This is a genomic window from Streptomyces sp. NPDC047072, assembly GCF_040643855.1.
GTDB lineage: Bacteria > Actinomycetota > Actinomycetes > Streptomycetales > Streptomycetaceae > Streptomyces.
On sequence record NZ_JBEYVC010000072.1, the window covers coordinates 1 to 47,841 of the forward strand.

Consider the following 47,841-nt stretch of genomic DNA (forward strand, 5'->3'; position numbering starts at 1 on the left):
CCGGCGGTTCCCAGGACACCGTGCCGCCGTGGCCTCCCTGGGCCGGGGTGAAGGTGAGCTGTTCCGGTGCTCCCGGCGCGATGGGCAGTTCGAGGGCCGTGTGCCCGGCCAGCGCGGCCTGCTCCAGGAGCCAGCCGGTGACCGCGCGGCCGCGCCGCTCGTCGTCCGGACCGCACTCCGCGCCGAGCAGCGCCCGCGCGAACCCGTCCGCCTGCTCGGGCCGCACACCGGCGACCCGCAGCAACTGCCAGGGATCCTCCCGCAGCACCGCGCCCGCGCCCTCCCCGAGCGCGCCGGCGACCTGCCCAGCAAGCGCCTCGGGCGCACCGCCCTCGACCAGCACCCCCCGAGCGTCCTCGACGCTCTCGGGAGTGGGCCCGGCAGCGGCTCCCACCGGCCCGAGGACTCCGGGTCCTACGGGGGCTCCGGCGAGCGTTCCGGTGCCGCCGACGGCCCCGCCGAGGGCGCCAGCGCGACCGGCGGCCCCAACCACCCCGGCCCCGGAGCCGGCCCCACTGACCGAGCCACCCCCGCCGACGGAGTCACCCGCCCCGGCGGCGCCGTAGGAAGCGCCCTCCTCGGCAGAACGTCCCGCACCGCCCACCCCCGCGGACCCGTCCCTCTCCACCGACGCCGCTCGCGGCCCGGGCACCGGCTCCCGCGACGGCTCGCCGAACACGGCGGAGGGGGCTTTCCCCCCGCCCTCCACGGCTCGTACGGCGGCCAGCAGATCCGCCGCCTTCCCGCTCAGCTTGGCCCCGCTCTCGACGGGCGCCTTCTTCTCGGCCTTGCGCCGCGCGATCCGCTCCCGCTCCAGCCGCTGCGCGGCCAACTCGGCCGCGGCCTCGGACACCTGAGGCGCAGCCTTCTCACCGCCGGCCGCGTCGGCCCCGGCGTCCGTTCCGTCGGCCGCTTCGGAGCCCGCATCCGCGTCGCCCCCGCCACCACCGGCTTCGGAGTCACGCTCCTGGTCGGCCTCCGCCTCGGGGCCATCCGCCCGGTCCGCCTCCGCCCCCGCAGACGCGGAAGGCTCGCCACCCACCACGCCGTCCTCGCCCCCGGCGCCCCCCGCGGTCCCCCTCACGTCCCCACCGTTCTCGCTCCCGGCCTCCACGGCCACCCCTCCTGCGGCCGTTCCGCCGGAGGCACCCGCACCCGGCTTCGTGTTCTCCGTGGGCTCCGTGCTCACAGCGTGCTCCAGTCGTGATCGGGATAGCGGTGCACGGGCGCCGACACATCGTCCAGCGCCCGGCAGATCTCGTCAGGAAGACTAAGGGCCTCCACTGACAAAGCGGCCGTGAGCTGCTGCGCGTTGCGCGCGCCGACGATCGGCGCGGCCACCCCGGGCCGGTCCCGGACCCACGCGAGGGCCACCTGAAGAGGCGTCACCGCGAGCCCGTCCGCGGCCGTGGACACCGCGTCGACGATCCGGCTCGCCGTGTCGTCCAGATAGGGCTCGACGAAGGGCGCGAGGTGCTCGGAGGCGCCGCGTGAGTCGACGGGGGTCGTATTGCCCCGGTACTTGCCGGTGAGCACACCTCGGCCCAGCGGCGAGGACGGCAGCAGCCCGATGCCGAGATCGAGCGCGGCGGGCAGCACCTCGCGCTCGACGCCCCGCTGGAGCAGGGAGTACTCCAACTGCGTCCCGGCCAGCCGGGTCCGCAGCCCGGGCGCGGCCAGCTGCCAGGTGCCCGCCTTGGCGAGCTGCCAGCCGCAGAAGTTGGACACCCCGGCATACCGCGCCCGCCCGCTGCCGACCGCGAGGTCGAGGGCGTGGAGCGTCTCCTCCAACGGGGTGTGGGGGTCGTAGGAGTGGATGTGCCACAGGTCGACGTAGTCCGTGCCGAGCCGGGCCAGCGAGGCGTCCAGCGCGGAGAGAAGATGCCCGCGCGAGCCGTCGACGCGGACGTCCGGGTCGGGCACGCTGCCCGCCTTCGTGGAGATCACCAGGTCCCGGCGCGGGACCAGGCCCTCTATGAGGCGTCCGAGCAGGTACTCGGCCTCTCCGTCGCCGTACACGTCCGCCGTGTCGACGAGCGTCCCGCCCGCCTCCCAGAACGTCTTCAAGAGGTCCGCGGCGTCGTGCTCGTCGGTGTCCCTGCCCCAGGTGAGGGTGCCCAGTCCGATGCGGGACACGCGCAGGCCGGTCCGGCCGAGATGCCTCTGCTCCATGGACGCCGAGATTACTGGCCAGAACATGTCGCGTGGGGGCCTGTGGACAACCAGTTTCGCGCGCTTCGCCGCCGTCTGCCTGCGAGGACGGGCGCCGCGGCCCGCCACTGTGCGGGACGCGACAGTTCGCCACCGCCCTTCTCACGCTAGGGTCTTGTGAACAGGGACGTTACTGATCGGTAAGGGGAATCGGCCATGCAGCTCGGGATCAACCTCGGCTACTGGGGCGCCGGAATGGACGCGGACAACCTCGCCGTCGCCCAGGAGGCCGACCGGCTCGGATACGCCGTCTGCTGGGCCGCCGAGGCGTACGGCTCGGACGCCGCCACCGTGCTCACCTGGGTCGCCGCCCAGACCGAGCGCATCGACGTCGGCTCCGCCATCTTCCAGATCCCGGCCCGTCAGCCGGCGATGACCGCCATGACCGCCGCCACGCTCGACTCGCTCTCCGGCGGCCGCTTCCGCCTCGGCCTCGGCGTCTCCGGGCCGCAGGTCTCCGAGGGCTGGTACGGCGTCAAGTTCGACAAGCCGCTGGCACGCACGCGTGAGTACGTCGAGATCGTGCGCAAGGCCATGGCGCGCGAGCGGCTGTCGTACGAGGGACAGCACTGGACGCTGCCGCTGCCCGGCGGCCCCGGCAAGCCGATCAAGCTGACCGTGCACCCCGAGCGCGAGCACATCCCGCTGTACATCGCGGCGATCGGACCGAAGAACCTGGAGCAGACCGGTGAGATCGCGGACGGCGCCCTGCTGATCTTCCCCTCCGCGGAGCACCTGGAGGACACCGCGATCCAGTACCTGCGCGCGGGCCGCGAGAAGGCGGGCAGGACCCTGGACGGGTTCGACATCTGCCCGACCCTTCCGCTCGCCCTCGGTGAGGACAAGGACGTGACCACCCTCGCCGACACCTTCCGCCCCTACACCGCGCTCTATGTGGGCGGTATGGGCAGCCGCAAGCAGAACTTCTACAACCAGCTCGCCCAGCGCATGGGCTTCGAGGCGGCGGCCGCCGAGATCCAGGACAAGTACCTGGCCGGCGACAAGGACGGCGCCGCGGCCGCCATCCCGCACGACCTGATCGACAAGACGACCCTGCTCGGCTCCGTGGACCGCATCGCCGACCGGATGAAGGAGTACGCGGCCGCCGGCGTCACCACCCTGACCCTGGCCCCCGCCGGCTTCACCCTCGACGAGCGTCTCGCCTCGCTGCGGGCCGGCACCGAGGCCCTGGAGCGCGCCGGCCTCGCATAAGGCAACGGCGTCAGGAAAGTTCTGCGGCCGTGGTGGGGGCTCGGGGGTCTTCCCCGCCACGGCCGTCACGTGAATCAACGCGCCCGCGCCCGCGCGGTTACGCCCCCGGCGTGACTCCATGGGTCCTCCTTTTGGCGGAGTTGTCCGACACAGCTGTTGCAGCACCCCTCGCGCCGCATTTGACTCGTTCTTTGCGGAATGCCGCGGAGCCCCCGCAGAGGCCGCCAGAGAGGTGCCCACGATGCTTTCGGCCAAGAGCCTGTTCCAGGAGATCCTCGACAACGACGAGTCCTTCCGCCTGTTCTGCTCCATCGCGGCCAGCGGGGAGTCTCAGGGCGGCTGGGAGAACGCCCGCATCGCCGCGCTGGTGCCGCAGGACGAGCGCGCCCTCGCCCCCAAGATCACCCGGCACGGCGCCGACGAGGACAAGCACGGGCGCATCTTCAACGCCCTGATGAAGAAGCGGCACCTGGAGCCGGTGCCGGTCCCGCCGGAGACCGACTACACGATGCTCCTGGAGAAGCACGGCATCGGCCTGGCCCACGAGAAGCTCAAGAGCGACGAGCGGTTGACCGTGCAGGACATCGTCACCTACCTCGCCCACAGCCGGGTCACCGAACAGCGCGCCTCCGAGCAGATGGACCTGCTGCGCAAGCACTTCGCCGACCACCCCGACCTCGGCCGCGCGGTCAAGATGATCTCCAACGACGAGGACAACCACCTCGCCTACTGCCACGAGGAGTTGCTGCGGTTCGCGTACGCCGGCCACGGCCGCGCCATCCAGCGCACGCTCCGCGAGTGCGCGCTGGCCGAGATCCGCGTCTACCGGGACGTCAGCCTCGCGGTGATGTCCCACATGGGCCGCATCCTCGGCTGGTCCCGGGCCAAGGCCGCCGTCCTCGCCGCGGGCATCCACGCCGTGTACGCCTACGAACGGGCGGGCGGCTGGCGCCGGATGGTCTCCCTGAGGATGCCGGAACGGCGCGACGCACTCGGCGGACCCGCGACCTCCGCCCCCGAATTCGCCTGAGCCGAAGCCGAAGCTACAGCCACCCCCGGCGCTTGAACGTCCGGTACAGCAGCACCTCCAGGACGGCCATCACCGCGATCACCGCCGGATACGACCACACCCAGTGCAGCTCGGGCATGTGGTCGAAGTTCATGCCGTAGATCCCCGCGATCATCGTGGGGATCGCGGCCATGGCCGCCCACGCTGAGATCTTGCGCATGTCGTCGTTCTGCCGGACGCTCATCTGCGCGAGATGCGCCGACAGGATGTCCGACACCAGCCGGTCCAGGCCCTCCACCGACTCGTTCACGCGCGCGAGATGGTCGTTGACGTCCCGGAAGAAGGGCCGCGCCCGCTCGTTCACGAACGGCACCGTCCCGCCGAACGCCCCCACGCCCGCGAGCCGGGTCAGGGGCACCGTGAGCGGCCCGGTGGCCCGGCGGAACTCCAGGACCTGCCGCTTGAAGGTGTAGATCCGCGAGGCGGTGTTCCGCGAGCCGCCGCCGTCCGGCGAGAACACCTCCGCCTCCAGCTCCTCCAGGTCGGTGCCGAGTTCGGTCGCGACCTCCAGGTAGTGGTCCACGACCGCGTCGGCGATCGCGTACAGCACCGCCGTGGGTCCCTTGCCGAGCAGCTCCGGCTCGTGCTCCAGCCGTTCCCGTACGGCCTTCAGGGGCGCCCCCTCGCCATGACGTACGGTCACCACGAAGCCGTCGCCGAGGAAGAGCATCACCTCGCCGGTGGAGACGGCGTCGCTCTCGGGCTCGTAGAGGACCGGCTTGAGGACCAGGAAGAGCGAGTCGTCGTACACCTCCAGCTTGGGCCGCTGGTGGGCCTTGAGGGCGTCCTCCACGGCAAGCGGATGCAGCCCGAACTCCTGGGTGACCAGTTCGAACTCCTTCTCCGTCGGCTCGTGCAGCCCGATCCACACGAAGCCGCCCGCCGCCCGCGCCGCGTCCAGCGCGTCGGAGAGGTCCTCGGGGCCGTCCGCGCGGTGCCCGTCCCGGTAGATCCCGCAGTCGACGATCACGGAGCGTATTCTCCCTTCGCCCGCACGCCACGGCATCCGGGCGTGCGCCTACCCTGGGCCGCATGCCCACGTTGATCCTGGTCCGGCACGGACGATCCACCGCCAACACCGAGGGACTGCTCGCCGGGTGGACGCCCGAGGTCGCCCTGGACGAACGCGGCGCCACGCAGGCCGCCGCGCTGCCCGGACGGCTCGACGGGGTGCCCATCGCCGAGGTGGTCGTCAGCCCGCTCCAGCGCTGTCAGGAAACGATTCAGCCGCTGCTGGAGGCCCGGCCGGGCGTGACCGCGCACACCGAGGAGCGGATCGGCGAGTGCCACTACGGCGACTGGTCCGGCCGCAAGCTCGCCGAACTCATGGACGAGCCCCTCATGGAGGTCGTCCAGGCGCACCCGTCGGCCGCCGCCTTCCCGGGCGGTGAGTCCATGCGGGCCATGCAGACCCGCGCCGCCGAGGCGGTACGCGAGTGGAACGCGCGCGTGGAGCGCGATCACGGCGCCGACGCCACGTACCTCATGTGCTCGCACGGCGACATCATCAAGGCGCTCGTGGCGGACGCACTCGGACTTCATCTCGACCTCTTCCAGCGGATCTCCGTAGAACCGTGTTCCATCACCGTCATCCGTTACACCCGTCTCAGGCCGTTCCTCGTGCGCCTGGGCGACACCGGTGACTTCGCCTCCCTGGTGCCGCGCGAGGAGCCGCAGGGCGGTGACGCTCCGGTCGGTGGTGGTGCGGGCGCACCGTGATCGTCGGGCGCAGTAGGGTGAAGCGGTCCGCGCAACCGCGTTCACGCATGGACGATCCCGTACTCACGAACTCAATGGAGACAGGACGTGTCCCGTCAGGTGTTCCTCTATGACCCTCCGGACCGCTTCGTGGCGGGCACGGTCGGACTGCCCGGACGCCGTACGTTCTTCCTCCAGGCCACGGCCGGCCCCCGAGTGACCAGCGTGGCCCTGGAGAAGACGCAGGTGGCCGCCCTCGCCGAACGCATGGACGAACTGCTCGACGAGGTGGTGCGCCGCAGCGGCGGCAGCGCCTCCGTCCCGGCGGTGGCCCCGACCGAGGTCTCCGACACCGGCCCCCTCGACACCCCCGTCGAGGAGGAGTTCCGGGTCGGCACCATGGCCCTCGCCTGGGACGGCGAGGAGCAGCGCATGATCGTCGAGGCGCAGGCCCTCGTGGAGCTGGAGGCCGACTCCGAGGAGGACCTCGCCGAGGCCGAGGAGCGGCTCCTCCAGGACGAGGAGAACGGGCCCCCGATGCTGCGGGTCCGCCTCACCGGCGCTCAGGCGAGAGCCTTCGCCAAGCGCGCCCTCGACGTCGTCAACGCGGGCCGACCGCCGTGCCCGCTGTGCAGCCTCCCGCTCGACCCGGAAGGACACGTATGTCCGCGCCAGAACGGATACCGCCGCGGAGCGTGACCACGGCAGAGCTGCTCACCCGGGGTGAGCTGACGGTACGCGGACAGATCCGGGACGCCTCCAACGCGGTCTTGCAGTGCTCCGTCTCCTACGACGGCCAGGAGGCGCTCTGCGTCTACAAGCCGGTCCGCGGCGAGAGACCCCTCTGGGACTTCCCCGACGGCACCCTCGCCCAGCGCGAGGTCGCCGCGTACGAGGTGTCCGAGGCGACCGGCTGGGGGCTGGTCCCGCCCACCGTGTTGCGCGACGGGCCGTACGGCGAGGGCATGTGCCAGCTGTGGATCGAGGGCGAGGCCGGATCCGAACTGCTGGCCCTGGTCGACGCGGAGGAGCCGGAGCCCGGCTGGAAGGCCATCGGCCTCGCCGAGGTCGGCGAAGGCAAGACGGCACTCTTGGTGCACGCCGACGACGAACGGCTGCGGCGGCTGGCCGTCCTCGACGCCGTCCTCAACAACGCCGACCGCAAGGGCGGGCATCTGCTGCCCGCCGCCGAGGGCCGTCTCTACGGCATCGACCACGGAGTGACCTTCAACACCGAGAACAAGCTGCGCACGCTGCTCTGGGGCTGGGCGGGGGAGCCCCTGACACCGGAGGCGGTCGACGTCCTCAAGGGGCTCCAGGAGGCGCTCGGGACCGCGGGAGCGCTGACCGAACGGCTGACGGCGCTGATCACCGCCGTAGAACTGGACGCCACGCGCGCGCGTGTCGACGCGCTGCTGGCCTCCGGGAAGCACCCCGAGCCGAGCGGGGAGTGGCCGGCCATTCCGTGGCCGCCCGTGTAGCTGCACAGGGGCCCGTATCACGCAAGTACGCCTTACCGGCCATCCGGCCCGGTCCGGCTCGTATACGGAACATCCGTCCGGGTTAGGCTCATGTACATGCATGCCTGGCCCGCTTCCGAGGTCCCCGCCCTGCCTGGTCAGGGCCGCGACCTGAGGATCCACGACACCGCGACCGGTGGTCTCGTCACCCTCGACCCCGGTCCCGTCGCCCGTCTCTATGTCTGCGGCATCACGCCGTACGACGCCACCCACATGGGGCACGCGGCCACCTACAACGCGTTCGACCTCGTGCAGCGCGTGTGGCTCGACACCAAGCGGCAGGTTCACTACGTCCAGAACGTCACCGACATCGACGACCCGCTGCTCGAACGGGCCGAGCGGGACAGCGTCGACTGGGCCGCCCTCGCCGAGAAGGAGACGGCCCTCTTCCGCGAGGACATGACCGCGCTGCGCATGCTCCCGCCGCGGCACTACATAGGCGCCGTCGAGTCGATACCCGGGATCGTCCCGCTGGTGGAGCGCCTGCGGGACGCCGGCGCGGCCTACGAGCTCGAAGGGGACGTCTACTTCTCCGTCGAGTCCGACCCGAACTTCGGCCGGGTCTCGAACCTCGACGCGGCCGCCATGCGGCTGCTGTCCGCCGAGCGCGGCGGTGACCCGGACCGGCCGGGCAAGAAGAACCCGCTCGACCCGATGCTGTGGATGGCCGCCCGCGAGGGCGAGCCCAGCTGGGACGGCGGCTCCCTGGGGCGCGGTCGCCCCGGCTGGCACATCGAGTGCGTCGCGATCGCCCTCGACCACCTGGGCATGACCTTCGACGTCCAGGGCGGCGGCTCCGACCTCGCCTTCCCGCACCACGAGATGGGCGCCTCCCACGCCCAGGTGCTGACCGGCGAGTTCCCGATGGCCAAGGCGTACGTCCACGCCGGCATGGTCGCCCTGCACGGCGAGAAGATGTCGAAGTCCAAGGGCAACCTGGTCTTCGTCTCCGCGCTGCGCCGGGACGGCGTCGACCCCGCCGCGATCCGGCTCGCGCTCCTCGCCCACCACTACCGGGCCGACTGGGAGTGGACCGACCAGGTCCTCCAGGGCGCCGTTGATCGGCTCGGGCGCTGGCGTGCCGCCGTCTCCCGGCCGGACGGTCCGTCCGCCGAGGCGCTCGTCGAGGAGATCCGCGAGGCCCTCTCCAACGACCTGGACGCGCCGGCCGCGCTGGCAGCGGTGGACCGCTGGGCCGAGCTTCAGGGGGAGCAGGGTGGTACGGACATCGGGGCGCCCGGTGTGGTGACACGTGCGGTGGACGCGCTGCTGGGCGTGGCGTTGTAGCAGGTCCTGAGAAGGGGCGCTTCCTCCCCGCGGAGCTTGTGGTGCTCGCGGAGGGAAGCGCCCCTTCCCGCTGTTCAGGCGTCGGTCAGAAGCGCTGGATCCGTACGCTGCGCAGCACGTTCGGCGACTGGCCGTCCCAGACGCCGACGACCTGGTGGCCGAAGGCGAACGCCTGCTGGATCTGCTGGTGGAGCTGCGGCGACGGTGTGGTCAGGCTGCGGAACTGTCCGTCGATCCGCAGGAAGATCTGCTGCGGCTGGCCCGGGAGCGGCTGGACGATGTCGATGAAGGCGTCGGCCACGCCGGCGGCGAGCGACTGGGTCTGGACCTGCTGCACCACGGACTGGGTGAGCTGCTGGATCTGCTGCTCCTGCTGGTTCTGTTGCTGCTGCTGGCCCAAGCCCTGCTGCTGTCCTCCCATTTGCTGGAGGAGCTGCTGGTAGGGCTGCTGCTGCCCCAGTTGTTGGAGCTGCTCCAGAGAACCGGAACCGCCCTGTTGCTGATATGGCGACGTGCTCGGGAACTGCTGGCCCATCTGCGGGGTGATGCTCATACGGGTGTCACCTTCCCTTGATGGAGTCGGGTCGTGCCGTGCGGGGACCGTCAGCCGGTGACGACCAGGCCGACGATCTCGTCGTCCGAGAACCACACCCGGACGTCGGGCCGTCCGCCCGCGAACGCGGCGTGCACCGCCTGCCGGATCTCGGGGGACGGGTGGTTGAGGTTGCGCCAGGCACCGGCCACGAACAGCCGGAGCCGTGGCGGGAGTTCACGGGGATAGGGCAGCAACTCGTCCCAGTACCGCTCCGCGTGGCCCGAGCCGACCGCCTCGGGGAGCAGCCGGGTGACCGCCGCCTTGATGTCGGGCCGGTTGCCGATCCGTTGGGACGCGGGCCGGTCCGGCGCGTCCTGCTGCGGGGAACCCGTGGCGCGCAGCACCGCCCGGGCGCGCTCCGGGGTCATCGCCGGCTGGGCGGCCGCCTTGAGCATGCCCTGGAGCGCGACCAGCGCGCCGGCCACCACCGGGGCGGCGGCGGACGTACCGGAGAACGTGTCCGTGTACCAGGCGATCTCCTCGGGCCCGCCCTGGAGGTCGCCGGGCCGGTCCCAGAAGCCGCCGGTGGTGGTGACCTCGCGGCCCCAGCCCTGGGCGTCCACGCGCGCGCCGTAGTTGGAGAAGGCGAGCCGGGAGCGGTCCGGGCCGTGGTCGCGGCCGTGCGTGCCGGGCGGCGGGGCGCCCGCGCCGACCAGGACCGCGCCCGAGGACTGGTTGGAGGGGTTGAAGGGGTTGCGCCACCACTCGGGGAACTCGTCGGGACGGCGCTCGTAGAGGGCGTCGTCCAGGGACTCGCCGCCGTTGCCCGCGGCGGCCACGACCAGCACGCCCTTGGCGGTCGCGTACCGCACCGCCGCGAAGTCGTCCGGCCACCACTCGATCGGGACGTACCCGCGCTGGTCGTCGCGGATCTCGTGGTCGAACCGCGGTCCGGGGCGGTGCAGTTCGACCAGGACGACGTCACCGGGGCCGAGCCGCTCGGCCGCCGCCTGGATCGCGGCCGCCGTGCCGATGTCCTGGAAGGACGCGGCCGCGGTCACCGCCTCCGGCACGATCCCGGTCACCCCGCGCTCGCCCCGGTCGCCGCCGATCACGCCGATCACGGCGGTGCCGTGGTTGCGCCAGGCCACATCGGTCAGCGGGGTGCCCACGACGACTCCGGCGAGCTTGGCGGCCAGGTCCTCGTGGCCCAGCTGCCAGGCGCCCTCGACGTCGATCACGGTCACCCCCTGACCCGTTCCACCGGGGCGCTGCCAGGCCCAGTGGGCGTCGATGCCCTCGGGTGCGGGGCGCAGATAGCCCTGCCGGCCGGTGAAGTCGGGCGTGGCGGGGGCGCCCTCCTTGAGCCGGCGCCGGTCGTCGGCCACCGTCGCGGGCACGGCGGGCGGCTTCACGTACGCGGTGTCGATCTCCGGCAGCGCGGCGATCCGGGCCCGCAGCTCCTCGACCCGGCCACCACCTCCGCGTACCCGGTAGAACTGCGCGAGGTCGGGAACGTCCTCGGCGCCGAGGGTGCCGACGCTCTGCCGGAGCCGTTCCTCGCCGCCGAACAGCGGTTCCAGGGCGAGCTGTTCGTCGCCGAGGAACATGTTGAGCGCCGACACGTCCGCGCCCGCCGCCGAGCGCACGCCCTCGGCCTCGGCCCGCAGCCGGGCCTCGGGGCGGGCGACGACGATCAGTTCCTGTCCGGCCCCACGGTAGGTGAACCCCGCTCCGTCGGGCCCCGGCCCGGTGGCTCCCGGGCCCTGCGGCGGCTGTACCTGTTCGGTCATCGGGTACCGCTCCCTTCGGTCCGTGCGGGTGCCTTCCGGGGGACAACCAAGCACCGCGACGGCAGTCCGTCCAGACCGCGTTCGCCAACTCGGTTTGGAAACAAGTTGAATTGGGTAACCGGTGCAATCCGTCCGGAAATTGATGTCACGTCACAAACCAGCCAAAGGCTGTGGAGGCGGCCGTCATGTGATGGGGTGGGAGCGTCGCTCAACCGTTCGGCCGGCCACCCGCCGGCCCCTTTGCGGAAGGACGCACCGTGGCACCCGCAGACCGTTCCTTCGCACGTCGCACCCTCCTGACCACGACCGCCGCGCTCTCCGGCGCGGCCCTGCTCGGCTCCACCGCGCAGGCGGCCGAAACCCGGCAGGCCGCCTGGCCGACGCAGTTCCCGCTCCCGGACGGCTTCCAGCCCGAGGGCATCACCATCGGCGCGCGGCCCTTCGCGTACTTCGGCTCACTCGCCGACGGCTCCGTCTACCGGGCGAGCCTCGCCACCGGCCGGGGCTCGGTCGTCGTGAAGGGCGCCGGGCGCCCGACCGTGGGCCTCAAGATCGACCGGCACGGCAGACTCTTCCTGGCCGGCGGCGACAGCGGCGAGATCCGGGTCGCCGACGCCCGCTCCGGCGCGACCGAGGTGTACGCCGTCGGCGGGACCTTCGTGAACGACGTGATCCTCACCCCGGGCGCCGCCTGGTTCACCGACTCCTTCAAGCCGGTGCTCTACAGGCTGGCCAAGGGCGGGGTGACGACCGTACCGCTGACCGGCGACTGGCAGCAGGGCCCCGAGTTCACCGCCAACGGCATCGAACGCACCCCGGACGGCCGCGCCCTGCTCGTGGTCAACGTCTTCGCGAACGGCGGCGGCCTCATGCGGGTCGACCCGCGCACCGGCGCCGCCCGCGCCGTCGACCTCGGCACGGCGAAACTCCCCAACGGCGACGGCCTGTTGCTCCTCGGCCGGACCCTCTACGCCGTCCAGCAGGCGCAGAACGCGGTCGACGTCTTCCGGCTGAACGACTCCGGCACCCGCGGCACCGCGATCACCCGCATCACCGACCCGCGCTTCCGCATCCCGACGACGGCCGCCGCCTGGGGCCGGCGCCTGTACCTGCCCAACGCGCGCTTCGACGTGGACCCGACGCCCGCCACCGACTACGACGCGGTGGCGGTGAAGCAGGTCTGAGGCCGCGAAGGGGTGAGGGCGGTACGCCGGTAGCGCACCGCCCTCATCCCTGTGTCTTTTTCAGTCCTCCGCCGACGAGTCCTCGTCGTCCGCGCCCGGCTTCGGGGGCATCGGCGGCTTCGTACGGTCCGGCTGGCCGCCGTCCCGGCGCCGCAGATACCGCTCGAACTCCCGGGCGATCGCCTCGCCCGAGGCCTCCGGCAGCTCCGCGGTGTCCCGGGCCTCCTCCAGCGTCTGGACGTACTCCGCGACCTCGCTGTCCTCGGCGGCCAGCTGGTCCACGCCCACCTGCCAGGCGCGCGCGTCCTCGGCCAGCTCGCCCAGCGGGATCCGTACGTCGATCAGGTCCTCCAGCCGGTTCAGGAGGGCCAGCGTCGCCTTCGGGTTCGGCGGCTGCGAGACGTAGTGCGGTACGGCGGCCCACAGCGACACCGCGGGCACGCCCGCGTGGGTGCACGCCTCCTGGAGGATGCCGACGATGCCCGTGGGGCCCTCGTACTTGGTCTCCTCCAGGTCCATCCGCTGGGCCAGGTCCGGGTCGGACGTGGTCCCGCTGATCGGGACCGGGCGGGTGTGCGGGGTGTCGCCGAGCAGCGCGCCCAGGATCACCACCAGCTCCACGCCCAGTTCGTGGGCGAAGCCCAGCAGCTCGTTGCAGAACGAGCGCCACCGCATCGACGGTTCGATACCTCGGACGAGTACGAGATCGCGCGGCTTCTCGCCGCCGACGCGGACCACCGACAACCTTGTCGTGGGCCACGTGATCTTGCGCACCCCGCCGTCCAGCCACACCGTGGGGCGGTTCACCTGGAAGTCGTAGTAGTCCTCGGCGTCCAGCGCCGCGAACACCTCGCCCTTCCACTCCTTGTCCAGATGCGCGACCGCGGTGGAGGCGGCGTCGCCGGCATCGTTCCAGCCCTCGAACGCGGCCACCATGACCGGGTCGATCAGCTCGGGAACCCCCTCGAGCTCGATCACCCAGGCCTCCTTCCGACGTGCCCTCGCTTGACGAACCAACCTTACGGCGTCCGGCGGGGGCGTCCGCAGCCCCCTTGCACGGGGGAGTGAACGGATCACTGCCCCGTTCACCACCCGGGAACACCCCCCGGTCATCCGAGGTGTCCAGGACCGGAATCCGACGGTCCCCCGGCACCGTAAGCGGGTCCCGCACCCCGTTTCTCACAGCGAGGCGCGTAGCCACTGCTCCACGCTCGCGATGTGGACCGTCGCCCAGGAGCGTGCCGCCTCCGCGTCCCGGTCGCGCAGGGCCGCGAGGATCGCGCGGTGTTCGTGGAGGGTGCGGCTGACCGCGTCCTCCTGGGTCAGGCCGCGCCAGATCCGGGCCCGGGTGGTGGGCCCGGAGAGGCCGTCGAGGAGGGAGCAGAGCACGGAGTTGCCGGAGCTCTGCACGATCCCGCGGTGGAAGTCCAGGTCGCAGGCGACCAGTTCCTCCACCGACGGGGCCTCGCCCAGCTTGTCCAACTGCGCGGAGAGCGCGTCCAGTTGCTGCTCGCTGATCCGGGACGCGGCCATCGCGGTGGCGGCCGGCTCCAGGATCCGGCGCACGGCGAGGAACTCCAGGACCGTGTCGTCGCGGTGGAAGTCCACGACGAAACTCAGCGCCTCAAGGAGGAGTTGCGGGTCCAGGCTGGTCACGTACGTGCCGTCGCCCTGCCGTACGTCCAGGATCCGGATCAGCGACAGCGCGCGCACCGCCTCGCGCAACGAGTTGCGGGACAGCCCGAGTTCGGAGGCGAGCTCGCTCTCCTTGGGGAGCCGGTCGCCGGGGCGCAGCGCGCCGGAGACGATCATGCCCTTGATCTTCTCGATCGCCTCGTCGGTGACTGCCATGACCGGCCTCCCTGTCGTCCCGCCGTCTGCCGAGTCGTCTTCCTGGACGTCTGTCGAGACGTCGGACGTCTCAGCTCATTATGGAGCCTGCTCAGACGAGCGCCTCCAGATCGGCGATCACCGCCCGCTCGTCCAGCGTCCGCAGCTCCCGGCCGCGCATCAGCACCCGCCCGTCCACGACCGTGTCCCGCACGTCCGCCGAGTGCGCGGCGTACGCCAGCGTCGACCAGGGGTCGTGCAGCGGCCGCAGATGCGGCGCGTCCAGGTCGAGCACGACCAGGTCCGCCCGCTTGCCCGCCTCCAGCGACCCCAGGTGCTCCGCGAGCCCGAGAGCCCGCGCCCCCTCGATCGTCGCCATCCGTACGGCCTGCTCGGCACCGACCGCTGTCGGGTCCCCGCCCGCCTTGTGCACGAGCGCCGCCTGCCGTACGGCGCCCAGGACGTCCAGCGTGTTGGAGCTGACGGCCCCGTCCGTGCCGAGCCCGACGGTCACCCCGGCACTCAGCAGCCGCGGCACCGGCGCGATCCCGCAGCCCAGCTTGAGGTTGGAGACGGGGCAGTGGGCGACCGAGGTGCCGGTGCGGGCCAGCGCCGCGATCTCCGGGCCGGTGAGGTCGACGGCGTGCGCGAGGAGCAGGTCGGGGCCGAGCAGCCCGAGCGAGTCGAGCAGTTCGACGGGCCGCTTGCCGTAGCGGACCTCGACGGTGGCGACCTCGGTGGCGTTCTCCGCCGCGTGGATGTGCAGCAGCGCTCCGAACTCCCGCGCCAGGGCGGCGATCTCGGTCAGCTGCTCGGGGGCGAGGGTGTAGGTGGAGTGGGCGAACAGGACCGGACGCCGGCCGGGGCGGGCCGGTCCGCGCGCCTCCAGGTCCTGCCGGGCCCAGGCCAGCCGGTCCTCGTAGGGCATGCCGTCGGGCGGCTCGGGCACGTCCATGAAGGTGGGGCCGGAGTGCAGCCGCCAGCCCGCCTCCCGCGCCGCCTGTTCGGCCGCCTCGTGGAACCAGTACATGTCGAGCGCCGAGGTCACCCCGGCCCGTACGCTCTCGGCGACCGCTAGCCGCACCGCCGCCGCCACGTTCTTCGGCGCGAGCAGCTCGGCCTCCGCGGGCAGCACGCGCTCCAGGAAGCCCTGGAGGGTGACGTCGTCGGCGCGGCCGCGGAGCAGGGTCATCGCCAGGTGGGTGTGCGTGTTGACGAGTCCGGGCAGGACGAGACAGCCCTCGGCGTCAATGGCCTCATCGGCTGTGAACCGGGTACACAGCTCCTCGGCCGGGCCGACGGCGACGATCTCGCCCTCGTGGACCGCGACCGCGCCCTTGTGAACGACGGTTCCGGCTTCGTCGACCGTGAGCACGTCACCGCCGTGAACCAACAGGTCGATGTTCACAGTTGAGTCGGCGTTCACAGCGCGTCCCCATGTTGACACCCGTCACGCTCCTCCGCCAGCAGCCGCAGCGCCTCCAGCGACACCACCGCACCCCGCTCCACCCCGGCCGCGACGACGTCCCGATGCGGGTCGTACACGCTGGTGCCCTCGTCGTCCACCAGCTCGTCCGCGTTCGCCCCGTCCACGACGAGCACGCCGCCCGCGACGAGCCCCCGCAGCGAGGCCGTCACCAGCAGCGCGGACAGCTCCATCTCGATCGCCGCGAGCCCGGCGCCGTCGTAGGAGAAGAGCGGCAGCAGGCCCGGCTGGAAGGCCGCCCGTGTCCACACGATCCCGCGGTGGTGCGGGGCCCCTTCCGCACGGGCCGCCCGCTGCAGCGCGAGGACCGCCTCGGGGGCGGACACCGCCGGGTACTCCGGCGGCAGCAGCTGCTGGGTCACCCCGTCGTCGCGTACGGCCGCCTCCGCGATCACGAGATCGCCGTCGCCGATCCCGGGCTTCATCGCGCCCGCCGTACCGAACCGCAGGATCGTGCGCACCCCCGCGTCCGCCAGCTCCTGGAACAGCAGGATCGCGCCCGGACCGCCCACCCCGTGCGAGGCGACGGTCACCGGCACGCCCTTCCAACTCCCGCTGAACACACGGTATTCGCGGTGGTACGACACCTCCTCGGCACCGTCCAGCAGGGCGGCGACGGCCGCCGCGCGCGCCGGGTCGCCGACGACGACCGCGCGCGGCGGGAGCCCGGTGCGGGGTATGCGGGTGACGGGCAGCAGGTCCTGCTGCTGGTCCTGGGTCATGAGGCGGCTCCGGAAGGAGTAGGGGTACGCCGACGACGGCGGGCCGTCGTGAGGAAGAGGGCGCCGAGCGTGACGACGTAGGGCGCGGCGTCGGTCGCCTGCTGGGGCAGGCCGAGTCCCTGGAGCCGGAAGCCTGCCGCCTCGGCGAGACCGAACAGCAGCGCGGCCAGCAGCACGCCGACGGGTGCCGCGCGGCCGAGCATGACCGCGACGACGGCGATCCAGCCGCGCCCGGCCGTCATGTTCTCGGTGAACAACGTGACGTTGCCGAGGGCGAGTTGGGCCCCGGCGAGCCCGCACAGGACGCCCGAGAGCAGGATCGCCCCGTACTTGTACCTGGCCGGGCTCACCCCGAGCGTCGCCGCCGCGTCCGGGGCCTCGCCGACCCCGCGCAGCCTGAGCCCCCACACATGCCGGGAGAGCAGCACTGCGGCCACCGCGACCGCGAGCCACGACAGATAGGTGAGCGGGGTGAAGCCGCCGACCAACGGCAGCCCGGCCAGCGTCGGATCGTCGAAGGTGCCCTGCACACCGAAGACCGTACGCAACAGGAAGCCGGTGAGGCCGACGGCGAGGAGGTTCATGGCCACGCCCAGAACTACCGCGTCTCCGCGCAGAGTTACCGCGCCCACGGCCAGGATCAGCGAGTAGGCGGCCGCCGCGAGGGCCGCCGCCAGGACGCCGAGCCAGGCGCTGCCGGTGAACCAGCTGGTCGCGACCGACGTGAAGCAGCCCATCAGCATCATGCCTTCGAGGCCGATGTTGAACACGCCGGCCCGTTCGCAGATCGCGCCGCCGAGCGCGGCCAGCAGGATCGGGGTGAGGGCGCGCAGCGCCGACACCAGCAGATCGGAGTCGAAGAACATCACACCGCCTCCTTACGGCGGTTGAGCCGGCGTCCGGGGAAGCCGGGGAACCGCAGTCGGGCCGCCAGGAACACGATCACGATCGCCTGGAGCACCTGCGTCAGCTCGCGCGGCACCTCCGTCGTGCGCTCCATCGCGAGTCCGCCGACCTGGAGGACGGCGAAGAAGAACGACGAGACGACCGTGCCGAGCGGGGCCGCGGTCGCCAGCAGCGCGGCCGTAAGTCCCGTCCAGGTGTAGCCCGGTGCGGTGAGCGAGCCGTCGACGAAGCGGTAGGGGAAGCTCAACACCCCGATGGCGCCCACGAGTCCGGCGAGGGCTCCGGAGATCGACATCAACTTCAGTGTCAGGCCCCGGCGTTCGACACCGGCGTACGCGGAGAAACGGGAGTTGAGGCCCGTCATGCGGATCTCGTACCCGAACGCGGTCCGCTTGTCGGTGAACCAGTAGGCGGCCGCTGCGAGAACGACGAGCAGCAGCCCGACCGTCACCGTCGAGTCGCCGAACGCGGGCAGTGCCACTCCGTCGGGCATCGCCCGGGTCTGCGGGAGGCTGGAGCCGGGTTCCTTGAGCGGGTAGCGGGCCAGGTAGGAGGCGAGCGAGACCGCCGGGTAGCTCAGCAGCAGGCTGCTGACCAGGAGCGGAACGCCCAGGTGGTTCTCGCAGAGGGCGGCCAGGGCGGCGTAGAGGGCGCCTGCCGCCATGCCCGCGAGCAGCGCGAGAACGACGGTCAGGGGCGCGGGCAGTGGTGAGTACAGGCCGGTGACGGCCGCGGTGATCCCGCCGAGCACCATCTGTCCGTCGCCGCCGAGGTTGATCAGCCCGGCGCGCAGCGGGATCGCCAGCGCGAGCGCCATACCGAGCACACTGGTGCCGGTGGAGAGCGTGGAGCCGATGCCGTCGGCGCCCAACGAGCCGGTCAGGACCGCCTGGTAGGCCGTGATCGGGTCCGCGCCGGTGCCGACGAGGAAGAGCGCGCCGATGAGGACGCCCGCGAGCACGGAGAAGGTGACGGGGGAGCGCAGGGCGCCCCCTATGCGTTCAAGAGAAGGGTTCATGTCAGTCGGCGGCTTCCACTCGCTCGCTCGTGCCGCCCGCCATCGCGAGCCCCAACGTCCGTTCGTCCGCTGCGGACTTGGCGTACGACGCCGTGATGCGGCCCTCGTACATCACCAGGACCCGGTCCGCGAGCCCCCGGATCTCGCTCAGCTCGGCCGAGACGAGCAGGACCGCGTGACCGGCGTCGCGATAGGCGATCAGCTGGTCGTGGATGTTCTGGATGGCGCCGATGTCGACCCCGCGGGTGGGCTGCTCGACGAGCAACAGCGGGGCGTCATGGGCGAGTTCGCGGCCGATCAGCAGCTTCTGGAGGTTGCCGCCGGAGAGGGCGCTCGCGAGCACCTCGGGAGCGGACGCCTTGATGCCGAACCGCTCGATCAGCCGCCGGGCGTGCGCCCGGACGGACGCCGGCGGCAGCAGGCCGCGGTGCGAGAGGGACGTACGGTGGTGTCCCATCGCGAGGTTGTCGGCGACGGACGCGGCAGGGGCCGTACCCACCGCGTGCCGGTCCTCGGGGACGTACGCCAGCCCCTTGAGGCGGCGTTCGGTGGCCGAGGCGTGGGTGATGTCGTCGCCCTGGAGGGTCACGCGCCCGGCCGTCACGGGCCGCAGTCCGGCGAGAGCCTCGACCAACTCGCTCTGCCCGTTGCCCGCGACGCCCGCGATGCCGACGATCTCGCCCGCGCGGACGGTGAGTTGGGCCTCGTGCACGCCAGAGGTGGCGAGACCGGACACGTCCAGCACCACGTCACCCGGTGTCCCGGCCGCGTGGACGCGGTCCAACTCGACCGCGCGGCCGGTCATCGCGGCGGCGATCTCGTCGGCGGAGGTCTCGGCGGTGACCAGACGCGCCACGACCCGCCCGTCCCGCAGGACGGTGACATGGTCGCTGCCCTCCAGCACCTCGCGCAGTTTGTGCGTGACGAGGATCACCGTACGGCCCTGTGCGGCAAGGGACTTGAGCACCGCGAAGAGGGCGTCGGCCTCGGAGGGCGTGAGTACCGCGGTCGGTTCGTCGAGGATCAGCGTGCGGGCGCCGCGGTGCAGCAGCTTCAGGATCTCCACGCGCTGGCGCAGGCCGACGGGAAGGTCGCCCACGCGCGCGTCCGGGTCCACGGCCAGCCCGTGCTCCTCGGCCAGCTCGCGTACCCGGCGGCGGGCCGCGGCCCGGTCCACCAGGCCGAAGCGGCGCGGCTCGGCGGCGTAGACGACGTTCTCGGCGACCGTCAGCGAGTCGAACAGCTTGAAGCTCTGGTGGACCATGCCGAGCCCGGCGGCCATCGCGTCGGACGGGCTGCCGAAGGAGGCGTCCCGCCCGTCGATACGGATCGTCCCGGCATCCGGGCTCTCCATGCCGTACAGGACCGACATGAGCGTGGACTTGCCCGCGCCGTTCTCGCCCATCAGCGCGTGGATCTCGCCCCGGCGGACGGTCAGGTCGACCGAGTCGTTGGCGAGCGTGCCGGGGAACCGCTTGGTGATTCCCCGGAGCTCGACGGCGGACTTGGGCTTGGCGGAGGGCGTGGGCTCAGCTCGCGGCGGGGTCATCGACCGTCAGCTTCCCGGCGACGATCTGGTCGCGCAGTTCCTTCACCTTCGCCAGGACGTCCTTGTGGTCGGCGATCACGCACTTCGAGGAGTCGACGCCGGCCTCCAGGCCGGTCAGGCTGATGCCGCCCTCCTTCAGGCCGTACGACACGGTCGTGCCCGTCGTGCCGGACAGCACCGACTCGATGCCCTTCTCCACGGCGACGTCCGTGCGCTTGATCACGTTGTCGACGACCGTGCCGGGCGCCGAGGGGCACTGGTTGACGTCGACGCCGTACGCGAACGCGCCCTTGGCCTTCGCGGCCTCGAAGACGCCGTAGTTGCCGGCCGCCGCGGCCGCCATGATCTGGTCGTAGCCCTGCGAGAGCAGGGTGTTCGCCTGCTCCTTGGCGCGGGCCGAGTCGTCGAACGGGGACTGGCCGCCGACGAAGCGGGTGCCCGTGGCGGTCTTCGGCGCGACCTTCTTGGCACCGGCCGCGAACGGGTCGCTGTAGCGGCGGAACTGGGGCGTGTCGAGGACGTCGACCGCGCCGACCTTGCCGGACTTGGAGAGCAGGCCCGCCTCGGCGCCCGCGAGGTAGACGCCCTCATGCTCGCGGAAGACCGCGCAGCTGACGTTCTTGAACGTCTTCGTCGTGCACGCGTCGATGATCAGGAACTGCTGGTTCGGGTTCTTCTGCGCCTGCTGGGCGACGAGGTCGGCGAACTCGAAGCCGACCAGCACGATGACGTCCGGCTTGGCGTCCACCGCAGCTTGCACGTTCTGCTGCTGGGAGGCGGTGTCCGTGGACTCGTAGACCTTCTGCGTCCCGTCGTGCTGCTTCGCCGCGTCCTTGATGCCGCTGACCGCGAGCTTCAGGAACTCGTTCTGTCCTACGGCGTCGGGGGTGACCAGCGTGAACGTCTTGCCGCTGCCGCCGCTCGCGGAGTCGGAGGCGGTGTCGTTCTTGGCGGCGGCGTTGCAGGCCGTGGCGGCGGTGACCAGGAGCGCGGTGGCGGCGGCGACTTGCAGGGAACGGCGGTTTCTACGGGACATCGGTGACCTTCCGGGGTACGGCGAAGACCCGGCTCGGCGGTGAGCGGGTGAGGGTGAGAGGCGCGACGGGCGTGGGGGAAGGCTCAGCGTCGACAGCCGTCGCCGGCACACCGGCCGAAGTCGAGGAAACGGCGCTTGGTCAGCAGCACGTGCGTCCTCCTTCGTCTCGGTCTGCGGACTGATCGCCGGACAGTACCATCCGTTTCCGGACACCTGCTCGACTGTCTCGAACTTTGGTTCCCGCAGGTCATGTACCGTGGCCGGACACCACCGGAACATCAGGAGTGTCCCGATATGTCCCAGGAACTGCGTGCTGTCGACTGGACCGGAAGCGGCCTCGCGCTCATCGACCAGACGCTGCTCCCGCACCGCACCGAGACGATGCATGTCCGCGATGTGGACACCCTGGTCGACGCGATCCAGCGCCTCGTGGTGCGCGGCGCGCCCGCGATCGGCGCGGCAGGGGCCTATGGCGTCGCCCTCGCGCTGATCGAGGGGGAGCGGGAGGGCTGGACGGAGGCCGAGGTGCGCGCCGCCGTCGCCCGGGTCCGCGAGGCCCGCCCCACCGCGGTCAACCTCATGGTGTGCGTGGACCGGGTCATGACCCGCTTCGACGAGGGGCTCGACGCGGTGCTGGAGGAGGCCGCCGCGGTCCAGCGCGAGGACGTCGAGGCCAACCGCGCGATGGGCGGCTTCGGCGCCGACTGGCTGCTCGAAAAGGTGAGCCTGGAAAGGCCGTTGAGGATTCTGACCCACTGCAACACGGGCGCGCTGGCGACCGCCGGGTGGGGCACCGCGCTCGGCGTCATCCGTGAACTCCACGCGCGCGGACTGCTGGAGGTCGTCTACGCCGACGAGACGCGCCCCCTGCTCCAGGGATCCCGGCTCACGGCCTGGGAGTTGGTCCAGGAGGGCATCCCGCACTACGTCCAGGCGGACGGCGCCGCCGCGGGCACGATCCTGCGCGGCGAGGTCGACGCGGCGATCGTGGGGGCGGACCGCATCGCGGCGAACGGCGACACCGCCAACAAGGTGGGCACGGTGGGCGTGGCGCTCGCCTGCGCCGACGCGGGGATCCCGTTCCTGGTGGCCGCTCCCACCACCACGGTCGACCTGTCGACGAAGACCGGCGACGACATCCACATCGAACTCCGCGGCGAGGCCGAGGTGTTGGAGTGGGGCGGAATACGGACGGCTCCGGCCGAGTCGCGCGGGCACAACCCGGCGTTCGACGTCACCCCCGGCCGACTGGTGACGGGGCTGGTGACGGAGCGGGGGGTGCTGGAGGTGTCGGCCGGCGAACTCCCGGGCGACCGGCTGAAGTAGCGGCCCGCGACAGAAGAAGGGACCCCCTCGCACGAAGGGGTCCCTTTCAACGCGTCAGCGCGGCGACAGATCCGTCAGCGCTGCGACAGCTCCAACTCCAGGAGCCACTCCACCACTTCGGTGTGGTGCCGGGCCTGCCGCGGATCGGCGCCCCACACGTACAGCCCGTGCCCGGCCACGACCACGGCCGGCATCCGGGGGTTCCGCGCCTCCTCCAGCCGGTCCCCCAGCACCTTCATGTCCTGGCTGTTGGCGATGACCGGCAGCGTCACCTCGACGTCGTGCGCGGGCTGGCCGACGCCCTTGAGCATCTCGATGTCCTTGAAGACGATCCCGCCCGGCTCCCGCTTGCCCATCGCCACCGAGGCGACGGTGTGCACGTGGACCACGGCACCGGCCCCGGTGAGCGCGGCCACCCGCGCGTGCAGCTCGGCCTCGGCGGACGGCTTGCCGCCCTGCACGGCCGCCCCCTGGCCGTCGACCAACACGACGTCCGCGGGCGTCAGTTCACCCTTGTCGTGCCCGCTCGCGGTGACGGCGAGCAGCAGCGGCTCACGCGAGAGGACGACGGAGAGGTTCCCGGAGGTCCCCCGCATCCAGCCGAAGGAGGCGAAACGGGCGGACTCGGCGGCCAGGACCGCCCCCGCCTCTTCCAGGTCGAGTGCGCTGACGTCGGCGGTCACGTGGTGCTCCTAGAAACGGTGATCTCGTCGAACGTCCCCGCCGCAGCGTGGTCGCCGACGCCTTGCTCGAAGTACGGCTCCCCTGGCCGCCGGATCCCGACCGCGTGCCAGCCGGCCGCGCGGGCCGCGTCCAGCTCGCCGGGCCGGTCCGAGAGGAACAGCAGACGGTCCGGCGCGATACCGGTCGCCGCGGCGATCCGGCGGTACGACTCCGGCTCCTGCTTGGGCCCGGCGTTCTCGGTGTCGTAGAGCCCGGAGACCAGTGAAGTCAGGTCGCCCTCCGGGCTGTTGGTGAACCACGCCCGCTGCGCGGCCACCGACCCGGACGAGTAGACGTACAGCCCGAGGCCCGCCGAGTGCCAGGCGCGCAACCGCGGTACGACGTCGTCGTAGAAGTGCGAGACGAGGTCGCCGCGCGCGAAGCCCTCGGACCAGATGATCCCCTGGAGGGTCTTCAGCGGGGTCGCCTTGCGGTCCTCGTCGAGCCATCCGTTCAGTGTCTTCTCGATGGCGGACGCGTCGGCGTCCGGGGCGCCGGTCTCCGCACGCACCTGCGCGATCGCGCGCGCCACCTCGGGCTCGTCGGCCCGCTCGGTGAGCAGCGCGGCGAAGCGCGAGCGCGAGTACGGGTACAGCACGTCGACGACGAACCCCGTGGCGCTCGTGGTGCCCTCGATGTCGAGCACCACGGCGTCGACCTCGTAGTACAGGCTCACGCGTGGTACCCGGCGGCGATGGTGTCGTAGTCCGGGAAGCGGGAGGCGATCGTGGAGCCGGTGAAGTTGCCGATCCAGCCGTCCTCCTCGTGGAAGAAGCGGATCGCGGTGAAGGACGGGTTGGTGCCCATGTCGAACCAGTGCGTGGTGCCGCGCGGCACGCCCAGCAGGTCGCCCTTCTCGCAGAAGACCGCGTGCACCTCGCCGTTCACGTGCAGATAGAAGATGCCCGAGCCGGAGACGAAGAAGCGGACCTCGTCATCGTCGTCGTGGGTGTGCTCCTGGAGGAACTTCTCGCGGGCCGCCTTGGCCTTCGCGGGGAACTCCGGGTCGTCGCTGGGGTGCAGACCGAGGACGTCGACGGTGGTGAAGCCCTCCTCGGCGTTCAGCTTCTCGATCTCCGGGCCATAGGCGGCGAAGACGGTCTCGCTGTCGGCGTCGAAGGGGACGTCCTCGCGGATCGGCCACTGCTCGTAGCGCACACCGAGCGGCTTGAGGGCCTCGGCGATCTCGGCGGGGTCGGAGGTGCGGCGGACCAGGGTCTCGGGGCCGGACTCGGACCAGGTCGTCAGCAGCGTCATGGGAACAACTCCAGGAGTCTGGAAGGAACGTCCGGATACCGAGACAAGCACCGGACGGGCGGGGAGGGAAGAAGGAGCGAGGCGGGGCGGTGCGTCAGCCGCGACACAGCGCGCCGGGACAGCGGCGTACGCGGGGCATACGCGTCGCTTTCGCGCCAGCTGTCGTCATGGGGGCCTCACTGTGCCGGGTCGGGTGCCGGTCTTGTGATGGTAACCGGCGTCGTGACCTGGGCCGGGTGTGACGTAGTCGTTGTCTCACCTGCTGAGAAAGCGGTTCCAAAACATTTGACGTGTGGCTGAAATCGTTCTCATGATCTGCGTATGAAGACGCTGCTTCTCGTGCGTCGGCTGTACGTGGACCTGCTCCGGACGACCACCGCCAGCTGTCGCTGACCCTCCCCGGAGCCCCCGCGCGCCCCGACCCTCCGACGTCGGTGGCGCCCTTCTTCTGCCCGCTCCGGGACACGCACCCCTCTGTCTTCTCTCTCCCGCACCTGGAGCCGTACATGTCCCGCACCCGTCTGCCCCTCGCCGCGCTGTCACTGGCGTCCGTCTCGGCCCTCGTGCTCTCCGGCTGCTCGCAGTCCACGGACGCCTCGAAGAACACCGGCGACACCGCCGCCTCCGCCTCGGCCGCCACCGGCAAGAAGCCCGCCCCCTTCAGCGCGGGCGCGGTCAAGGTGGCCCTGGTCCGCCAGAGCGGCGCCGGTGACTACTTCGAGCAGTGGGGCAACGGCGCCAAGGCCCAGGCCAAGGCCCTCGGCATCGACCTGACGGTGTACGACGCCCAGGCCGACAACGCCAAGCAGGCCACCGACCTGTCCTCGGCGATCAACTCCGGCGCCAAGGCGATCATCATCGACCACGGCTTCCCGGCGACGATCCAGCCGGAGATCGACCAGGCGGTGAAGAAGGGCATCAAGGTCGTCGTCTACGACGTCGAGACGTCCACCAAGGGTGTCGTCTCCACCGAGCAGGACGACGCCAGCATGGCGCAGGCCGTCCTCGACGTGATGGCCAAGGACCTCGGCAAGGACGCGAAGGTCGGCTACGTCAACGTCGCCGGCTACGCGGCCCTCGACAAGCGGAACACCGTGTGGGCGAAGGAACTCGCCGCGCAGGGCTGGAAGCAGCAGTTCAAGGTCGGCAAGGTCACCGACTCCACCGCCACCGACAACGTTCCCCTGGTCTCCGCCGCGCTCACCCAGCACTCCGACGTGACCGGCATCTTCGCCCCCTACGACGAGCTCGCCAAGGGCACGGTCCTCGCCGTCCAGAACAAGAAGCTCCAGGACAAGGTGAAGGTCTTCGGCGCGGACGTCTCCAACGCCGACATCCAGCAGATGACCGCCGCGGACAGCCCCTGGGTCGCCACGGCGGGCACCGACCCGTCCGCGGTCGGCGCGGCCGTCGTGCGGACGACCGCCCTGGAGCTGGCCGGTCAGCTGAACAAGACCTCCGTGGAGTTCCCGGCCGTCGCCATCACGCAGGACTTCCTGCGGGAGAAGAAGATCGAGAACATGGACCAGCTGCGGGCGGCGCTGCCCGCGCTGAACCTGTCGCAGGTGTCGACCGCGGACTGGATCACGAATGTCGCCCACTGACATCAGCCATGCAAAGGCAGCTGTCAGTCTCACCGACGTCAGCATGGCGTTCGGCGGCAAGACCGTGCTCGCCTCCGTGACCCTCGACATCGCGCCGGGCAGCGTGGTCGCGCTGCTCGGCGCGAACGGCGCCGGCAAGTCCACGCTGATCAAGATCCTGTCCGGCGTGCACACCGGTCACGGGGGGCAGGTGCGGGTCGCCGGGGAGCCCGCGGCTCTCCAGTCGCCGCTCGCCGCCCGCCAGTTGGGCATCCAGACCGTGCACCAGCGGATCGGCGAGGGCATCGTGCCGGGGCTCTCGGTCGCCGAGAACCTGGTCTTCGAGGAGCTGGCGCAGGCGCGCGGCAACCCGTTCCTGAACGGGCGCAGGGTCCTTGAACGCGCCCGCGAGATCCAGGCGGGCCTGGACCTCGGCTGGAGCGACGCCGTCCTCAAGCGGGATGTCACCGAACTCGGCATCTCCGACCGCCAGTTGCTGATCCTCGCCCGCGCCCTGGCCACCCGCCCGCGCCTGCTCATCCTCGACGAGCCGACCTCGGCCCTGTCCGCCGCCGAGGCCGAGCGTCTCTTCGCCCTCGTCGAGCGGATGCGCGACGAGGGCATCGCCGTCCTCTACGTCTCCCACCGCCTCGGCGAGATCGACGCGCTCTCCGACCGGCTGGTCGTCCTGCGGGACGGCCTGCTCACCGAGGACCAGGCCAAGCCCTTCGACTGGGACAGCGCGTTGCGCGCGATGCTGGCCCAGGCGCAGGAGGCCACCACGGCCCGGCCGGTCGCTCCCGGTGAGGGGACCGGTGAAGTGATCCTGTCGCTCAGGGGCGTACGGCTCTTCGAAGGCCGCGCCCCTCTCGACCTGGACCTGCGCACGGGCGAAGTCACGGGCGTCGTGGGCCTGTTGGGCGCCGGCAAGACCGAACTCGCCCGCGGCCTGTTCGGCGCGGAGCCCTTCGCGAGCGGTGCCGTCGAACTGGACGGCAGGCCGTACGCGCCGAAGCGGCCCTCCGACGCGATCCGCGGCGGCATCCACCTCGTCCCCGAGGACCGGCACGCCGACGCCCTCGTCCCCGGCTGGTCCCTCGCGCAGAACATCTCCCTGCCGTTCCTGAAGTCGCTGTCCCGGTTCGGGCTGGTCAACACGGCCAGGGAGGACGCGTTGGGCCGCGAGACCGTCGACGCCCTCGGTGTGGTCACCCGCGACGAGCACAGCGCCGTCGAGGAGCTGTCCGGCGGCAACCAGCAGAAGGTCGTCGTCGGGCGCTGGCTCGCCGAGACCCCTCGTGTCCTCATCCTGGACGAGCCGTTCCGGGGGGTGGACATCGGCGCCCGACGCGACATCGGCCGCCGGGCCCGCGCGCTGGCCGCCGAGGGCGCCGCCGTGCTCGTGCTGTCCGCCGACGTCGACGAGATCCTCGAGATCGCCGACCGGGTCGTCGTGCTCGCCGCGGGGGAGATCCACCTCGACGCGTACGGCGAGGACGCGGAGCGCGACCGCGTCATCCAGACCATCTCGGCGTCGGTGTGACGCCCACCGCCCGCCACAGCCGCCGCCGTTGAAGGAATCCCCATGACCACCACCCTCGAGAGCGCACCCGCGAAGGCACCGGCCCCGACGACCTCCGTACGCGTCCAGAACGCCGTCATCAAGTACGGCTTCATCTTCGTCACGGTCGCGCTCTTCCTGTACTTCGCGCTGAGCGAGGGCTCCTTCCGCGAGTCGGCGACCCTCCTCGACACCCTGCGCTACGTCTCCGTGGCCGCGATCCTGGGACTCGGCGTCACCCTCACCATGGCCGTGGGCGGGATGGACATGTCCGTCGGCGCTGTCGCGGGCCTCGGCGTCTCGGTCGCCGCCCAGACGATGGTCGTCCAGAACCAGGTCGGCGCGGTCGCGATCATCGCGGTCCTCGCGGCGGGCGCCCTCGCGGGCCTGCTCAACGCGCTGCTGATCGTCGTACTGAAGATCCCCGACATGCTCGCCACCCTCGGCACCATGTTCGTGATCCAGGGCGGCAAGCTCATCCTGGTGGACGGCCAGTCGATCACCCCGGGCATGACGCTGGACGACGGCTCGACCGCGCCCGGCAAGTTCACCGCCGGGTTCCTGAAGATCGACCGCGGCACCGTCCTCGGCATCCCCATCTCGGTCCTCATCTTCGGTGGACTGACCGTCGCCGCCTGGGTGTTCCTCGCCCGCACCCGCTGGGGCCGCGTCCTCTACGCGATCGGCGCCAACCCTGAGGCGTCGCGCCTGGCCGGCATCCGGGTCGGCGCGTACCGGGCGCTCGCCTACGTCCTCTCCGGCGTCCTCGCCTCCATCGGCGGCCTGATCCTGGCGTCCCGGATCGGCCAGGGCGACGTGAGTGCCGGAACCTCCCAGCTCCTGGAGGCGGTTGCCGTGGCCCTGGTCGGCACCTCGGTCCTGGGCCGGGGCCGTCCGAACGTCTGGGGCACGGCCCTCGGCGCGGTGCTGATCGGCATCATCACCACGGGCCTCACCATCAAGGGGCTGCCGTACTACACGCAGGACGTCGTCGAGGGCGCGGTCCTCATCCTCGCCCTGGTGTTCAGCTTCACGTTGTCCAAGCGCCGTATGGCATAAGGGAGTTCTTCGAGCATGGGTTACCGCATCCTGGAGACCGACGACATCCCGGCGTACCTGCGTGAGCGCGGCCACTGGGAGGACCTGGACGACATCGAGGTCCGGGAGGTCTCGGACGGCAACGTCAACCGGGTCTTCCTCGCCTCGAACGCCGCCGGCACCCGCAGCCTCGCCCTCAAGCAGGCGCTGCCGTGGGTGCGGGTCGCCGGTCCCTCCTGGCCGCTGAGCCCGGACCGCGCGAACGCCGAGGCCCGCGCGTACGAGCAGCTGGCGAAGGTCGCGCCCGACGAGATCCCGGCGATCCACGGCTACGACCCCGAGAACTACGCCCTCGTCATGGAGGACCTCTCCGACCTGGAGGTCCTGCGCACGCTCCTCAACGACGGCGCGTCCTACGGCCCCCACACCTCACCGCAGATCGGCCGCCTGGTGGCCCGACTGGCCTTCTCCACCAGCGACTTCGGCATGTCCTCCGCCGAACGCAAGGCGCTGATCGCGGCCTCGGTCAACCCGGAGCTGTGCAAGATCACCGAGGACGTGGTCCTGTCCGAGCCGTACATCGAGCACGAACACAACCACTGGCACGAGGGGTTGGACGATCTGGCGCGGGAGTTCCGCGCCGACACCCGTCTCCGCACGGAGGTGGCCGACCTCCGCCACACCTTCATGACCAGCGCCCAGTCCCTCCTCCACGGCGACCTGCACTCCGGCAGCGTCATGGTCGGCACCCGCGAAGGCGCCCCCGTGGTCCGGGTCTTCGACCCCGAGTTCTCCTTCGTGGGCCCGATCGGCTTCGACCTCGGCCTGTACTGGGCCAACGCGCTGGTCTCGGAGGAACGAGCCCGCACCCTGGGCCGCTTGACGGACCACGCGGACCAACTCCGCCTGTCCTGGGAGGCGTTCGAGTCGGAGTTCCGGTCGCTGTGGCCCACGAGGGTGGACACCTTCTTCGACGACGCCTACTTGGACCGCTTCCTGCGTACGGTCTGGACGGAGTCCCTGGGCTTCGCGGGCACGGAGATCATCCGCCGAATCATCGGCTACGCCCACCTGGCAGACCTGACCACACTCCCGGACCCGGTGGAGGCATCCCGCAGGGCACTGCTGGTCGGCCGCGAACTGATCGTGCGCCGAGAGGAGTTGAGGAACGATGACGCTGTAAGGGCGGTAGTGCAACCCACTTAGGGGCGCGGGGAACTGCGCGACCAGCCCCCACGCCCCTTCAGGCGACAATCAACCTGCTTACTTCTTGTCGAGTAGGTCCTGGACCTTCGAGCGGACCTCGTCCGTGGCCAGACCCCGAATCGTCAGCGTCGTACGCCGCCGCAGAACGTCATCCTGCGTCTCGGCCCACTCGTTGTCCCGTGCATAGACAACCTGCGCCCAGATCTCCGGCGCGTCGGGGTGCACCCGCTCACCCAACTCCGGGTTCTCATTGGCCAGTCGAGCGATGTCGAAGGCCAACGACCCGTAGTGCGTGGCAAGGTGCTTCGCCGTGTCGGCGGCCACGCGCGGACCAGGCGCCGGGTTGTCCACCAGCAACCGGTGCGCGACGGCGCGCGGGTTCGCAACCCCCGGCAGCGGCAGCTTCTTCGGCAGGGAGGAGATCGGCTCGAAGTCGTCGCCCAGCGGAGCGCCCGGCAACGCCTCCAGCTTCTGCATCACCGTACGGCCGATGTGCCGGAACGTCGTCCACTTGCCGCCCGCGACGGACAGCATCCCGCCCCGGCCCTCGGTGACCACGGTCTCGCGCTTGGCCTTGGCCGTGTCACCGGGCCCGCCCGGCAGCACCCGCAGCCCCGCGAAGGCGTACGTGATCAGGTCGCGCGACAGCTGCTGGTCGCGGACCGAGAACGCGGCCTCGTCCAGGATCTGCGCTATGTCCTTCTCGGTGACCGAGACGTCCGCCGGGTCGCCCTCGAACTCCTCGTCCGTGGTGCCGAGGAGCAGCATGTCCTCCCACGGCAGCGCGAAGGTGATCCGGTACTTGTCGATCGGCGTGGCCAGCGCGGCCTTCCAAGGCGAGGTCCGCTTGAGGACCAGGTGCGCACCCTTGGACAGCCGGATGGACGGCGCCGCGTTCGGATCCTCCATCTTGCGCAGGTGGTCGACCCACGGCCCGGTCGCGTTGAGCACCAGGCGCGCGTTGACGCCGAACTCGTCGCCGGACGTGCGGTCGCGCAGGTCGGCGCCGGTCACCCGCCCCTTGGTGAACCGCAGCCCGGTCACCTCGGCGTGGTTCAGGACCACCGCACCCGCCTCGACGGCCGCGCGGACCGTCATCAGCGCCATGCGGGCGTCGTTCATCTGGTCGTCGCCGTAGACGGCCACGGCCTTGAGGTTCTCGGTACGCAGCTCGGGCACGTCCTGCGCCGCCTTCGCGGGGGACAGGAGGTGACCCACGCCGTCACCGAAAGCCGACAGCGCGGAGTAGGCGAAGACGCCCGCCCCGAGCTTCGCCGCGCCGTGCGGCCCGCCCTTGTACACGGGGAGGTAGAACGTGAGCGGGTTCGCCAGGTGGGGGGCCACCTGGCGGGAGACCGCACGGCGCTCGAAGTGGTTCTCCGCCACCAGCTTCACCGCGCCGGTCTGCAGATAGCGCAGACCGCCGTGGAGCAGCTTGGAGGAGGCGGAGGAGGTGGCGCCGGCGAAGTCGCCGGCGTCGACCAGTGCCACCCTGAGCCCGGACTGCGCGGCGTGCCAGGCGGTGGAGATGCCCAGGATGCCGCCGCCGATCACGAGAAGGTCGTACGACGCCTTGGAGAGCTGCTCCCGGGTCTCGGCTCGGCTCGGGTTCGAGCCGGAGGCCGGGCGCGTACCGAGGGCAGGCACGGACTGCAGGGTGGACTGACTGGTCATGTGGGGTTCTTACTCCTCATCAGAGCTCCGTCGGAGCTCGCTCAGAGCCTGTCGAGCCTTCGAGTGGCTCTCGTCAGCTCTCTTCGTCCTCGAGCCAGCCCATCGTCCGCTCGACGGCCTTGAGCCAGCTCTTGTACTCACGGTCGCGGGCGTCCGCGTCCATGCGGGGGGTCCACTCGGCGGCCCGCCGCCAGTTGGCGCGCAGGTCGTCGGTGCTGGTCCAGAAGCCGACGGCGAGACCGGCGGCGTAGGCGGCACCGAGGCAGGTCGTCTCGGCGACCATCGGACGGACCACGGGGGCGTCCAGGAAGTCCGAGAGGGTCTGCATCAGCAGGTTGTTGGAGGTCATGCCGCCGTCGACCTTGAGGGCCGCGAGCTCGACGCCCGAGTCCTTGGTCATGGCGTCCGTGATCTCACGGGTCTGCCAGGCGGTGGCCTCCAGGACGGCGCGGGCGAGGTGCGCCTTGGTGACGTACCGGGTCAGACCGGCGATCACACCGCGGGCGTCGGAGCGCCAGTACGGGGCGAACAGACCGGAGAAGGCCGGCACGAAGTACGCGCCGCCGTTGTCCTCGACCGAGAGCGCGAGCGTCTCGATCTCGGCGGCGGTGGAGATCAGGCCCATCTGGTCGCGCATCCACTGCACCAGCGAACCGGTGACGGCGATGGAGCCCTCGAGGGCGTAGACCGGCTTGTCGTCACCGATGCGGTAGCCGACGGTGGTGAGCAGACCGGAGTACGAGTTGATGATCTTCTCGCCGGTGTTCATCAGCATGAACGTGCCGGTGCCGTACGTCGACTTCGCCTCGCCCTCGGCGAAACAGGTCTGGCCGAACAGGGCCGCCTGCTGGTCGCCGAGCGCCGAGGCGACCGGGATGCCGCCGAGCAGTTCGCCCAGCTTGCCGCCGGTGACCTCGCCGTAGACCTCGGCGGAGGAGCGGATCTCCGGGAGCATCGACAGCGGCACGCCGATGGACTCGGCGATCTTCTCGTCCCACTCCAGGGTGTGGAGGTTCATCAGCATGGTGCGGGAGGCGTTGGTGACGTCGGTGTAGTGCTTGCCGCCGTTGACACCGCCCGTCAGGTTCCAGATGACCCAGGTGTCCATGGTGCCGAAGAGGATGTTCCCGGCCTCGGCGCGCTCGCGCAGGCCCTCGACGTTGTCGAGCAGCCAGCGGGCCTTCGGGCCGGCGAAGTACGAGGCGAGGGGAAGACCCGTCTCGCGGCGGAAGCGGTCCTGGCCGACGTTGCGGCCGAGCTCCTTGCAGAGCGCGTCGGTGCGGGTGTCCTGCCAGACGATGGCGTTGTGGACGGGCTCACCGGTGTTCTTGTCCCACAGCAGCGTGGTCTCACGCTGGTTGGTGATACCGATGGCCTTGATGTCGTCACGGGTGATGCCGGCCTTCTGGATGGCCCCGGCGACGACTTCCTGGACGTTGGTCCAGATCTCGTTGGCGTTGTGCTCGACCCAGCCCGGCTTCGGGAAGATCTGCTCGTGCTCCTTCTGGTCGACCGAGACGATACGGCCGTCCTTGTCGAAGACGATGCAGCGGCTGGAGGTGGTGCCCTGGTCGATCGCGGCGATGAACGGGCCGGCGGTGTGGGCGTCGGTCACTGTGTGCTCCTGGGGTTCCGAGGGTTGAGGGGACGTTCTACTACCGGTGCTTTAAGCAAAAGCGACGTTGTAGATGCCTGCGGCGATCGCGCCGCCGATCAGCGGACCGACGATCGGAACCCAGGCGTAGCCCCAGTCGGAGCCGCCCTTGTTGGGCAGGGGCAGAAGAGCGTGCACGATGCGCGGACCGAGGTCACGGGCCGGGTTGATCGCGTAACCGGTCGGGCCACCGAGGGACAGACCGATGGAGACCACGACGAGCGCGGTGATCAGGGCGCCCAGGGTGCCGAGACCCTTGCCGTCGCCGTTTAGGCCCTGCGTGAGCACGGCGAGCACCAGCACGATCGTGCCGATGACCTCCGTGGCGACGTTCTGCCAGGCGACCCGGACCTCGGGGCCGGTCGAGAAGATGCCCAGGACCGGGCCCGCGCCCTTCTCCTGCGCCTCGACGGCCTTGGCGGCGGTGGCCTGTGCACCCGGGGCCCCGACGATCTCCTTGTCGGTGAGGTGCGCGTGGAACTGGCCGTAGTAGGCGACCCAGACCAGAGCGGCACCGATCATGGCGCCGAGGAGCTGCCCGCCCCAGTAGATCGGGACGTCACTCCAGGAGATGCCGTCCTTCTTGAGCGCGAGCGCCAGAGTCACGGCCGGGTTGAGGTGGGCGCCGGAGAGCGGCGCCGAGGTGTAGACGGCCGTCAGAACGGCGAAACCCCACCCGAAGGTGATGGCGAGCCAGCCGGCGTTACGGGCCTTGGAGGCCTTCAGCGTGACAGCGGCGCACACGCCACCGCCGAGCAGGATGAGTATGGCGGTACCGATGGTCTCGCCGATGAAGATGTCGGAGCTGGACACCCGCGACTCCTTTGTCCTTCGTCCAGGGGGAGAGCTGCCGGCCCTTGGCGTTGTCACACTCTAACGCCTATTGCCGGTCGGTGTTCGACAATGTCGACCGATGGACGGGAGTCTTGCTCCGGCGTTACGTGCACGTCAAGAGTTCTGTTGTCGAAAACACGATCGTTTTTGGCAGCTGTGAGTAAACGATCTTGATCTGGTGATTTGTGCCGTTGTGTCAGGGTACGACTGAGCGCCGGAACGTCGCTCGACGCACCGGCGCTTCTTACGGTCCTCAGAACCGCCCGGCGCCCAGGTCGCGGGAGACCGCGCGGGCGCAGTCCCGCACCGCCGCGATCAGCTCCGGACGCAGCTCACCGTCCCTGCACAGCCGCTCCACGGCGCCCGTGATGTCCACCGCGCCCACCGGCATCCGCCGCCGGTCGTGGATGGGCGCGGCGATGGACGCGACGCCCTCCCAGGTCTCCTCCACGTCCGCCGCGTACCCGCGCGCGCGGGTGATGTCGAGGATCTCCTCGAAGTCCTCCAGGTCGCACACGGTCCGGTCGGTGAACGGCTTGCGGTCGGCCTCCAGGGCCTCGCTGTGCGCGACCGGGTCGTAGGCCGAGAGCACCTTGCCGAGGGCCGTGGAGTGCAGGGGCTGCATGGCCCCGATCTCCAGGACCTGCCGGCTGTCGTCGGGCCGGAAGACGTGGTGCACGATCAGGACGCCCTGCTGGTGCAGGACGCCCAGATGCACGCTCTCGCCGCTGGAGCGCGCCAGGTCGTCGGTCCACACCAGCGCACGCGCGCGCAGTTCGTGGACGTCGAGATAGGTCGTGCCCAGGCGCAGCAGCTCCGCGCCCAGCTGATACCGCCCGGAGACGTCGTCCTGCTCCACGAACCCCTCCTGCTGGAGGGTGCGCAGGATGCCGTGCGCGGTGCCCTTGGCGAGGCCCAGGGACGAGGCGATGTCCGACAGGCCGAGTCTCCGCTCGCCGCCCGCGAGGAGCCGCAGCATCGCGGCCGCCCGTTCGAGCGACTGGATGTTCCGTGCCATCGCCGTCCTGCCTCCGTCCCCATCGACAGCCGATTGTTACGGCGTCGCTGCCACTGTTCGGCAATGTCGAACACTACCGGTCCATGCCGACCTCCCGCTAATGGTTGGCCCGCAACTGTTGCATCAACGGCATTCCGCCGGTGGCCCGCCCGCCATCCTGGTCCGTCCCGTGGACTCTCCGACCAACCGGTGCCGGTCCCGGCTACCCTGGCGGCGTGCGCCCTCGGTGGGAAGACCTGGGGGAGCCGCAAAAGCCGACAGCCGTCGCACCCGAGGGAGCCCTTTCATGGCCTCGTTGCCACCGTCCCCTTCCGCCGACAGCCGGACCCGTGTGTCCGCGCTCCGTGAGGCACTCGCCACCCGTGTGGTGGTCGCCGACGGGGCGATGGGCACGATGCTGCAAGCGCAGGAACCCACCCTCGAGGACTTTCAGAACCTTGAGGGCTGCAACGAAATTCTGAACGTCACCCGCCCGGACATCGTCCGCTCCGTCCACGAGGCGTACTTCGACGCGGGCGTGGACTGCGTCGAGACGAACACCTTCGGCGCCAACCACGCCGCGGCCGCCGAGTACGACATCGCCGACCGGGTGTACGAACTGTCCGAGGCGGGCGCCCGTATCGCCAGAGAGACCGCCGACGCCTTCGGCGCCCGGGACGGCCGCCAGCGCTGGGTCCTTGGCTCCATCGGCCCGGGCACCAAGCTGCCCACGCTCGGCCACATCGGCTACGGCGTCATCCGCGACGCCTTCCAGCAGAACGCCGAGGGCCTGATCGCGGGCGGCGCCGACGCGCTGATCGTCGAGACCACCCAGGACCTGCTCCAGACCAAGGCCGCCGTGATCGGCGCCCAGCGGGCCCGGGAGATCGCCGGCCTCGACCTCCCGATCATCGTCTCGGTCACCGTCGAGACCACCGGCACCATGCTGCTCGGCTCCGAGATCGGCGCCGCGCTCACCGCGCTGGAGCCGCTCGGCATCGACATGATCGGCATGAACTGCGCCACCGGCCCCGCCGAGATGAGCGAGCACCTGCGCTACCTCTCCCGGCACTCCCGGATCCCGCTGTCCTGCATGCCCAACGCGGGCCTGCCGGTCCTCGGCAAGGACGGCGCCACCTACCCGCTCACCGCGCCCGAACTGGCCGACGCCCACGAGACCTTCGTACGCGACTACGGCCTCTCCCTGGTCGGCGGCTGCTGCGGCACCACCCCCGAGCACCTGCGGCAGCTGGTCCAGCGGGTCCAGGGCGTCACCCCGACCGCCCGCGAGCCGCGCCCCGAGCCCGGCGCCGCCTCCCTCTACCAGACCGTCCCCTTCCGCCAGGACACCTCCTACCTGGCCATCGGCGAGCGCACCAACGCCAACGGTTCGAAGAAGTTCCGCGAGGCGATGCTGGACGCCCGCTGGGACGACTGCGTGGAGATGGCGCGCGAGCAGATCCGCGAGGGCGCCCACATGCTGGACCTCTGCGTGGACTACGTCGGCCGGGACGGCGTCGCCGACATGGAGGAGCTGGCGGGCCGCTTCGCCACCGCCTCCACGCTGCCGATCGTCCTCGACTCCACCGAAGTCCCGGTCATCCGGGCCGGGTTGGAGAAGCTCGGCGGCCGCGCGGTCATCAACTCCGTCAACTACGAGGACGGCGACGGCCCGGAGTCCCGCTTCGCGAAGGTCACCAAGCTCGCCCAGGAGCACGGCGCCGCGCTCATCGCGCTGACCATCGACGAGGAGGGCCAGGCCCGCACCCCCGAGAAGAAGGTCGAGATCGCCGAGCGGCTGATCGACGACCTGACCGGCAACTGGGGCATCCACGAGTCGGACATCCTCATCGACACCCTGACCTTCACCATCTGCACCGGTCAGGAGGAGTCCCGCAAGGACGGCATCGCGACGATCGAGGCGATCCGCGAGCTCAAGCGCCGCCACCCGGACGTCCAGACCACGCTGGGCCTCTCCAATATCTCCTTCGGCCTCAACCCGGCCGCCCGCATCCTGCTCAACTCCGTCTTCCTCGACGAATGCGTCAAGGCGGGCCTGGACTCGGCGATCGTCCACGCGTCGAAGATCCTGCCGATCGCCCGCTTCAGCGAGGAGGAGGTCCAGACGGCCCTCGACCTCGTCTACGACCGTCGCGCCGAGGGCTACGACCCGCTCCAGAAACTGATGGCCCTGTTCGAGGGCGCCACCGCCAAGTCCCTCAAGGCCGGCAAGGCCGAGGAGCTGGCCGCCCTTCCGCTGGAGGAGCGCCTCAAGCGCCGCATCATCGACGGCGAGAAGAACGGCCTGGAGGCCGACCTGGCCGCGGCCCTCCAGGACCGCCCCGCCCTCGACATCGTCAACGACACCCTCCTGGACGGCATGAAGGTCGTCGGCGAGCTCTTCGGCTCCGGCCAGATGCAGCTGCCGTTCGTCCTGCAGTCCGCCGAGGTCATGAAGTCCGCCGTGGCCTACCTCGAACCGCACATGGAGAAGACCGACGCCGACGGAAAGGGCACCATCGTCCTCGCCACCGTCCGCGGCGACGTCCACGACATCGGCAAGAACCTCGTCGACATCATCCTGTCCAACAACGGCTACAACGTGGTCAACCTCGGCATCAAGCAGCCGGTCTCCGCGATCCTGGACGCCGCCGCCGAGCACCGCGCCGACGTCATCGGCATGTCAGGGCTGCTCGTCAAGTCCACGGTGATCATGAAGGAGAACCTGGAGGAGCTCAACCAGCGCGGCCTCGCCGCCGACTTCCCGGTCATCCTCGGCGGAGCCGCACTGACCCGGGCGTACGTCGAACAGGACCTGCACGAGATCTACGAGGGCGAAGTCCGTTACGCCCGCGACGCGTTCGAGGGACTACGCCTCATGGACGCCCTCATCGGCGTCAAGCGGGGCGTGCCCGGCGCGAAGCTGCCCGAGCTCAAGCAGCGCCGGGTGCGCGCCGGCGCCGTAGAGATCGAGGAGGAGCGGCCCGAAGAGGGGCATGTCCGCTCCGACGTCTCCGTCGACAACCCCGTGCCCGCGCCGCCGTTCTGGGACACCCGGGTCATCAAGGGCATCCAGCTCAAGGAGTACGCCTCCTGGCTGGACGAGGGCGCGCTGTTCAAGGGGCAGTGGGGGCTCAAGCAGGCCCGCACCGGCGAGGGGCCGACGTACGAGGAACTCGTCGAGACCGAGGGACGGCCGCGGCTGCGCGGGCTGCTCGACCGGCTCCAGACCGAGAACCTCCTCGAAGCGGCCGTCGTCTACGGCTACTTCCCGTGCGTGTCCAAGGACGACGACCTGATCATCCTGGACGAGCAGGGCAACGAGCGCACCCGCTTCACCTTCCCGCGCCAGCGCCGCGGCCGCCGGCTCTGTCTGGCCGACTTCTTCCGGCCCGAGGAGTCGGGGGAGACGGACGTCGTCGGGCTCCAGGTCGTCACCGTCGGCTCGCGCATCGGCGAGGAGACGGCCCGGATGTTCGAGGCGAACTCCTACCGTGACTACCTCGAACTGCACGGCCTGTCCGTCCAGTTGGCCGAGGCACTCGCCGAGTACTGGCACGCGCGCGTGCGTTCGGAACTCGGCTTCGCCGGTGAGGACCCCAGCGACGTGGAGGACATGTTCGCCCTGAAGTACCGGGGCGCCCGCTTCTCCCTCGGCTACGGCGCCTGCCCGAACCTGGAGGACCGCGCGAAGATCGCCGAGCTGCTCCAGCCGGAGCGCATCGGCGTCCACCTCTCGGAGGAGTTCCAGCTCCACCCCGAGCAGTCCACGGACGCGATCGTGATCCACCACCCGGAGGCGAAGTACTTCAACGCCCGCTGAGACCCCGAGATCTCTCTCACCGAGCACACTGATCGGATAAGTCGTACACTGGTCGGTCCACTCAGGCCGGTTCCCTTCGTGGGGAACCGGCCTGCTCGTCCCTTCAAGGAGGTACGTGGATGACCAGCACGGTCCCCGCGCCCATGACCCGTACGGCCGACGGCTCCGCCCTCCAGGCCGTCCTCCTCGACATGGACGGCACCCTGGTGGACACCGAGGGCTTCTGGTGGGACGTCGAGGTCGAGATCTTCGCCCGCCTCGGCCACACCCTCGACGACTCCTGGCGGCACGTCGTGGTCGGCGGCCCCATGACCCGCAGCGCCGGCTTCCTGATCGAGGCCACCGGCGCCGACATCACCCTCGCCGAACTCACCGTCCTGCTCAACGACGGCTTCGAGGACCGCATCGGCCGCGCCCTGCCCCTGATGCCCGGCGCCGCCCGGCTGCTGGCCGAGCTGTCGGCGCACGACATCCCCACGGCCCTGGTCTCCGCCTCGCACCGGCGCATCATCGACCGGGTCCTCACCTCGCTCGGCCCCGAGCACTTCGCCCTCAGCGTCGCCGGCGACGAGGTGCCGCGCACGAAGCCGCACCCCGAGCCGTATCTCTTCGCCGCCGCCGGGCTCGGCGTGGATCCGGCCAGGTGCGCGGTGGTCGAGGACACCGCGACCGGCGTCGCCGCGGCCGAGGCGGCCGGCTGCCAGGTCGTCGCCGTGCCCTCCGTCGCCCCCATCGCCCCGGCCCCCGGACGCACCGTGGTCGGCTCCCTGGAAGAGGTCGACCTGACATTTCTGCGCGGCCTGATGATCGTCCGATGACGGAAATGCGCCGGGTGTTCACCCAGCGTGCAGAGCCGATAGCGCGGTAATTCCCCAGACGCCTGTCCAGGAATTCACAACGCGCCGGATGGCTGAATTCCGGTGCGCGCGAGCCCTGTTGCGGATGTGACGTTCCCCACCCGACAGGAACTCGACAGGTGGCCGATACTGTGCAGAGCCCCCGCCTCCGGGGCTCTGAAGCACGCCCATGTGTCCCGATTGATGGAGCCCTGCACCAATCATTCCAGTGGCGCGTTTTCGGTCCGTCCGCGCCCGGTTCCGCTGTGTGATGGCGTCCCAACTCCGGTCCCTGCGAACCCTCGTGCAGGTGCGGACTAATCTCCTGGGGACAACCTCGCCCTAACCCCGTGATCCGCCACACCACCCATGCATGTCGGGTACACGGATGACAGCTCTGGAGAAACTCGAGCATGAACCGCAAGACTTTGGTGCTGCCGGCCGTCATAGGTCTGCTCGCGCCGGTGCTCGCCGCCTGCGGCACCGACAGCGGCAGCGGCTCGGGCGATGCGATCGTCGTCGGCACCACGGACCGGTTCACCGCGACGAAGAGCGCCCCCGCTCCCGTCGACCCCGCCTACGCCTACGACGTCGGCACCTGGAACGTCCTGCGCCAGACCGTGCAGACCCTGATGATCCAGCCCAAGGGCGACGGAGAGCCGGTGCCCGAGGCCGCCCAGTCGTGCGGCTTCAGCGACAGCGGCAACGAACGCTACGTCTGCACTCTGCGCGAAGGCCTGAAGTTCGCCAACGGCGACGCCATCACCGCGCAGGACGTGAAGTACTCCATCGACCGCGCCCGCGCCATCAAGGCGGACTCCGGCGTCTTCGCCCTGCTCTCCACCGTCGACACCGTCGAGACCAAGGGCGATCGCGAGGTCATCTTCCACCTCAAGACCGCCGACGCCACCTTCCCGTACAAGCTGTCGACCCCGGTCGCCGGCATCGTCAACCCCGACGACTACGCGAAGGACAAGCTCCGCGACGGCTTCGAGATCGACGGCTCCGGGCCGTACACGATGAAGGCCGACGTCAAGAACGACGAGATGGTCGACGCCGTGTTCACCAAGAACCCCCACTACGAGGGGACGCTCAAGGTGAACAACGACAAGGTCGAACTGCGTTCCTTCACCGACGCCGACGACATGGGCGAAGCCCTCCAGAAGAACGACATCCAGCTGATGACCCGCACGATGTCGCCCGCGCAGATCCAGAAGCTGTCCGACGACTCCGGCGGGGACATCGATGTCGTCGAGATGGCCGGCCTGGAGATCCGCTACCTCGGCTTCAACACCGACGCCCCGAGCGTGAAGTCCCGCGCGGTGCGCCAGGCGATGGCCCAGCTCATCGACCGCAACCAGCTCGTCTCCAAGGTCTACGGCACCCAGGCCGAGCCGCTCTACTCCCTGGTCCCGGCCAGCATCACCGGCCACTCCAACGCCTTCTTCAACAAGTACGGCGACCCCAGCGTCACCAAGGCCAAGGAACTGCTGACCCAGGCCGGCGTCTCCACCCCGGTGAAGCTGACCCTCCACTACACGACCGACCACTACGGTCCGGCCACCAAGGAGGAGTTCGAGGACCTGAAGAAGCAGCTCGACGACAGCGGCCTCTTCCAGGTCGGCATCGAGGGCACCCCCTGGACGACCTTCCGCGAGGCCGAACAGAAGGGCAAGTACGACGTCTACGGCATGGGCTGGTTCCCGGACTTCCCCGACGCCGACAACTACCTCGCGCCCTTCCTCGACAAGGACAACACCCTCGGCTCGCCTTACAACAACGGCGAGATCCGCAACACGCTGATCCCCGACTCGCGCCGCGAGGCCGACCGTATCGCAGCGGCCGGCAGCCTCAACGAGATCCAGGACATCGTCGCCCGGGACGTGCCGATCCTGCCGCTGTGGCAGGGCAACCAGTACGTCGCCGCGCGCGACTCCATCACGGGCACCGCCTACGCCCTCAACTCCTCCTCGACGCTCCAGCTGTGGGAACTCGGCCGCGGCGCGAGCGGCTGAAAAGGTCTTCGCACGTGATCAAGCGCAACCAGTGGCCGGTCCTGCCCCTCGTGGCGGGGCTGGCCTCCGGCCTGCTGACCGGCTGCGGCACGGGTTCCGGCGGCTCCGGCGGCAGCGGTTCCGCCGTCGTCATGGGGATGTCCGACGACGTCCTCGCCACGGACCCCGCCGCCGGCTACGACCCCGGCTCCTGGCTGCTGTTCAACAACGTCTTCCAGTCGCTGCTCGGCTTTCCCAAGGGCGGCACCGAGCCGGAGCCCGACGCCGCCGAGAGCTGCGAGTTCACCGACACCGGGACCCGCGTCTACGAGTGCACCCTCAAGGACGGCCTCGAGTTCAGCAACGGCGACCCGCTCACCTCGAAGGACGTCAAGTTCTCCTTCGACCGCATGCTGAAGATCGACGACGACGCCGGTCCCGCGATCATGTTCCCGATGCTGGACAAGGTCGAGACCCCCGACGAGAAGACCGTCGTCTTCCGGCTCAACACGGCCGACGCCACCTTCCCCAGCAAGGTCGCCTCCGGCGCCGGCTCCATCGTCGACCACCGGCAGTACGACGCGGACGGACTGCGCGAGGACGGCGAGGCGGTCGGCTCCGGCCCCTACACGCTCGACTCGTTCGGCGACGACCAGGCCGTGTTCTCCGTCAACGAGAACTACAACGGCGGCGTCGGCGACGTGCAGAACTCCGGCGTGACGCTGAAGTTCTTCCACGGCGACCAGTCCGCCCTGAAGAAGGCCCTGACCGCCGAGGAGATCGACATCGCCTACCGCGGTCTGACCGCGGGCGACATCGCCGACATCGAGAACGCCTCGCCCGACTCCGGCATCGAGGTCGTCGAGGGCAGCAGCGCCGAGGTCCAGCACCTCGTCTTCAACATGGACGACCCGGTCACCGGCAAGCGGGGCGTCCGCAGGGCGATGGCCCACCTGCTCGACCGCGACGCCCTCATCAAGGACGTCTACCAGGGCACCGCCACCCCGCTGTACTCGATCGTCCCGGCCGGCATCGCGGGCCACAACACCGCCTTCTTCGACACCTACGGCGCCCGCCCCTCCCAGGAGAAGGCCGCCGCCGCGCTCGCCGACGACGGCATCACCGGCAAGGTCAAGCTCACCCTGTGGTCCACCCCGTCCCGCTACGGCCCGGCCACCGACCAGGAACTCAAGGCGATCGCCCAGCAGCTGAACGCCAGCGGCCTGTTCGACGCCGACGTGAAGTCCGTGGCCTTCGACCAGTACGAGAAGGACATCGCGGCCGGAAAGTACGGCGTCTACGTCAAGGGCTGGGTGCCGGACTACCCGGACGCCGACAATTTCACCGCGCCCTTCTTCGGCAAGGGCAACGTCCTCGACAACAACTACAGCAACGACGAGATCACCGGCACGCTCATCCCCGAGACCGCCGCCCAGGCCGACCGCGCCGCCACCGACGACCATTTCGGCGAACTCCAGGACATCGTCGCCGACGAGGTCCCCGTCCTCCCGGTCTGGCAGGCCAAGCAGTACGCCGTCGTCCGCGACGACGTCTACGGCCTGGAGTACTGCCTCGACGCGTCCACCGTGTTCCGGTTCTGGGAACTCAGCAAGGGCTGAGCCGACCGCCGCACACACGAAGAGGGCGCCCCCTGTCAGGAAGGGGGCGCCCTCTTCGGCACTGGTCCGCCGGTCACTGCGCGCCGGGGCGCACCAGACCGCTCTCGTACGCGTACACCGCGGCCTGCACCCGGTCGCGCAGCCCCAGCTTCGTCAGGACGTGCCCGACATGCGTCTTCACGGTGGTCTCGCTGACGAACAGGTCGGCGGCGATCTCCGCGTTGGACAGCCCGCGCGCCACCAGCTTCAGCACCTCGACCTCGCGGTCGGTGAGCGTGTGCAGGGTGTCCGGCACCGGCTCGTCGCCGGAGGGGAGGTGGGTGGCGTACTTGTCGAGCAGCCGCCGGGTGATGCTCGGCGCCAGCATCGCCTCGCCCGCGGCCACCACCCGGATCGCCTGCACGAGTTCGTTGGCCGGGGCGTCCTTGAGCAGGAACCCGCTGGCCCCGGCCCGCAGCGCCTCCACCACGTACTCGTCGAGATCGAACGTGGTCAGCACCAGCACCTTCGCCGGACCGTCCCGCCCGGGGCCGGTGATCTGGCGGGTCGCCTCCACACCGTCCATCCGCGGCATACGGATGTCCATCAGGACCACGTCGGGCTGGAGCGCCCGCACCTGGTCGAGGGCCTGGAGGCCGTCGCCGGCCTCGCCCACGACCGCGATGTCCTGCTCGGCCTCCAGAATCATCCGGAACCCGGTACGCAGCAGCGGCTGGTCGTCGACCAGTAGGACGCGGATGGCCACGTAAGTCTCCTTCGCTAGTCCGGCCCCATTCTGCCCTGCTCGACGGGCGCGGACTTCACCGGCAGCGGGTAGGGCGGGGGAGTGCCGCCGAACTCCGGGCAGTGCTGCTGGTGATCGCACCAGCCGCACAGCTTGGTGGGGCGCGGCCGCCAGTCGCCGCTCTCGGTCGCCTCCCGGATCGCCTCCCACAGCGCCAGCAGCTTGCGCTCCACCCGCTCCAGGTCGGCGAGGACGGGGTCGTAGGTCAGGACGTCACCGCTGCCGAGGTACACCAGCTGGAGCCGCCGCGGGACGACCTGCTTCAGCCGCCACACCACCAGCGCGTAGAACTTCATCTGGAACAGCGCGCCCTCGGCATACTCCGGCCGGGGCGCCTTGCCCGTCTTGTAGTCGACGATCCGCACCTCGCCGGTCGGCGCCACGTCCACCCGGTCGATGATCCCGCGCAGCCTCAGCCCCGAGTCCAGCTCCGCCTCGACGAACATCTCCCGCTCGGCGGGCTCCAGCCGGGTCGGGTCCTCCAGCGTGAACCACCGCTCGACCAGCTGCTCCGCCTCACCGAGCCAGCGCGCCAGCCGCTCGCCGTCCGGGTCGTCGGCGAACAGCTCCCCGACCTCGGGACGGCTCTCCCTGAGCCGGTCCCACTGGCCCGGGATCAGCGACTTGGCCCGCGGCTCGGTCCGCTCGCCGGCCGGGGCGTCGAAGAGCCGCTCCAGCACGGAGTGCACGAGGGTGCCGCGCGTCGCCGCCTCGCTCGGCTTCTCCGGCAGCCGGTCGATCACCCGGAACCGGTACAGCAGCGGGCACTGCATGAAGTCGCCGGCGCGGGAGGGGGAGAGGGAGGCGGGGGGTATGGCGGCGGGGCGGGGCGTCGGCGGACGGTCCGCGGCGACGTCCGTGCTGTCGGGCATGGTTGTCGCCGTCGCTTCCGTGGGGGCGGGGTCCGGCGTGACCGGTGACCCCGGTGTCCGGTGGGTCTCGCCCGCGGTCCCCGCCGCGCCCTCCGTGCTCGTCTCCATGCCCCAGACCTTACGGCCCGCCACTGACAGTGACCCAGCCGCGGCGGTGACCGCTGTGACACCTGAGGAAACACAGGGGGTGCCGGGGCGGAACGCGGCGCGACCGCCGCATACCATCGACCCGAGACCCTTCCGCACGGCAGGCGCGGAAGACGCTTCGAACGAGGGGACATCGTGGACGAGAGCGGCGGGAGCGGGCAGCCGCGGTCCGGCACGGACAGGTCGACCAAGCCCCACGCAGGGCCTCCGGCCGACCCCCACGACAGCGGACCCCGCACCGGGACCGACGGCACGGACGGGACCGAGCGGCCGGTTGCCCAGACCTCGGACGACACCGCTGCCGACCGGCACGTCGACGAGCCCACGCCGAACCCCGGCCCCACGACTGAGCCCACGGAGGCCGGGGAACCGACCCCGGACGCCGAGAGCGGCAGCGCCCCCGCCGAGCCTGCGGCGTCCGAAAGCGCCTCCCACGGTCCGGCAGCCCCCGACAGCACTCCGTCCGGCCAGGAAGCGTCCGCCGACGCCCCCGCCGAGCCGGTCGACGAGCGCGCCACCGAGTCCTCCAGCCCACCGGCCGGCGCCGACCACCCCCACGCCTTCGGCAGTCACCAGGACCCGCACACCGCCGAAGGCCACCGCACCCTCGCGCACTCCGGTGGCTCCAAGACCCCGCCGCCCCACCGCCCCGAGCCGCGCGGCGGACTGCTGATGGGGCGGCCCTTCGGCGTGCCCGTGTACGTCGCGCCCAGCTGGTTCCTCGTCGCCATCCTCATCACCTGGGTGTTCGGCGGACAGCTGGACCGCGTCCTGCCCGAACTCGGCGCCGCCCGCTACCTCGTCTCCCTCTTCTTCGCGGTCGCCTTCTACGCCTCCGTGCTCGTGCACGAACTCGCCCACACCGTCGCCGCCCTCCGCTTCAAGCTCCCGGTCCGCCGCATCCAGCTCCAGTTCTTCGGCGGCGTCTCCGAGATCGAGAAGGAGGCCGAGACCCCCGGCCGGGAGTTCGTCCTGGCCTTCGTCGGCCCGCTGCTCTCCCTGGTCCTCGCGGGCATCTTCTACGTCGCGATGCAGCCCGTGGAACCCGGCACGGTCCCCGGCGTCCTGCTCGCCGGCCTGATGATCTCCAACCTCATCGTGGCCGCCTTCAACCTCCTGCCCGGCCTGCCCCTCGACGGCGGCCGCATGCTCCGCGCGGTCGTCTGGAAGATCACCGGCAAGCCCATGACGGGCACCATCGCCGCCGCCTGGGTCGGCCGCGCCCTCGCCGTCTCCGTCCTCATCGGCCTCCCGCTGCTCACGCAGTCCGGCGCGCTCGGCGCCACCGCCGAGGACAACGTCGGCATGGACACCGTCATGGACGCCCTGCTGGCCGCGATCCTCGCCGCGATCATCTGGACCGGCGCCGGCAACAGCCTGCGCATGGCCCGGCTGCGCGAACACCTCCCCGAACTGCGCGCCCGCACCCTCACCCGCCGCGCGGTCCCCGTCGAGACCGACACGCCCCTCTCCGAGGCCCTGCGCCGCGCCAACGCGGCCGGCGCCCGCGCCCTGGTCGTCGTCGACGCCGAGGGCGCCCCGCTCTCCCTCGTCCGCGAGGCGGCGATCGTCGGCGTACCGGAACACCGCCGCCCCTGGGTCGCCGTCAGCGGCCTCGCGCAGGACCTCACCGACGGCATGCGCGTCTCCGCGGAACTGGCGGGCGAGGACCTCCTGGACGCCCTGCGGGCCGCTCCGGCCACCGAGTACCTCGTGGTCGAGGAGACCGGCGAGATCTACGGCGTCCTGTCGGCGGCGGACGTCGAGCGGGCCTTCGTGAAGGCCATGGCCAGACCGTCCTAGTGGTCGGCGGCCCCTCCCGGGACCGGTAGGCTGTTCACATGTCCGAACCGACCGGTGCCGCCCGCAGGCGCGGGCCCTTCAAGGTCGGGGACCAGGTTCAGCTGACCGACCCCAAGGGCCGCCACTACACGTTCACGCTCGAAGAGGGAAAGAACTTCCACACCCACAAGGGTTCCTTCCCGCACGACGAGCTGATCGGCGCACCCGAGGGCAGCGTTGTCCGCACCACCGGTAACGTCGCCTACCTCGCGCTGCGCCCCCTGCTCCCCGACTACGTCCTGTCCATGCCCCGCGGCGCCGCCGTGGTCTACCCGAAGGACGCGGGGCAGATCCTCGCCTTCGCCGACATCTTCCCCGGCGCCCGCGTCGTGGAGGCAGGCGTCGGCTCCGGCTCGCTCAGCAGCTTCCTGCTGCGCGCCATCGGCGACCAGGGCATGCTGCACAGCTACGAGCGCCGCGAGGACTTCGCCGAGATCGCCCAGCAGAACGTGGAGCGGTACTTCGGCGGCCCGCACCCCGCCTGGCAGCTCACCGTCGGCGACCTCCAGGACAACCTGTCCGACACCGACGTCGACCGCGTCATCCTCGACATGCTCGCCCCCTGGGAGTGCCTGGAGGCCGTCTCCAAGGCGCTCGTCCCCGGCGGCATCGTCTGCTGCTACGTGGCCACCACCACCCAGCTCGCCCGGACCGTCGAGTCCATCCGCGAGATCGGCTGCTTCAACGAGCCGAGCGCCTGGGAGTCGATGATCCGCAACTGGCACATCGAGGGCCTCGCCGTCCGCCCCGACCACCGCATGATCGGTCACACCGGCTTCCTGCTGACCGCCCGCCGCCTCGCCGACGGCGTCGAGCCGCCCATGCGCCGCCGCCGCCCCGCCAAGGGCGCCTACGGCGAGGACTACGCCGGCCCCAACGCCGACGGCGGCTCCGGCCGCTAGAGCGGCCCTGTGCCGCGTACAACGTGCGACCGCCGGGGTGGAGTTCCCGCAGATCACCGGGGAAACCAACCCCCCCCCCGGGGGGTGTGTAGGGGGCAGCTGGGGCCGGACGA

Annotated in this window: 40 protein-coding genes; 18 read left to right on the forward strand and 22 right to left on the reverse strand. The window is 70.9% G+C overall.

Translation table 11 applies throughout. From position 1 onward, the window contains the following. On the reverse strand, window positions 1-853 hold an 853-nt coding region (locus tag ABZ896_RS27460), incomplete at its 3' end, for a helix-hairpin-helix domain-containing protein (protein ID WP_360934648.1). Window positions 854-1,185: 332 nt separating this feature from the next. Then, complete coding sequence (locus ABZ896_RS27465; RefSeq protein WP_360934541.1) at window positions 1,186-2,172, reverse strand: aldo/keto reductase; 987 nt, start codon at window positions 2,170-2,172, stop codon at window positions 1,186-1,188. A 195-nt stretch (window positions 2,173-2,367) separates the two neighbouring features. Here ABZ896_RS27465 and ABZ896_RS27470 point away from each other — a divergent pair, with 195 nt between their 5' ends. Then, window positions 2,368-3,423, forward strand: coding sequence for an LLM class F420-dependent oxidoreductase (locus ABZ896_RS27470; protein ID WP_360934544.1), 1,056 nt, complete (start codon window positions 2,368-2,370; stop codon window positions 3,421-3,423). 241 nt (window positions 3,424-3,664) lie between these two features. Further along, complete coding sequence (locus ABZ896_RS27475; protein WP_360934547.1) at window positions 3,665-4,453, forward strand: ferritin-like domain-containing protein; 789 nt, start codon at window positions 3,665-3,667, stop codon at window positions 4,451-4,453. Window positions 4,454-4,466: 13 nt separating this feature from the next. Here ABZ896_RS27475 and corA read toward each other — a convergent pair whose 3' ends face one another. Next, window positions 4,467-5,462, reverse strand: coding sequence for a magnesium/cobalt transporter CorA (gene corA / locus ABZ896_RS27480; protein ID WP_360934550.1), 996 nt, complete (start codon window positions 5,460-5,462; stop codon window positions 4,467-4,469). Between the two features lie 62 nt (window positions 5,463-5,524). Here corA and ABZ896_RS27485 point away from each other — a divergent pair, with 62 nt between their 5' ends. From ABZ896_RS27485 to mshC, 4 genes are all read left to right on the forward strand, one after another. Further along, window positions 5,525-6,211, forward strand: coding sequence for a histidine phosphatase family protein (locus tag ABZ896_RS27485; protein ID WP_360934553.1), 687 nt, complete (start codon window positions 5,525-5,527; stop codon window positions 6,209-6,211). 87 nt (window positions 6,212-6,298) lie between these two features. Then, window positions 6,299-6,889, forward strand: coding sequence for a DUF3090 domain-containing protein (locus ABZ896_RS27490; protein ID WP_360934556.1), 591 nt, complete (start codon window positions 6,299-6,301; stop codon window positions 6,887-6,889). Next, complete coding sequence (locus ABZ896_RS27495) at window positions 6,853-7,671, forward strand: SCO1664 family protein (protein ID WP_360934559.1); 819 nt, start codon at window positions 6,853-6,855, stop codon at window positions 7,669-7,671. The genes ABZ896_RS27490 and ABZ896_RS27495 overlap by 37 nt, the downstream gene beginning before the upstream one ends. 96 nt (window positions 7,672-7,767) lie before the next feature. Then, complete coding sequence (mshC, locus tag ABZ896_RS27500; RefSeq protein ID WP_360934562.1) at window positions 7,768-8,997, forward strand: cysteine--1-D-myo-inosityl 2-amino-2-deoxy-alpha-D-glucopyranoside ligase; 1,230 nt, start codon at window positions 7,768-7,770, stop codon at window positions 8,995-8,997. Window positions 8,998-9,082: 85 nt separating this feature from the next. Here mshC and ABZ896_RS27505 read toward each other — a convergent pair whose 3' ends face one another. Further along, window positions 9,083-9,550 carry a hypothetical protein gene (locus ABZ896_RS27505; protein WP_360934565.1) on the reverse strand — a complete coding sequence of 156 codons (468 nt, stop codon included), beginning with the start codon at window positions 9,548-9,550 and terminating at the stop codon, window positions 9,083-9,085. Window positions 9,551-9,600: 50 nt separating this feature from the next. Then, window positions 9,601-11,325 carry a S8 family peptidase gene (locus tag ABZ896_RS27510; protein WP_360934568.1) on the reverse strand — a complete coding sequence of 575 codons (1,725 nt, stop codon included), beginning with the start codon at window positions 11,323-11,325 and terminating at the stop codon, window positions 9,601-9,603. A gap of 257 nt (window positions 11,326-11,582) precedes the next feature. Between ABZ896_RS27510 and ABZ896_RS27515 the strand changes: the two genes are divergently transcribed. Then, window positions 11,583-12,509, forward strand: coding sequence for a superoxide dismutase (locus ABZ896_RS27515; protein WP_360934571.1), 927 nt, complete (start codon window positions 11,583-11,585; stop codon window positions 12,507-12,509). Window positions 12,510-12,569: 60 nt separating this feature from the next. Here the strand turns inward: ABZ896_RS27515 and ABZ896_RS27520 are convergent, their stop codons facing one another. From ABZ896_RS27520 to ABZ896_RS27555, 8 genes are all read right to left on the reverse strand, one after another. Continuing rightward, window positions 12,570-13,487 (reverse strand): PAC2 family protein, encoded by a 918-nt coding sequence (locus ABZ896_RS27520; RefSeq protein WP_360934574.1) that lies wholly within the window; start codon window positions 13,485-13,487, stop codon window positions 12,570-12,572. A 201-nt stretch (window positions 13,488-13,688) separates the two neighbouring features. Further along, window positions 13,689-14,360 (reverse strand): FadR/GntR family transcriptional regulator, encoded by a 672-nt coding sequence (locus ABZ896_RS27525; protein WP_360934577.1) that lies wholly within the window; start codon window positions 14,358-14,360, stop codon window positions 13,689-13,691. Between the two features lie 91 nt (window positions 14,361-14,451). Continuing rightward, window positions 14,452-15,747: an amidohydrolase gene (locus ABZ896_RS27530; RefSeq protein ID WP_360934651.1), complete on the reverse strand. Its 1,296-nt coding sequence runs from the start codon at window positions 15,745-15,747 to the stop codon at window positions 14,452-14,454. A gap of 14 nt (window positions 15,748-15,761) precedes the next feature. After that, window positions 15,762-16,547, reverse strand: a complete 786-nt coding sequence (locus ABZ896_RS27535) for a nucleoside phosphorylase (RefSeq protein ID WP_360934580.1) — start codon at window positions 16,545-16,547, stop codon at window positions 15,762-15,764. Beyond that, the gene (locus ABZ896_RS27540; RefSeq protein WP_360934583.1) at window positions 16,544-17,413 is read right to left on the reverse strand and encodes an ABC transporter permease; all 870 of its coding nucleotides are present in this window, start codon (window positions 17,411-17,413) and stop codon (window positions 16,544-16,546) included. The genes ABZ896_RS27535 and ABZ896_RS27540 overlap by 4 nt, the downstream gene beginning before the upstream one ends. After that, window positions 17,413-18,471, reverse strand: a complete 1,059-nt coding sequence (locus ABZ896_RS27545) for an ABC transporter permease (protein ID WP_360934585.1) — start codon at window positions 18,469-18,471, stop codon at window positions 17,413-17,415. Before ABZ896_RS27545 ends, ABZ896_RS27540 begins: the two co-directional genes overlap by 1 nt. A gap of 1 nt (window position 18,472) precedes the next feature. After that, window positions 18,473-20,020: an ABC transporter ATP-binding protein gene (locus ABZ896_RS27550; protein WP_360934588.1), complete on the reverse strand. Its 1,548-nt coding sequence runs from the start codon at window positions 20,018-20,020 to the stop codon at window positions 18,473-18,475. Further along, entirely contained in the window at window positions 20,001-21,056 is a 1,056-nt protein-coding gene (locus tag ABZ896_RS27555) for a BMP family ABC transporter substrate-binding protein (RefSeq protein WP_360934591.1), read from the reverse strand. The genes ABZ896_RS27550 and ABZ896_RS27555 overlap by 20 nt, the downstream gene beginning before the upstream one ends. 294 nt (window positions 21,057-21,350) lie before the next feature. On the opposite strand from ABZ896_RS27555, the gene mtnA reads away from it, so the two are divergent. Further along, window positions 21,351-22,382: an S-methyl-5-thioribose-1-phosphate isomerase gene (mtnA, locus tag ABZ896_RS27560; RefSeq protein ID WP_360934594.1), complete on the forward strand. Its 1,032-nt coding sequence runs from the start codon at window positions 21,351-21,353 to the stop codon at window positions 22,380-22,382. Window positions 22,383-22,456: 74 nt separating this feature from the next. On the opposite strand, the gene mtnB is transcribed toward mtnA, so the two are convergent. Genes mtnB through ABZ896_RS27575 form a run of 3 tightly spaced genes read right to left on the reverse strand, consistent with a single transcriptional unit; the run spans window position 22,457 to window position 24,362 of the window. Next, entirely contained in the window at window positions 22,457-23,065 is a 609-nt protein-coding gene (gene mtnB / locus ABZ896_RS27565; RefSeq protein WP_360934597.1) for a methylthioribulose 1-phosphate dehydratase, read from the reverse strand. Further along, window positions 23,062-23,781 carry an acireductone synthase gene (mtnC, locus tag ABZ896_RS27570; protein WP_360934600.1) on the reverse strand — a complete coding sequence of 240 codons (720 nt, stop codon included), beginning with the start codon at window positions 23,779-23,781 and terminating at the stop codon, window positions 23,062-23,064. Before mtnC ends, mtnB begins: the two co-directional genes overlap by 4 nt. Next, window positions 23,778-24,362 carry a cupin gene (locus tag ABZ896_RS27575; protein WP_360934603.1) on the reverse strand — a complete coding sequence of 195 codons (585 nt, stop codon included), beginning with the start codon at window positions 24,360-24,362 and terminating at the stop codon, window positions 23,778-23,780. Before ABZ896_RS27575 ends, mtnC begins: the two co-directional genes overlap by 4 nt. A 506-nt stretch (window positions 24,363-24,868) precedes the next feature. Here ABZ896_RS27575 and ABZ896_RS27580 point away from each other — a divergent pair. From ABZ896_RS27580 to mtnK, 4 genes are read left to right on the forward strand one after another with little or no spacing between them, the layout of a single operon-like run. Then, window positions 24,869-25,966 (forward strand): substrate-binding domain-containing protein, encoded by a 1,098-nt coding sequence (locus tag ABZ896_RS27580; protein WP_360934606.1) that lies wholly within the window; start codon window positions 24,869-24,871, stop codon window positions 25,964-25,966. Continuing rightward, complete coding sequence (locus ABZ896_RS27585; RefSeq protein ID WP_360934609.1) at window positions 25,953-27,488, forward strand: sugar ABC transporter ATP-binding protein; 1,536 nt, start codon at window positions 25,953-25,955, stop codon at window positions 27,486-27,488. The genes ABZ896_RS27580 and ABZ896_RS27585 overlap by 14 nt, the downstream gene beginning before the upstream one ends. 42 nt (window positions 27,489-27,530) lie before the next feature. Continuing rightward, window positions 27,531-28,565 carry an ABC transporter permease gene (locus ABZ896_RS27590; RefSeq protein ID WP_360934612.1) on the forward strand — a complete coding sequence of 345 codons (1,035 nt, stop codon included), beginning with the start codon at window positions 27,531-27,533 and terminating at the stop codon, window positions 28,563-28,565. Window positions 28,566-28,580: 15 nt separating this feature from the next. Continuing rightward, complete coding sequence (gene mtnK / locus ABZ896_RS27595) at window positions 28,581-29,750, forward strand: S-methyl-5-thioribose kinase (protein WP_360934615.1); 1,170 nt, start codon at window positions 28,581-28,583, stop codon at window positions 29,748-29,750. A 57-nt stretch (window positions 29,751-29,807) separates the two neighbouring features. On the opposite strand, the gene ABZ896_RS27600 is transcribed toward mtnK, so the two are convergent. The 4 genes from ABZ896_RS27600 to ABZ896_RS27615 form a co-directional block, all read right to left on the reverse strand. Beyond that, complete coding sequence (locus ABZ896_RS27600; RefSeq protein ID WP_360934618.1) at window positions 29,808-31,424, reverse strand: glycerol-3-phosphate dehydrogenase/oxidase; 1,617 nt, start codon at window positions 31,422-31,424, stop codon at window positions 29,808-29,810. 73 nt (window positions 31,425-31,497) lie between these two features. Further along, window positions 31,498-33,039, reverse strand: a complete 1,542-nt coding sequence (glpK, locus tag ABZ896_RS27605) for a glycerol kinase GlpK (RefSeq protein ID WP_360934621.1) — start codon at window positions 33,037-33,039, stop codon at window positions 31,498-31,500. Window positions 33,040-33,090: 51 nt separating this feature from the next. Next, complete coding sequence (locus ABZ896_RS27610; protein ID WP_360934624.1) at window positions 33,091-33,891, reverse strand: MIP/aquaporin family protein; 801 nt, start codon at window positions 33,889-33,891, stop codon at window positions 33,091-33,093. Window positions 33,892-34,165: 274 nt separating this feature from the next. After that, complete coding sequence (locus tag ABZ896_RS27615; protein ID WP_360934627.1) at window positions 34,166-34,930, reverse strand: IclR family transcriptional regulator; 765 nt, start codon at window positions 34,928-34,930, stop codon at window positions 34,166-34,168. 286 nt (window positions 34,931-35,216) lie between these two features. Between ABZ896_RS27615 and metH the strand changes: the two genes are divergently transcribed. The 4 genes from metH (at window position 35,217) to ABZ896_RS27635 (ending at window position 43,181) form a co-directional block, all read left to right on the forward strand. Continuing rightward, window positions 35,217-38,732: a methionine synthase gene (gene metH / locus ABZ896_RS27620; protein ID WP_360934630.1), complete on the forward strand. Its 3,516-nt coding sequence runs from the start codon at window positions 35,217-35,219 to the stop codon at window positions 38,730-38,732. A gap of 119 nt (window positions 38,733-38,851) precedes the next feature. Continuing rightward, a complete protein-coding gene (locus ABZ896_RS27625; protein WP_360934633.1) occupies window positions 38,852-39,550 on the forward strand; it encodes an HAD family phosphatase in 699 nt (232 codons plus the stop codon). 431 nt (window positions 39,551-39,981) lie between these two features. Then, window positions 39,982-41,583, forward strand: coding sequence for an ABC transporter substrate-binding protein (locus ABZ896_RS27630; RefSeq protein ID WP_360934636.1), 1,602 nt, complete (start codon window positions 39,982-39,984; stop codon window positions 41,581-41,583). Window positions 41,584-41,597: 14 nt separating this feature from the next. Continuing rightward, entirely contained in the window at window positions 41,598-43,181 is a 1,584-nt protein-coding gene (locus tag ABZ896_RS27635; protein ID WP_360934639.1) for an ABC transporter substrate-binding protein, read from the forward strand. 73 nt (window positions 43,182-43,254) lie between these two features. On the opposite strand, the gene ABZ896_RS27640 is transcribed toward ABZ896_RS27635, so the two are convergent. Beyond that, complete coding sequence (locus tag ABZ896_RS27640; RefSeq protein ID WP_020141342.1) at window positions 43,255-43,926, reverse strand: response regulator transcription factor; 672 nt, start codon at window positions 43,924-43,926, stop codon at window positions 43,255-43,257. A 14-nt stretch (window positions 43,927-43,940) separates the two neighbouring features. After that, window positions 43,941-44,837 carry a RecB family exonuclease gene (locus ABZ896_RS27645; protein WP_360934654.1) on the reverse strand — a complete coding sequence of 299 codons (897 nt, stop codon included), beginning with the start codon at window positions 44,835-44,837 and terminating at the stop codon, window positions 43,941-43,943. Between the two features lie 282 nt (window positions 44,838-45,119). Between ABZ896_RS27645 and ABZ896_RS27650 the strand changes: the two genes are divergently transcribed. Continuing rightward, window positions 45,120-46,787 carry a site-2 protease family protein gene (locus ABZ896_RS27650; protein WP_360934642.1) on the forward strand — a complete coding sequence of 556 codons (1,668 nt, stop codon included), beginning with the start codon at window positions 45,120-45,122 and terminating at the stop codon, window positions 46,785-46,787. A gap of 38 nt (window positions 46,788-46,825) precedes the next feature. Next, window positions 46,826-47,728 (forward strand): tRNA (adenine-N1)-methyltransferase, encoded by a 903-nt coding sequence (locus tag ABZ896_RS27655; RefSeq protein ID WP_360934645.1) that lies wholly within the window; start codon window positions 46,826-46,828, stop codon window positions 47,726-47,728. The last annotated feature ends 113 nt before the right edge of the window (window positions 47,729-47,841 follow it).

Bases quoted from the DNA above. Each gene is read 5' to 3' on its own strand.
- ABZ896_RS27465 (WP_360934541.1), bottom strand. From the start codon at position 2,172: ATGGAGCAGAGGCATCTCGGCCGGACCGGCCTGCGCGTGTCCCGCATC.
- ABZ896_RS27470 (WP_360934544.1), top strand. From the start codon at position 2,368: ATGCAGCTCGGGATCAACCTCGGCTACTGGGGCGCCGGAATGGACGCG.
- ABZ896_RS27475 (WP_360934547.1), top strand. From the start codon at position 3,665: ATGCTTTCGGCCAAGAGCCTGTTCCAGGAGATCCTCGACAACGACGAG.
- ABZ896_RS27485 (WP_360934553.1), top strand. From the start codon at position 5,525: ATGCCCACGTTGATCCTGGTCCGGCACGGACGATCCACCGCCAACACC.
- ABZ896_RS27495 (WP_360934559.1), top strand. From the start codon at position 6,853: ATGTCCGCGCCAGAACGGATACCGCCGCGGAGCGTGACCACGGCAGAG.
- mshC (WP_360934562.1), top strand. From the start codon at position 7,768: ATGCATGCCTGGCCCGCTTCCGAGGTCCCCGCCCTGCCTGGTCAGGGC.
- ABZ896_RS27505 (WP_360934565.1), bottom strand. From the start codon at position 9,550: ATGAGCATCACCCCGCAGATGGGCCAGCAGTTCCCGAGCACGTCGCCA.
- ABZ896_RS27510 (WP_360934568.1), bottom strand. From the start codon at position 11,325: ATGACCGAACAGGTACAGCCGCCGCAGGGCCCGGGAGCCACCGGGCCG.
- ABZ896_RS27525 (WP_360934577.1), bottom strand. From the start codon at position 14,360: ATGGCAGTCACCGACGAGGCGATCGAGAAGATCAAGGGCATGATCGTC.
- ABZ896_RS27535 (WP_360934580.1), bottom strand. From the start codon at position 16,547: ATGACCCAGGACCAGCAGCAGGACCTGCTGCCCGTCACCCGCATACCC.
- ABZ896_RS27540 (WP_360934583.1), bottom strand. From the start codon at position 17,413: ATGTTCTTCGACTCCGATCTGCTGGTGTCGGCGCTGCGCGCCCTCACC.
- ABZ896_RS27545 (WP_360934585.1), bottom strand. From the start codon at position 18,471: ATGAACCCTTCTCTTGAACGCATAGGGGGCGCCCTGCGCTCCCCCGTC.
- ABZ896_RS27550 (WP_360934588.1), bottom strand. From the start codon at position 20,020: ATGACCCCGCCGCGAGCTGAGCCCACGCCCTCCGCCAAGCCCAAGTCC.
- ABZ896_RS27555 (WP_360934591.1), bottom strand. From the start codon at position 21,056: ATGTCCCGTAGAAACCGCCGTTCCCTGCAAGTCGCCGCCGCCACCGCG.
- mtnA (WP_360934594.1), top strand. From the start codon at position 21,351: ATGTCCCAGGAACTGCGTGCTGTCGACTGGACCGGAAGCGGCCTCGCG.
- ABZ896_RS27575 (WP_360934603.1), bottom strand. From the start codon at position 24,362: ATGACGCTGCTGACGACCTGGTCCGAGTCCGGCCCCGAGACCCTGGTC.
- ABZ896_RS27580 (WP_360934606.1), top strand. From the start codon at position 24,869: ATGTCCCGCACCCGTCTGCCCCTCGCCGCGCTGTCACTGGCGTCCGTC.
- ABZ896_RS27585 (WP_360934609.1), top strand. From the start codon at position 25,953: ATGTCGCCCACTGACATCAGCCATGCAAAGGCAGCTGTCAGTCTCACC.
- ABZ896_RS27590 (WP_360934612.1), top strand. From the start codon at position 27,531: ATGACCACCACCCTCGAGAGCGCACCCGCGAAGGCACCGGCCCCGACG.
- mtnK (WP_360934615.1), top strand. From the start codon at position 28,581: ATGGGTTACCGCATCCTGGAGACCGACGACATCCCGGCGTACCTGCGT.
- ABZ896_RS27600 (WP_360934618.1), bottom strand. From the start codon at position 31,424: ATGACCAGTCAGTCCACCCTGCAGTCCGTGCCTGCCCTCGGTACGCGC.
- ABZ896_RS27615 (WP_360934627.1), bottom strand. From the start codon at position 34,930: ATGGCACGGAACATCCAGTCGCTCGAACGGGCGGCCGCGATGCTGCGG.
- metH (WP_360934630.1), top strand. From the start codon at position 35,217: ATGGCCTCGTTGCCACCGTCCCCTTCCGCCGACAGCCGGACCCGTGTG.
- ABZ896_RS27625 (WP_360934633.1), top strand. From the start codon at position 38,852: ATGACCAGCACGGTCCCCGCGCCCATGACCCGTACGGCCGACGGCTCC.
- ABZ896_RS27630 (WP_360934636.1), top strand. From the start codon at position 39,982: ATGAACCGCAAGACTTTGGTGCTGCCGGCCGTCATAGGTCTGCTCGCG.
- ABZ896_RS27645 (WP_360934654.1), bottom strand. From the start codon at position 44,837: ATGCCCGACAGCACGGACGTCGCCGCGGACCGTCCGCCGACGCCCCGC.
- ABZ896_RS27655 (WP_360934645.1), top strand. From the start codon at position 46,826: ATGTCCGAACCGACCGGTGCCGCCCGCAGGCGCGGGCCCTTCAAGGTC.